Source organism: Streptomyces sp. NPDC019531 (genome assembly GCF_044903305.1).
In the GTDB taxonomy this organism is placed as follows: domain Bacteria; phylum Actinomycetota; class Actinomycetes; order Streptomycetales; family Streptomycetaceae; genus Streptomyces.
This window is the reverse complement of record NZ_JBJDQL010000032.1, coordinates 1-52609: the sequence shown is the minus strand read 5'-3', so window position 1 is coordinate 52609 and position 52609 is coordinate 1. Positions and strand designations below refer to the sequence as shown.

Annotated in this window: 58 protein-coding genes and 4 pseudogenes (1 of these 62 cut by a window edge); 27 read left to right on the top strand and 35 right to left on the bottom strand. The window is 71.0% G+C overall.

The features are described from left to right. A protein-coding gene (locus ACI2L1_RS30725; protein WP_404742651.1) for a ribonuclease H crosses the window boundary here: on the bottom strand, window positions 1–647 show its 5' portion. 49 nt of this gene lie to the left of the window's left edge; the window shows 647 of its 696 coding nt (coding positions 1–647); the start codon lies at window positions 645–647; the stop codon falls past the left edge of the window. Between the two features lie 21 nt (window positions 648–668). Further along, a complete protein-coding gene (locus tag ACI2L1_RS30720; RefSeq protein ID WP_404742650.1) occupies window positions 669–1250 on the bottom strand; it encodes a TetR/AcrR family transcriptional regulator in 582 nt (193 codons plus the stop codon). Between the two features lie 74 nt (window positions 1251–1324). On the opposite strand from ACI2L1_RS30720, the gene ACI2L1_RS30715 reads away from it, so the two are divergent. Continuing rightward, window positions 1325–2113: a class I SAM-dependent methyltransferase gene (locus ACI2L1_RS30715; RefSeq protein ID WP_404742649.1), complete on the top strand. Its 789-nt coding sequence runs from the start codon at window positions 1325–1327 to the stop codon at window positions 2111–2113. Here ACI2L1_RS30715 and ACI2L1_RS30710 read toward each other — a convergent pair. Continuing rightward, the gene (locus ACI2L1_RS30710) at window positions 2110–2910 is read right to left on the bottom strand and encodes a VOC family protein (RefSeq protein WP_404742648.1); all 801 of its coding nucleotides are present in this window, start codon (window positions 2908–2910) and stop codon (window positions 2110–2112) included. The two genes, ACI2L1_RS30715 and ACI2L1_RS30710, sit on opposite strands and share 4 nt — an antisense overlap. Window positions 2911–3039: 129 nt before the next feature. Between ACI2L1_RS30710 and ACI2L1_RS30705 the strand changes: the two genes are divergently transcribed. The 4 genes from ACI2L1_RS30705 to ACI2L1_RS30690 all read left to right on the top strand — a co-directional run bounded on the left by ACI2L1_RS30705 (window position 3040) and on the right by ACI2L1_RS30690 (window position 5886). Further along, window positions 3040–4047, top strand: a complete 1008-nt coding sequence (locus ACI2L1_RS30705) for a zinc-binding alcohol dehydrogenase family protein (protein ID WP_404742713.1) — start codon at window positions 3040–3042, stop codon at window positions 4045–4047. 72 nt (window positions 4048–4119) lie between these two features. Then, window positions 4120–4491 carry a hypothetical protein gene (locus ACI2L1_RS30700; protein ID WP_404742647.1) on the top strand — a complete coding sequence of 124 codons (372 nt, stop codon included), beginning with the start codon at window positions 4120–4122 and terminating at the stop codon, window positions 4489–4491. Next, window positions 4470–4904: a response regulator transcription factor gene (locus tag ACI2L1_RS30695; protein ID WP_404742646.1), complete on the top strand. Its 435-nt coding sequence runs from the start codon at window positions 4470–4472 to the stop codon at window positions 4902–4904. Before ACI2L1_RS30700 ends, ACI2L1_RS30695 begins: the two co-directional genes overlap by 22 nt. An 82-nt stretch (window positions 4905–4986) precedes the next feature. Next, window positions 4987–5886 carry an SGNH/GDSL hydrolase family protein gene (locus ACI2L1_RS30690; protein WP_404742645.1) on the top strand — a complete coding sequence of 300 codons (900 nt, stop codon included), beginning with the start codon at window positions 4987–4989 and terminating at the stop codon, window positions 5884–5886. 18 nt (window positions 5887–5904) lie between these two features. On the opposite strand, the gene ACI2L1_RS30685 is transcribed toward ACI2L1_RS30690, so the two are convergent. Further along, window positions 5905–6387 (bottom strand): VOC family protein, encoded by a 483-nt coding sequence (locus tag ACI2L1_RS30685; protein ID WP_404742712.1) that lies wholly within the window; start codon window positions 6385–6387, stop codon window positions 5905–5907. A gap of 256 nt (window positions 6388–6643) precedes the next feature. Here ACI2L1_RS30685 and ACI2L1_RS30680 point away from each other — a divergent pair, with 256 nt between their 5' ends. Both ACI2L1_RS30680 and ACI2L1_RS30675 read left to right on the top strand, forming a co-directional pair. Then, window positions 6644–7267, top strand: coding sequence for a ClpP family protease (locus tag ACI2L1_RS30680; RefSeq protein WP_404742644.1), 624 nt, complete (start codon window positions 6644–6646; stop codon window positions 7265–7267). A 1-nt stretch (window position 7268) separates the two neighbouring features. After that, window positions 7269–7871, top strand: coding sequence for a ClpP family protease (locus ACI2L1_RS30675; RefSeq protein WP_404742643.1), 603 nt, complete (start codon window positions 7269–7271; stop codon window positions 7869–7871). Window positions 7872–8192: 321 nt separating this feature from the next. Here the strand turns inward: ACI2L1_RS30675 and ACI2L1_RS30670 are convergent, their stop codons facing one another. Continuing rightward, window positions 8193–9053 (bottom strand): alpha/beta fold hydrolase, encoded by an 861-nt coding sequence (locus tag ACI2L1_RS30670; RefSeq protein ID WP_404742711.1) that lies wholly within the window; start codon window positions 9051–9053, stop codon window positions 8193–8195. A gap of 72 nt (window positions 9054–9125) precedes the next feature. Further along, complete coding sequence (locus ACI2L1_RS30665; protein ID WP_404742642.1) at window positions 9126–9572, bottom strand: helix-turn-helix domain-containing protein; 447 nt, start codon at window positions 9570–9572, stop codon at window positions 9126–9128. Between the two features lie 337 nt (window positions 9573–9909). Here ACI2L1_RS30665 and ACI2L1_RS30660 point away from each other — a divergent pair, with 337 nt between their 5' ends. Continuing rightward, the gene (locus ACI2L1_RS30660) at window positions 9910–10806 is read left to right on the top strand and encodes an RNA polymerase sigma factor SigF (RefSeq protein ID WP_404742641.1); all 897 of its coding nucleotides are present in this window, start codon (window positions 9910–9912) and stop codon (window positions 10804–10806) included. Window positions 10807–10887: 81 nt separating this feature from the next. On the opposite strand, the gene ACI2L1_RS30655 is transcribed toward ACI2L1_RS30660, so the two are convergent. Both ACI2L1_RS30655 and ACI2L1_RS30650 read right to left on the bottom strand, forming a co-directional pair. Beyond that, on the bottom strand, window positions 10888–11346 hold the full coding sequence (locus ACI2L1_RS30655; protein WP_404742640.1) for an ATP-binding protein: 459 nt from the start codon (window positions 11344–11346) through the stop codon (window positions 10888–10890). Between the two features lie 126 nt (window positions 11347–11472). Next, on the bottom strand, window positions 11473–12579 hold the full coding sequence (locus ACI2L1_RS30650; RefSeq protein ID WP_404742639.1) for a DUF6777 domain-containing protein: 1107 nt from the start codon (window positions 12577–12579) through the stop codon (window positions 11473–11475). A 171-nt stretch (window positions 12580–12750) separates the two neighbouring features. Here ACI2L1_RS30650 and ACI2L1_RS30645 point away from each other — a divergent pair, with 171 nt between their 5' ends. After that, complete coding sequence (locus tag ACI2L1_RS30645; protein WP_404742638.1) at window positions 12751–14028, top strand: streptophobe family protein; 1278 nt, start codon at window positions 12751–12753, stop codon at window positions 14026–14028. A 44-nt stretch (window positions 14029–14072) separates the two neighbouring features. Next, window positions 14073–14492, top strand: coding sequence for a nuclear transport factor 2 family protein (locus tag ACI2L1_RS30640; protein ID WP_404742637.1), 420 nt, complete (start codon window positions 14073–14075; stop codon window positions 14490–14492). 85 nt (window positions 14493–14577) lie between these two features. Here the strand turns inward: ACI2L1_RS30640 and ACI2L1_RS30635 are convergent, their stop codons facing one another. The 4 genes from ACI2L1_RS30635 to ACI2L1_RS30620 form a co-directional block, all read right to left on the bottom strand. Next, complete coding sequence (locus ACI2L1_RS30635) at window positions 14578–15549, bottom strand: serine/threonine-protein kinase (protein WP_404742636.1); 972 nt, start codon at window positions 15547–15549, stop codon at window positions 14578–14580. Further along, window positions 15539–16072, bottom strand: a complete 534-nt coding sequence (locus tag ACI2L1_RS30630) for a hypothetical protein (RefSeq protein ID WP_404742635.1) — start codon at window positions 16070–16072, stop codon at window positions 15539–15541. Before ACI2L1_RS30630 ends, ACI2L1_RS30635 begins: the two co-directional genes overlap by 11 nt. Before the next feature lie 7 nt (window positions 16073–16079). Next, on the bottom strand, window positions 16080–18413 hold the full coding sequence (locus ACI2L1_RS30625) for an FHA domain-containing protein (protein ID WP_404742634.1): 2334 nt from the start codon (window positions 18411–18413) through the stop codon (window positions 16080–16082). Window positions 18414–18492: 79 nt separating this feature from the next. Continuing rightward, window positions 18493–18903 (bottom strand): hypothetical protein, encoded by a 411-nt coding sequence (locus ACI2L1_RS30620; protein WP_404742633.1) that lies wholly within the window; start codon window positions 18901–18903, stop codon window positions 18493–18495. A gap of 332 nt (window positions 18904–19235) precedes the next feature. Here ACI2L1_RS30620 and ACI2L1_RS30615 point away from each other — a divergent pair, with 332 nt between their 5' ends. Next, window positions 19236–19619, top strand: a complete 384-nt coding sequence (locus ACI2L1_RS30615) for a nuclear transport factor 2 family protein (RefSeq protein WP_404742632.1) — start codon at window positions 19236–19238, stop codon at window positions 19617–19619. A gap of 72 nt (window positions 19620–19691) precedes the next feature. Beyond that, on the top strand, window positions 19692–19976 hold the full coding sequence (locus ACI2L1_RS30610) for a DUF1905 domain-containing protein (RefSeq protein ID WP_404742631.1): 285 nt from the start codon (window positions 19692–19694) through the stop codon (window positions 19974–19976). Window positions 19977–19979: 3 nt separating this feature from the next. On the opposite strand, the gene ACI2L1_RS30605 is transcribed toward ACI2L1_RS30610, so the two are convergent. The 3 genes from ACI2L1_RS30605 to mgrA form a co-directional block, all read right to left on the bottom strand. After that, window positions 19980–21437, bottom strand: coding sequence for an NAD-dependent succinate-semialdehyde dehydrogenase (locus ACI2L1_RS30605; RefSeq protein ID WP_404742630.1), 1458 nt, complete (start codon window positions 21435–21437; stop codon window positions 19980–19982). A 29-nt stretch (window positions 21438–21466) separates the two neighbouring features. Beyond that, a complete protein-coding gene (locus tag ACI2L1_RS30600; RefSeq protein WP_404742629.1) occupies window positions 21467–22720 on the bottom strand; it encodes an aspartate aminotransferase family protein in 1254 nt (417 codons plus the stop codon). A gap of 146 nt (window positions 22721–22866) precedes the next feature. Next, window positions 22867–23862 (bottom strand): L-glyceraldehyde 3-phosphate reductase, encoded by a 996-nt coding sequence (mgrA, locus tag ACI2L1_RS30595; protein WP_404742628.1) that lies wholly within the window; start codon window positions 23860–23862, stop codon window positions 22867–22869. Between the two features lie 123 nt (window positions 23863–23985). On the opposite strand from mgrA, the gene ACI2L1_RS30590 reads away from it, so the two are divergent. The 3 genes from ACI2L1_RS30590 (at window position 23986) to ACI2L1_RS30580 (ending at window position 27007) form a co-directional block, all read left to right on the top strand. Continuing rightward, the gene (locus tag ACI2L1_RS30590) at window positions 23986–24903 is read left to right on the top strand and encodes a LysR family transcriptional regulator (RefSeq protein WP_404742627.1); all 918 of its coding nucleotides are present in this window, start codon (window positions 23986–23988) and stop codon (window positions 24901–24903) included. 67 nt (window positions 24904–24970) lie between these two features. Beyond that, window positions 24971–26470: a carotenoid oxygenase family protein gene (locus ACI2L1_RS30585; RefSeq protein WP_404742626.1), complete on the top strand. Its 1500-nt coding sequence runs from the start codon at window positions 24971–24973 to the stop codon at window positions 26468–26470. A 27-nt stretch (window positions 26471–26497) separates the two neighbouring features. Beyond that, window positions 26498–27007 (top strand): DinB family protein, encoded by a 510-nt coding sequence (locus ACI2L1_RS30580; protein ID WP_404742625.1) that lies wholly within the window; start codon window positions 26498–26500, stop codon window positions 27005–27007. On the opposite strand, the gene ACI2L1_RS30575 is transcribed toward ACI2L1_RS30580, so the two are convergent. Together ACI2L1_RS30575 and ACI2L1_RS30570 are read right to left on the bottom strand one after the other, a co-directional pair. Beyond that, on the bottom strand, window positions 26995–28068 hold the full coding sequence (locus ACI2L1_RS30575) for an adenosine deaminase (RefSeq protein WP_404742624.1): 1074 nt from the start codon (window positions 28066–28068) through the stop codon (window positions 26995–26997). The genes ACI2L1_RS30580 and ACI2L1_RS30575 overlap by 13 nt on opposite strands. Before the next feature lie 34 nt (window positions 28069–28102). Next, window positions 28103–28495, bottom strand: a complete 393-nt coding sequence (locus tag ACI2L1_RS30570; RefSeq protein WP_404742623.1) for a VOC family protein — start codon at window positions 28493–28495, stop codon at window positions 28103–28105. A gap of 180 nt (window positions 28496–28675) precedes the next feature. On the opposite strand from ACI2L1_RS30570, the gene ACI2L1_RS30565 reads away from it, so the two are divergent. Together ACI2L1_RS30565 and ACI2L1_RS30560 are read left to right on the top strand one after the other, a co-directional pair. Further along, window positions 28676–29383: a dienelactone hydrolase family protein gene (locus ACI2L1_RS30565; protein ID WP_404742622.1), complete on the top strand. Its 708-nt coding sequence runs from the start codon at window positions 28676–28678 to the stop codon at window positions 29381–29383. Between the two features lie 341 nt (window positions 29384–29724). Beyond that, window positions 29725–30180: a pyridoxamine 5'-phosphate oxidase family protein gene (locus tag ACI2L1_RS30560; RefSeq protein WP_404742621.1), complete on the top strand. Its 456-nt coding sequence runs from the start codon at window positions 29725–29727 to the stop codon at window positions 30178–30180. A 4-nt stretch (window positions 30181–30184) separates the two neighbouring features. On the opposite strand, the gene ACI2L1_RS30555 is transcribed toward ACI2L1_RS30560, so the two are convergent. Further along, on the bottom strand, window positions 30185–31090 hold the full coding sequence (locus ACI2L1_RS30555; RefSeq protein WP_404742620.1) for an aldo/keto reductase: 906 nt from the start codon (window positions 31088–31090) through the stop codon (window positions 30185–30187). 28 nt (window positions 31091–31118) lie between these two features. Next, window positions 31119–32642 carry a TIM barrel protein gene (locus tag ACI2L1_RS30550; protein WP_404742619.1) on the bottom strand — a complete coding sequence of 508 codons (1524 nt, stop codon included), beginning with the start codon at window positions 32640–32642 and terminating at the stop codon, window positions 31119–31121. A gap of 4 nt (window positions 32643–32646) precedes the next feature. Between ACI2L1_RS30550 and ACI2L1_RS30545 the strand changes: the two genes are divergently transcribed. Together ACI2L1_RS30545 and ACI2L1_RS30540 are read left to right on the top strand one after the other, a co-directional pair. Further along, entirely contained in the window at window positions 32647–32820 is a 174-nt protein-coding gene (locus ACI2L1_RS30545) for an IclR family transcriptional regulator C-terminal domain-containing protein (RefSeq protein ID WP_404742618.1), read from the top strand. A 154-nt stretch (window positions 32821–32974) separates the two neighbouring features. Continuing rightward, window positions 32975–34981 carry a non-reducing end alpha-L-arabinofuranosidase family hydrolase gene (locus ACI2L1_RS30540; protein WP_404742617.1) on the top strand — a complete coding sequence of 669 codons (2007 nt, stop codon included), beginning with the start codon at window positions 32975–32977 and terminating at the stop codon, window positions 34979–34981. A 45-nt stretch (window positions 34982–35026) separates the two neighbouring features. On the opposite strand, the gene ACI2L1_RS30535 is transcribed toward ACI2L1_RS30540, so the two are convergent. From ACI2L1_RS30535 to ACI2L1_RS30510, 6 genes are all read right to left on the bottom strand, one after another. After that, entirely contained in the window at window positions 35027–35449 is a 423-nt protein-coding gene (locus tag ACI2L1_RS30535; protein ID WP_404742616.1) for a PPOX class F420-dependent oxidoreductase, read from the bottom strand. A 49-nt stretch (window positions 35450–35498) separates the two neighbouring features. Continuing rightward, entirely contained in the window at window positions 35499–36383 is an 885-nt protein-coding gene (locus ACI2L1_RS30530) for an NAD(P)-dependent oxidoreductase (RefSeq protein ID WP_404742615.1), read from the bottom strand. Next, complete coding sequence (locus tag ACI2L1_RS30525) at window positions 36380–36868, bottom strand: tRNA-dependent cyclodipeptide synthase (protein WP_404742710.1); 489 nt, start codon at window positions 36866–36868, stop codon at window positions 36380–36382. The genes ACI2L1_RS30530 and ACI2L1_RS30525 overlap by 4 nt, the downstream gene beginning before the upstream one ends. Beyond that, window positions 36811–37179 (bottom strand): tRNA-dependent cyclodipeptide synthase, encoded by a 369-nt coding sequence (locus ACI2L1_RS30520; protein ID WP_404742614.1) that lies wholly within the window; start codon window positions 37177–37179, stop codon window positions 36811–36813. Before ACI2L1_RS30520 ends, ACI2L1_RS30525 begins: the two co-directional genes overlap by 58 nt. 141 nt (window positions 37180–37320) lie before the next feature. Continuing rightward, the gene (locus ACI2L1_RS30515; RefSeq protein WP_404742613.1) at window positions 37321–38499 is read right to left on the bottom strand and encodes an RNA polymerase sigma factor; all 1179 of its coding nucleotides are present in this window, start codon (window positions 38497–38499) and stop codon (window positions 37321–37323) included. After that, entirely contained in the window at window positions 38499–38855 is a 357-nt protein-coding gene (locus ACI2L1_RS30510; RefSeq protein ID WP_404742612.1) for a YciI family protein, read from the bottom strand. Before ACI2L1_RS30510 ends, ACI2L1_RS30515 begins: the two co-directional genes overlap by 1 nt. A gap of 94 nt (window positions 38856–38949) precedes the next feature. Here ACI2L1_RS30510 and ACI2L1_RS30505 point away from each other — a divergent pair, with 94 nt between their 5' ends. Continuing rightward, window positions 38950–39996, top strand: coding sequence for an acyl-CoA dehydrogenase family protein (locus ACI2L1_RS30505; RefSeq protein ID WP_404742611.1), 1047 nt, complete (start codon window positions 38950–38952; stop codon window positions 39994–39996). Between the two features lie 567 nt (window positions 39997–40563). On the opposite strand, the gene ACI2L1_RS30500 is transcribed toward ACI2L1_RS30505, so the two are convergent. From ACI2L1_RS30500 to ACI2L1_RS30475, 6 genes and pseudogenes are all read right to left on the bottom strand, one after another. Then, entirely contained in the window at window positions 40564–41379 is an 816-nt protein-coding gene (locus tag ACI2L1_RS30500) for an alpha/beta fold hydrolase (protein ID WP_404742610.1), read from the bottom strand. A gap of 118 nt (window positions 41380–41497) precedes the next feature. Next, window positions 41498–42643 carry an LLM class flavin-dependent oxidoreductase gene (locus ACI2L1_RS30495; RefSeq protein WP_404742609.1) on the bottom strand — a complete coding sequence of 382 codons (1146 nt, stop codon included), beginning with the start codon at window positions 42641–42643 and terminating at the stop codon, window positions 41498–41500. A gap of 13 nt (window positions 42644–42656) precedes the next feature. After that, window positions 42657–43350, bottom strand: a pseudogene (locus tag ACI2L1_RS30490) (acyl-CoA dehydrogenase family protein). 5 nt (window positions 43351–43355) lie between these two features. Then, complete coding sequence (gene ssuE / locus ACI2L1_RS30485; protein ID WP_404742608.1) at window positions 43356–43910, bottom strand: NADPH-dependent FMN reductase; 555 nt, start codon at window positions 43908–43910, stop codon at window positions 43356–43358. A 114-nt stretch (window positions 43911–44024) separates the two neighbouring features. After that, window positions 44025–44153 (bottom strand): annotated as a pseudogene (locus ACI2L1_RS30480) (dimethyl sulfone monooxygenase SfnG); the annotation flags it as partial. Window positions 44154–44254: 101 nt separating this feature from the next. Beyond that, window positions 44255–44332 carry a putative leader peptide gene (locus tag ACI2L1_RS30475; protein ID WP_350786652.1) on the bottom strand — a complete coding sequence of 26 codons (78 nt, stop codon included), beginning with the start codon at window positions 44330–44332 and terminating at the stop codon, window positions 44255–44257. A 145-nt stretch (window positions 44333–44477) separates the two neighbouring features. Between ACI2L1_RS30475 and ACI2L1_RS30470 the strand changes: the two are divergent. Next, window positions 44478–45077: pseudogene (locus ACI2L1_RS30470) on the top strand (LysR family transcriptional regulator). A 9-nt stretch (window positions 45078–45086) separates the two neighbouring features. Here ACI2L1_RS30470 and ACI2L1_RS30465 read toward each other — a convergent pair. Continuing rightward, on the bottom strand, window positions 45087–45254 hold the full coding sequence (locus ACI2L1_RS30465; protein ID WP_404742607.1) for a hypothetical protein: 168 nt from the start codon (window positions 45252–45254) through the stop codon (window positions 45087–45089). 176 nt (window positions 45255–45430) lie between these two features. Between ACI2L1_RS30465 and ACI2L1_RS30460 the strand changes: the two genes are divergently transcribed. The 4 genes from ACI2L1_RS30460 (at window position 45431) to ACI2L1_RS30445 (ending at window position 49501) form a co-directional block, all read left to right on the top strand. After that, window positions 45431–46933 carry an SDR family oxidoreductase gene (locus ACI2L1_RS30460; protein WP_404742606.1) on the top strand — a complete coding sequence of 501 codons (1503 nt, stop codon included), beginning with the start codon at window positions 45431–45433 and terminating at the stop codon, window positions 46931–46933. Window positions 46934–46967: 34 nt separating this feature from the next. After that, window positions 46968–48341 carry a cryptochrome/photolyase family protein gene (locus tag ACI2L1_RS30455; protein ID WP_404742605.1) on the top strand — a complete coding sequence of 458 codons (1374 nt, stop codon included), beginning with the start codon at window positions 46968–46970 and terminating at the stop codon, window positions 48339–48341. Continuing rightward, complete coding sequence (locus tag ACI2L1_RS30450) at window positions 48338–48898, top strand: sigma-70 family RNA polymerase sigma factor (protein ID WP_404742709.1); 561 nt, start codon at window positions 48338–48340, stop codon at window positions 48896–48898. The genes ACI2L1_RS30455 and ACI2L1_RS30450 overlap by 4 nt, the downstream gene beginning before the upstream one ends. A 162-nt stretch (window positions 48899–49060) precedes the next feature. Beyond that, window positions 49061–49501: an SPW repeat protein gene (locus tag ACI2L1_RS30445; protein WP_404742604.1), complete on the top strand. Its 441-nt coding sequence runs from the start codon at window positions 49061–49063 to the stop codon at window positions 49499–49501. A gap of 65 nt (window positions 49502–49566) precedes the next feature. Here the strand turns inward: ACI2L1_RS30445 and ACI2L1_RS30440 are convergent, their stop codons facing one another. Both ACI2L1_RS30440 and ACI2L1_RS30435 read right to left on the bottom strand, forming a co-directional pair. After that, on the bottom strand, window positions 49567–50337 hold the full coding sequence (locus ACI2L1_RS30440) for an ArsR/SmtB family transcription factor (RefSeq protein WP_404742708.1): 771 nt from the start codon (window positions 50335–50337) through the stop codon (window positions 49567–49569). Window positions 50338–50392: 55 nt separating this feature from the next. Beyond that, a complete protein-coding gene (locus ACI2L1_RS30435) occupies window positions 50393–51130 on the bottom strand; it encodes a phosphotransferase family protein (RefSeq protein ID WP_404742603.1) in 738 nt (245 codons plus the stop codon). Between the two features lie 30 nt (window positions 51131–51160). Here ACI2L1_RS30435 and ACI2L1_RS30430 point away from each other — a divergent pair, with 30 nt between their 5' ends. After that, a complete protein-coding gene (locus tag ACI2L1_RS30430; RefSeq protein ID WP_404742602.1) occupies window positions 51161–51712 on the top strand; it encodes a GNAT family N-acetyltransferase in 552 nt (183 codons plus the stop codon). A gap of 43 nt (window positions 51713–51755) precedes the next feature. Continuing rightward, complete coding sequence (locus tag ACI2L1_RS30425; RefSeq protein WP_404742601.1) at window positions 51756–52301, top strand: hypothetical protein; 546 nt, start codon at window positions 51756–51758, stop codon at window positions 52299–52301. Here the strand turns inward: ACI2L1_RS30425 and ACI2L1_RS30420 are convergent. Beyond that, window positions 52294–52609: pseudogene (locus ACI2L1_RS30420) on the bottom strand (hydrolase); the annotation flags it as partial. The gene ACI2L1_RS30425 and the pseudogene ACI2L1_RS30420 overlap by 8 nt on opposite strands.

Here is a 52609-nt window from a genome sequence, read left to right as displayed (position 1 = left end):
TTCTTGGCGATGGGCTCGCCCGCCGCGTAGGAACGTCCGCACAGACACCGGCCGGGGAACTTGGCCTTGATCGTACGGGAGGACGAACCGCCGCTCCGCTTGGGCGCCTTGGCCCGGGCGGGGCGGTCGGCTTTGGGGGTGTCAGGCGACGGGGGCGGCTCCGGGGAGCCGAGCTCGCTGCTCGCGGGTTCCTGGACGATCGCCGCCTGGCTGGCCGCGCGATCGGCGAAGTCGTTGAGCGGGTCGCCGTCGACCTGGTGGGCGGGGACGTAACGGAACTCGACCGAGCGGCCGTCGAGCAGTTCGTCGATCCGGACGACGAGGTCCTGGTTGGCGACCGGCTTGCCCGCGGAGGTCTTCCAGCCGTTGCGCTTCCAGCCGGGCAGCCAGGTGGTGACGGCCTTCATGGCGTACTGGGAGTCCATCCGGACCTCCAGCGGCACATCCGGGTCGGTCGCGGCCAACAGCCGCTCCAGCGCGGTGAGTTCGGCGACATTGTTGGTGGCCTTGCCGAGGGGGCCGGCTTCCCAGCGGGACGGCCTCTCGCCCTCGTCGGCCACGACCCAGGCCCAGGCCGCGGGTCCCGGATTTCCCTTCGAAGCCCCGTCGCACGCGGCCACCACTCGTTCACGCATGCGCTCGATCATGCCATGAGGCCGGGTGCGCGTTCATCCCACCGTGACGACCGCGGCCACGACCCTGCGGACTTCCCCGTCCCCGGGCGCAGCGCCTTCCGCGTCGGCGAACAACAGGTGCGCGGCCCCGATCAGCGTGGGGGCGAGCAGGTCCACGTCGGCGTCGGCAGCAACGCGCCCGAGGTCGCGTTCCGCGGCGAGATAGCCGGCCACCATCCCGGTGGCCTCGCGCAGCACCGGCACTCCCCCGCCTCTCGCCCGGCGGAGACGGGCCCGCAGGGCGTCCCGGGCGATGACCAGGCCGACGATCCGCAGGGCGATCGTCCCGAAGAGGTCGGTCAGCGCCCCTGTGAGGTTGTCCACGACGGCACCGGTCCCCGCGGATTCGCGCAGAGCTCGGGAGCGGACCTCGATACGGCCGATACGGTCCAGCACCAGCTCGGCGAGGAATTCGTCGAAATCCTCGAAGTGACGGTGCAGAACTCCTTTGGCGACCCCCGCCTCGGTGGTGACCGCCCGGCTGGTCAGCGCGTTCGCCCCGTCCCGGAGCAGGATTCGCTCGGCGGCGTCGAACAACTGCTCCCGCACATCACGGATGGCGATCCCTGTCGGCACGGCCCACCTCGCTCTCTGTCGAACATCCTCCCTGATTCTTGTCGAGTGGGCGCATGCCCACTTAGAGTGGGCGAATGCCCACTTCACCTCGACACACTGAGATCGCCGAGTCGTACGGCAAGGACGCCGAGCGCTACGACCGGACCCGTCCCCGCTACCCGGACGCCCTGGTGGAGCGGATCGTCACCGAGAGCCCCGGCCGGGACGTCCTGGACGTGGGCGCGGGCACCGGGATCGCCGGGCTGGCCTTCCAGGCGCGTGGCTGCCGGGTGCTGGGGGTCGAACCCGACGCGCGGATGGCCGCGTTCGCGCGCGGCAGAGGCCTTGCGGTCGAGGTCGCGCGGTTCGAGGAGTGGGAGCCCGCGGGCCGGACCTTCGACGCGGTCGTCGCGGGTACCGTCTGGCACTGGGTCGACCCCGTGGCCGGTGCGGCTCGGGCGGCCCGGGTACTGCGGCCCGGTGGACGGCTGACCCTCTTCTGGAACGCCTTCCAGCCCGCGCCCGACGTGGCCGAGGCGTTCACCCGGGCCTACGCCCACGCTCTGCCAGACCTGCCGTTCGTGATGGACTGGCGCCGGACCACGGGCCCGGACGCCTACGCGGGCGTCTGCACCACTGCGGCCGACGGGATCCGCGAGGCGTCCGGGTTCGACGAGCCGGAGCAGTGGCGATTCGGGTGGGACCGGGCCTACACCCGCGAGGAGTGGCTGGACCAGGTACCCACCTTCGGCGGCCACGGCCAGCTGCCCGCCGAGCGGCTCGACGCCCTGCTCAGCGCGCTCGGCGACGCCGTGGACGCGCTGGGCGGGAGTTTCTCGATGCACTACACGGCCGTGGCGGTCACGGCGGTGCGCACCGGCTAGGGCACGTCGGCGAGCTCGGGCATCTCACCCTGTGTCGTCGTCACGTCGACGACCGAGAAGCTCGCACCCTGCGGGTCGGTGAGCGCGGCGAACCGGCCGAACGGCGAGTCCATCGGCCCGAACCGCAGGACAGCACCGAGCTTGGTGGCGCGGGCGACGGCGTCGTCGCAGTTGTCCACGTTGAAGTAGACGTTGATGTACGCCGGGACCTGGGGCGGGAACTCGTCCCCCATCTTCATGCGGCCGAGGACGGTGTTGTCGCCGAGGTTGTACATCCGGAAGTCCATGGCGTCGTCCTGGATCTGCCGGGAGCTGTATCCGAAGACGGCGGGGAAGAACGTGTCGGACTTCTCGGGCTCGCGGGTGAAGATCTCGGCCCAGCAGAACGCTCCGGGCTGCTCGGGCGGCGCCTCGAACCCCTCGTGGGTGCCTGCCTGCCACACGCCGAAGACGACGCCGCTCGGGTCACGGCCCAGGCACATCGTGCCGAAGTCTCCGACCTGCATGGGCTCCATGATCACCTCGCCGCCGTTCTCACGGATCTTGGCGGCCGTCGCGGCGGCATCCGGCGACGCGATGTACAGACACCACTGCGACTGCCCCTCCTGCCCCGGCATCGGCGGGACGACCGCGGCCACAGCCTTGCCGTCCGCGTAGGCCTGTGTGTAGTTGCCGTACTCCGACGACGACTCGCCGAATGTCCAGCCGAGGACGTCGCCGTAGAAGCTCTTGGCTCCCTCCAAGTCGCTGAACATCGCATCGGCCCAGCAGGGGGTTCCCTCAGGTTGTACGGCCATGACTGCGGCCTTCCCGATCGGTGGATGGTCCGTTTCCCCACGCTAGCCATGGGTGCGGCGGACCGCGCGTCGAACGGTTCAGACTGGGAGGAAGAGACGGTCCCGGCGAGGACGGGGTGCGGCATGACGATGCACGCGTGGTCGGTGGTGATTGCGGGACAGGTCGAGGAGGGTGGCCTCCGGTTCGTGGAGAGAGCTGTCCCGGTGCCGGGCGACGACGAGCTTCTCGTGCACGTGCGCGCGTGCGGGGTGTGCCGGACCGATCTGCACGTCACCGAGGGCGATCTGCCGGTACGCCGACCGGGGGTGACGCCGGGGCACGAGGTCGTCGGCGTGGTGGCAGGATCCGGCACCGGGGTGCGCGGCTTCGAGGTCGGCGAACGAGTCGGGGTGGCCTGGCTGCGGTGGACCGACGGCACCTGCGCGTACTGCGCCCGCGGGTCCGAGAACCTCTGCCCGGCCTCCCGGTACACCGGCTGGGACGCCGACGGCGGCTACGCGGAGTACACGGTCGTACCGGCGGCTTTCGCCTACCGGTTGCCCGACGGCCCGGACGATGTGTCGCTCGCCCCGCTGCTCTGCGCGGGGATCATCGGCCACCGGGCCCTGCGGCGGGCCTCGTTGCCGCCGGGCGGACGGCTCGGGCTGTACGGCTTCGGCGGCAGCGCCCATCTGTGCGCGCAGGTGGCCCTGGCCGAGGGCGCCACCGTGCACGTCCTGACCCGAGGTGCGGCGGCCCGGAAGCTGGCCCTTGACCTGGGAGCCGCGTCGGCGCGGGAGCCGTACGAGATGCCGCCCGAGCCCCTCGACAGCGCGATCCTCTTCGCACCCGTGGGCGATCTGGTCCCGGTGGCGCTGCGGGCCCTGGACCGGGGCGGTGTCCTGTCGATCGCCGGGATCCACCTCAGTGACATCCCGCCGCTGCGCTACGAGAGCGAGCTGTTCTACGAGAAGGAGGTGCGCAGCGTCACCTCCAACACCCGTGCGGACGGGCGGGAGTTCCTCGCCCTGGCCGCCCGGCACGGCGTGCGCGCGACCACGCACACCTACCCGCTGTCCCAGGCCGACCGGGCACTGCGGGACCTGAAGACCGGTCGCTTCGACGGAGCGGCCGTACTGGTGAACGACCTGCTCTGAGGAGCGCGGGCACTCACGGTGCGCCGACTGCCTCAGCGGCAAGGTTGGCCCGCTCACTTCCCAGGAGGGAACGTGTCCACCATGCGCCTCCAGCTCCGGGTGCGCCGGGGCCGGGTGCAGTTCGAGCAGAACGGCGCCGACGACATCAGGGTCATCCCCCGGACACTGACCGAACTCCCCGCCCTGCGCGGCTACTTGGACACCGAGGTCACCCGCAGCAGCCGCCGGGCGCCGGGGGCGCACAGCGCGGCGAACGTCGCCCCCTTCCCCAGCACCCGGCGCCGCAGGCCGAGTACTCGTCGTCCGTCCCGGAGGCCTTTCGCTCCGGCGCGGACGGGTGCGGCGGTTTCGCCGTCCCCGCGCCGCACGCGTCCGCGCCGGAACTCCCCCGGGCGGGTGCCGGGCGGGCCAGGTGATGCGGAATGCGCCCGCACCTCGCCCTGATCGAGGACGAGCCCGACTTCGCACTGATGTGCCGTTCCTCTCTGGAGCGCGCCGGATTCACCGTCACCTGGGTCATGGACGCCCGCGCCGGAAAGTCCGTGTTCCATGAGAGCCGCGTCGATCTCGCCGTCCTGGACCTGGGGTTGCCGGACGGCAGCGGGCTCGAACTGCTGCGGGCGCTCGGGTCCACGAGCCGGCTTCCGGTCATCGTGGTCACGGGCCGTGGCACGGAGGCGGACCGGGTGGCGGGTCTGGAGATCGGTGCCGACGGCTACCTGGTCAAACCGTTCGCGGTCGCCGGCTTCAGCCAGGGCACGGACCCCGCGCTGTCGCGTGCGGCCGGATTCGACGCCCAACTGACCAAGCCGCTGACCGAGTTGATGGACTTCCTGGAAGGGTCCGGCGGCGAGTGAACCGTGCCGCGCGTCTTCCCCCTTGAGCCCGGCTGTGCTTGCCTGGGGAACCGTTTTTCGACGGCCGGGCCGGGAGTCGCGCATGCGGAGACCGTGGATCGTGGGGGTACTGACCGGAGTCCTGCTGCTCGGCGCCTGCGGTGACCCGTCGGACGGGCCCGAGACCGCGCCGCCCACCCCGGACGTCTCTCGTGCGGCCACGACGCACCAGCGGGCCCAGTCCTCTCCGAGCGCCTCACCCGGGGTCGTCGCGCCGCGGGTGCTGTACCTCGGCGACTCGCTCGCCATGGAGGCCCAGGACGTGCTCGGCCAGGAGCTGCGCCGGCAGCTGCGGGCGACGTACACGAGCGCGCCGTACTCGGGAACCACGCCGTGCGACTACCTGGAGGGGACGGGGAAGAAGTCGCTCGTGCCCGACCGGGACAAGGCGGCCGCGCTGGTCCGCGCGCTGCGTCCGGACTATGTGGTGCTGCAGTTCTGGGGCAACGCGTGGGGCTACACCTGGTGCATGGACGGGATCAGCCATGCCGCCGCACCCCAGAAGTACTTCAGCAGATACCGAGCGGATCTTCGCCGGCTGACCGATCAGATCGCGGCAGCGGGCGGTGAGCGGCGACCGCGGATCGTGTGGGTGGCGCAGGGGCCGGACCCGATCACCCCCGACCGGGTCCGGCGCGTGAACGAGCTGTACAAGGAGCAGGCCGCCGCCTCGGGCGACCTCGTGGCCGACGCGGGCGCGACGGTTGCTCCCGCCGGGGCTCGCTACACGTGGACGCAGCACCTCCCGTGCACCGCCTACGAGCACGAGCACCCCGGCTACTGCACCCAGCCGGACCGCGACCGCACGGCCCTGCACCTCGACAAGGACTACCTGCACTTCTGCCTGGCGCCCACGACGGCCACACCGAAGCCCTGCCCGGTCCGCTCCCCCGGCATCCTGCGGATCGCCCGGGAGATCACACGGGTGATCGGTGCCTCCTGAACAGCGCCGGAAGGGCGCTCACTCGCCCGCGTAGGCCTTGTCCAGGGCCGCGATGTCGAACTTGCTCATCGCCATGAACGCCTTGGTGACACGGGCCGCCTTCGCCGGGTCCGGGTCGGTGATCATGGCCTGGAGGCGGTCCGGGACGACCTGCCAGGACACGCCGAACTTGTCCTTGAGCCAGCCGCAGGGGCCGGGCTCGCCACCGCCCTCGGTGAGCTTGGTCCAGTAGTAGTCGATCTCCTCCTGGTTCTCGCAGAAGACCATGAAGGAGACCGCCTCGGAGAACTTGAACTCGGGGCCGCCGTTGAGCGCGAGGAACTTGTGCCCGTTGGCCGTGAACTCGACGGTCAGCACGCTGCCCGCGGGCTGGGGTGCGCCCTCCGGGTAGCGGGCGATCGTGCCGATGCTGGAGTTCTTGAAGATGGAGACGTAGTGGTGAGCGGCCTCTTCGGCCTGGCCGTCGAACCAGAGACAGGTGGTGAAACCGTCGGTGGCCATGCGTACCTCCTGGGTCGTGGGAACGTCCGTCATCTGTGTCGACTGATCCTCGCCGCGGAACTCATCGGTCGGGCGGCGGACAGACCCAGGTGGCCCACACACTCACGCGAACCAGCAGCATCCGGGCCTGCCTGGGCACACCATCGGGCTCCGCTCTGCCGGTGGCGAATCTGCCACCGGCAGAGAAACCGCCGTAGGGCGTCGTCCTAGGTCAACAGTGGAGTCGACGGCATCCCTACCACCAGGAGGACAGCCCATGACTTCCGTCCGGGCCGAGGAGGGCGACACCCCTCCCTCCCGCTTCGACGACCAGCTGGCCGCTCAACTCCTCGCCCAGCGCATCGTGTTGCTGGGCACCCAGGTCGACGAGGTCTCCGCAAACCGCGTCTGCTCGCAGCTGCTCGTGCTGTCCGCGGAGGACCCGCGCACCGACATCAGCCTGTACATCAACAGCCCCGGCGGCTCGGTGCACGCGGGTCTCGCGATCTACGACACGATGCGGCTCATCCCGAACCACGTCTCCACGCTCGCCATGGGATTCGCGGCCAGCATGGGCCAGTTCCTGCTCTGCGGCGGCACCCCAGGCAAGCGGTACGCCCTGCCCAACGCGCGGATCATGATGCACCAGGGGTCGGCGGGCATCGGCGGCACCACCGCCGACATCGAGATCCAGGCGGAGAACCTGGAGCACACCAAGCGGACCATGGAGCAGCTCATCGCCGAGAACACCGGCCAGAGCCCGGAGACGATCGCGCGGGACGGCGACCGCGACCGCTGGTTCACGGCCGAGGAGGCCAAGGAGTACGGCATGGTGGACCGGGTCCTGGAGTCGCTCGCCGACGTCCGCCCGGCCGCCTCCAAGCGACGGATGGGGCTCTGACATGGCGAACTACACGATTCCGTACGTCGTCGAGCGGACCGCGAACGGCGAACGGTCGTCCGATGTGTTCAGCCGGCTGCTGTCCGAGCGGATCATCTTCCTCGGCACCGAGATCGACGACGGGGTCGCCAACGTCGTGATCGCACAGCTCCTGCATCTGGAGTCGTCGTCGCCGGACAGCGAGATCTCGATCTACATCAACTCGCCCGGCGGCTCGTTCACTTCACTGATGGCGATCTACGACACGATGTCGTACGTGAAGGCGCCGATCTCGACGTGCTGCGTCGGGCAGGCGGCCTCCACGGCCGCCGTTCTGCTGGCCGGAGGGGATCCCGGGCGCCGGTTCGTGCTGGAGCACGCGCGTGTGCTGCTCGGCCAGCCCGCGTCGGGCGGCAGCCGCGGCATGATCTCCGATCTCGCCCTCCAGGCCAAGGAGATGGTCCGGATCCGCTCCCAGGTCGAGCAGGTGCTCGCCCGCCACACCGGCCACGACCTCGCGACCCTGCGCGCGGACATGGACCGCGACAAGGTGTTCACCGCCGAGGAGGCCCTCGCGTACGGGCTCGCCGACGAGGTGCTGAGCCGGCGCCTCATGCGGGTCTAAGCTTCGCGCTGCATGCTGATCTCGGGTCGTCCGGTCGTTTTCCCGACGTCATAGCGGGTCGGCAGGCGGTGGTTCTTGGAGCCAAGTGGCCTTCCTGGTCCGGGTGTTGAGGGTTTCGGCACAACAGCTCGTCCCCGCGCGCGGTCAGGCAGTCGAACGAGTCGTCCCTGAAGCGTGACGCTTTCGCGAACGCTTCCCCCGGGGCCGGTATCAGGCAGCAGACGCACCCTCACGGCCTTCGTCGCGGCCTGGTTCGAGACCCATTTCGATACCGGGCCGCCGCGGTGCCGACAGCCGGGGATGAGGCCAACCGGTGAAACCCTATGCACCCACCGTGCCTTGCACGAATCGTCGCAGGTGCGCACGCACGGCGTCGGGCCGCTCCAGCCAGGGCTCGTGCCCAGCGCCCTCGATCCGCGTCAACGGAAGACCGAGCTGGAGCGCGAGTGATCCAAGAGCCGACACGGGGCGTGGATCGTCAGCTCCACCGAGAAGCTCCGCTCGCGCAGGCAGGCACGCGCGCAGCCCGGCAAGATGCTCATCGAGCGGATCCGCGCGTCCTTCCTTGCCCAGTTCACCGTTCATGGCCCAGTTGACGGGGCGACGCCGACGGGCACCCTGCGCGGCCCAGTGCCACCCGCGTTCGGGATCGGCATGATCGGTGAACCAGGCCAGCGTGAGCAACTCGACTTCCTGCTCCTCCGTACGACACGGCAACTCTTCCAACTCGCGGAGCCGCTCCTGCTGCGCTGCGGACATCCGGCGGTCGCGCTCCGCCCGGTCAGCGGTACGCCAGTCACCGACGAACGGTCCGCACATCAGCAGTATCGCGGCAACCCGGTCAGAGTGCGCCAGGCAGAACCGGCTCGCCAGGTCGGTGCCGTAGGAGTGCCCGATCAGCACGGCTCTGGGCACGTCCCATGCGTCGAGCAGCTCGGCGAGATCGTCGACATGCCGGGCGAAGGAATGGCGGCCCCGCCACGGGGACCGGCCTGTGCCGCGCTGGTCGTACCGGTACACGGGCGCGAGGTCCGCGATCATGAGGGCGACATCACCCAGATAATCCGGCAGACCCGGACCGCCGTGGAGCATGACCACGGGCGGCTGCAGAGTCGTATTCCCCTGCGCCGACCAACGCAACTGCGCGTCGTCGGTCATCGACACGAGGCCCTGCGTCTCCATCAAGATCACCGCGGAGAACCTACCGGTGCCACTGAGGCTCGGCCATAGGTTGAAGAACAGCAGGCCCCCATGTCAGGCCGCCAGGCACATCCCGTCGTACGACGATCCGCGCACCGCCCGGCTGCTGCGGGCGGAGTGCCGGGTCAGCTCGCCCTGGGCCAGCGAGAGCAGATCGCCGAGGCCGAGTCCCAGGGCGTGGGCGGCGGCCGCGAGGACCTCCGAGGAGGCCTCCTTGCGGCCGCGCTCCACCTCGGAGAGATAGGGCATCGAGATCCGGGCCGCATCGGCCACGTCCTTGAGCGTGCGCTCCTGGGCGAGGCGCTCTCGGCGCAGGACGTCACCGACAAGATCACGCCACAGTGGTTCCCTGGTGGTCTCGCCTGGGGCGGGGCCCTGCGGGGCGACCGGACGCGGCGGGGTCGTGGCGGGGCGTTCGGACGGTGGGCGGCCGGTCCCCGGGCGCGCGGACTGCGGGCGCAGGGGGATCACGCGGGCTTGGTTCGGCGCTTGGTTGCTCACCGCTTCAGCCTAGGTTCCGTGGCCGTCCTGGGAAGGGCCCGGTGTTCCGCCCTGGGTGGAATCGGCGGTGCCAGGACGCGGCGTGCGGTGCCGGGCGAGCCCTTCGGTCCCTGTGGACCAGCGATTTTGCGCCGCCGGCGAACCCGATGGGCATGCGTCGTCACTCCTCGGGTACGCGCAAGGTGAGGGAGCTGCGGGCGATTGGCCGGCCGGTGGTCCGGGGAGGCGTATGGAGACGCGTTCCGGGTATCCGGCAGACCGCGCACCAACGCGCAGGACCCGAGACAACCGAGGCCGAAGAGGCAGACGTCGAGCCGTGACTTTCGTGGGAGAGGTAATGCATACCGCCGTCACCGCCGTGAACCGTTCGGAGACGAAGCTCACCGGGCACGCCTGCGGGACCAGGACGGGTGGGACGCCGCTGCCGGGAGTCGAACAGCCGCGGGCCGTCGCCCCGAGGGACGCGCGGGAGCTGTCCCGCCAGTTCTTCCAGCGCCTGACGGAACTTGAGGAGGGGACCCACGAGTACCAGTACGCGCGCAACACCCTCATCGAGATGAACATGTCGCTCGTGCGCTTCGCGGCCGGACGGTTCCGGGGCCGCGGCGACGACATGGAGGACATCGTCCAGACCGGCATGATCGGCCTGATCAAGGCCATCGACCGGTTCGAGGTGTCGCGCGAGGTCGAGTTCACGTCGTTCGCGCTGCCCTACATCGTCGGCGAGATCAAGCGGTTCTTCCGTGACACCACCTGGGCGGTGCACGTCCCGCGGCGCCTGCAGGAGCTGCGCGTCGAACTGGCCAAGGCGCGCGAGGAACTCGCCAGCCGCCTGGACCGCGACCCGTCGGTGGCCGAACTGGCCACCCTGATGAACATCTCCGAGACCGAGGTGATCGAGGGGCAGATCGCCTCGAACGGCTACAACTCCTCGTCCCTGGACGCCGCCCTGACCGGCGACGGCCCCGAGGGCGGCGAAGCAGTGCTGGCCGACTTCATCGGCGTGGAGGAGGACGGGCTGCGGCTCGTCGAGGACTTCCAGTCGCTCGCCCCGCTGATGGCCGAGCTCAGCGACCGGGACCGGGAGATCATCCACATGCGGTTCGTGGAGGAGGCCACCCAGTCGGAGATCGGTGAGCGCCTCGGCTGCTCACAGATGCATGTGTCCCGGCTGATCAAGCGGATCATCACCCGGCTGCGCGAGGGCATGCTGGGCGAGCTGGGCTGCGCCTGAGGCAGACAGCCGACAAGACAGCCACCAATAGGCGGGTGCCGTCCGGGGACGGCACCCGCTCCCCTGCCGGGGGTCACTGCTTCACTGCTTGCCGCTGAATCGGAGTACGGCACGCACGCGCTTGCCCACCGGCACGCGTTCCGCCGCGACCTCCCGCGCCAACGCGTGCACGATCTCCAGGCCGTGCCGGCCGACGCGTTCGGGATCCCGCGGGAACCTGTGGGGCAGGGCGGCGCTGCTGTCGTAGACCGTGACGGCGACCGAGACGTCGGTGCCCTCCAGTTCAAGGATGTACGGCCCGTTGCTGTGCCGGTCGGCGTTGGTGACGAGTTCGCTCACCACGAGGAGCACCTCCTCCTCGGCACGGTCGGCGATGGCGGCACACCACTCGGTTCTGAGCCGGCCGAGGAAGTCCGCGGCGAACGACCGCGCCTCGGCGATACATCCCGGCTCGCCGGTGTAGTGCGCCGCTTGCCGTAGGGGTTCCACGGGCACGTCGAAACCAGTCGGTATCACTGCCCCGTCCAGGTGGTCGATCATGCGTTTCTCTCTCGGAAGCCGGACTGGCCGGACGCTGCTGCACCAGTGCTCGTACCCCGAGTCGCACGTCGCAGTCCCGGAGAATCGTCACACCGCTCAGGACGCCGGGTCGCTGTACAGGGACGCCTATTGTGTCGTCCCGGTCGTTGCGCCGGAGACGAGGGGTGGCCCTGGCGGCGAGGTTTCGGGGGCGGCGGGCTCCTCACCCGGGGATTCGCTGGTGGGCGGCTGCAAGGAGGGCGTACTCGGGCCCGGCGAGGACGGGGCTGTGGAGGTCGGCGGGGTCAGCGTGGACACGCTCACCGACGGGGAGGGCCGCACGGGCGGGTCGGTCTTGTGGTCCTTGTGGCCGGTGTCTCCGCGGTGGCGGCCGATCCAGTCGTCGTGGTCCGGGTCGTAGATCACGAAGACGTTGATGACGGTCACCGAGGGCACGACCGCGACCACGTTCGAGGGGTGGTACGACGACCAGGTGTCCCCGGTGTGCTTCGGCGTGGTCCGCTGGGCGACCGGCGGGGTCAGCGGGTTGCCGCAGGCGCAGCGCGTACGGGGCACCCCGTGGCCGTCGACGAGGACGGCGGTGCCTGCCTGGAGGACGGCCTGGTAGCTGGTGGCGGCACCGTCGCGGTAACCGTGGTTGGTGACGCGGGTGTCCATGCGCAGCTGGACGGGTGTGAGCGAGCGCAGATAGGCCGGTACTCCGGACGGCTGGACGCCGGCGACCGAGGCGAACGCCTTGTTCTTCGCGGGGGCCGCCCGGAGGGCCTTGATCTGCTTCTCGACGTCGCAACTGGAGACGTTGCGGGTGCCGCCGTAGAGGCCGGGTGCCGCGCCGTCCACGCCGCGTACGGCGTTCAGGGGCTCGGAGGCGCCGGTCGGGGAGGCGGAGACGGGCGGGGCGGAGTTGTCCTTGGCCGTCGACTCGGTGAAGGGGTCCGGGCCCGTCTTGGCGGCGGCCTGCAGGAAGACCTCGCCGCCGCCGCTCGCCTTGTTCGAGCCGCCGTCGGGGCGGGTGAGGACGACCGCGAGGACCACGGCGGCCACCACCGCGGCGGCGATCATCGCGACCCGTGGAGCCGACCTCCACCAGGGGCGGCGGGGTTCCGGCGTCGGTGCCCCGGCACTGCTGCCCGGGGGCTGCGAAGGCGGGCCCGAGGGCGGCTGCGAGGGGCCTGACAGCGGGCCGGAGGGTGGGCCGGTGGGGCGGCCCGACGACGGCGGTTCGACGCTCACGAGGTCTTCTTCCCGACGCGGGATCCCTGCGGCATGTGCTGTGATTGCCCCGATCAAGCCGCATATTTCCGCGACGTACCTATTGTTTGCTCCGGTCCGGTGCGGCCCGCAAGCGGACGCGGACGGACCTCTCGGCGGGCGGGCCGTGCCCGGGCTGCTTAGCGTGGCAGGGTGAGCCCGCGATCACCCTCCGCCCAGGCAGCCGTCGCTCGCCACGGCTGGGCGCAGGCCGTGGCCACGGTTCTGGGCACTCTGGTCGCCATGGGGGTCGTCGCCGCGCTGGGGCTGTGGGGTGCGGGCGCGACCGACCTCCCCGAGAACGCGTTCCCCCGGGTCGTCACGGCGACCGTCGTCACGGCCGTCGGCGGCACGGTCAAGCTGTCGGGAAGCGCGGGTGGACTCGCCGACAGCGAGGCGGGTCTGACCGTGATCCCCCTCTCCGTCACCCTCACGGGTGCCTTGGTGCTCGGCGCGGGCTTCCTGCGCCCGCTGCGGCACCGTGCGGTCGCCGGCGGCCCGGAACTCGCCGGCTGGGCCGCGAGGATCGCCGTCCTGTGGCTGCTGGCGCTGCTCGCGCTCGCGTACGCGGCCCGCCAGACGTTCAAGCTCTCCCTGGGCGACGACACGCTGGGTGACCTGGGCGATCTCTTCGGCGTCTCCCCCGAGGTCGGCTTCACCACCGACGTCCCTCAGACTCTCCTGTTCGGCCTGCTGTGGCTGGCCGGTGTACTGGTCCTGGCTCTCCTCGTGTCCCGTCGGGCTCCGCTGCCGGGCCGGCTGCTGCCGTTCCAGGAGTCGGTGCGGCCGGCCGCGCACGCCATGGTCGTCCTGCTCCTCGCGTACGTCGTTCTCGGCATCCTCGTCGCCCTGCTCGTCGCCGTGACGCGGGGCCATGCGCCCGAGACGCTCGCGGTGATCCTGCTGGGGCTGCCGAACCTGGTCTGGCTCGCCCTGACGATCGGTCTCGGCGCTACCTGGAACGGCCGGGTCGAGGGCCCCTTCGGGCTGCCCATGCCGCACCTCCTGGACGAGGTGCTGCGCTCCGAGGACACCGCCACGCTCAACCTGCGCACGCTCGCCGAGCACGACGGCCGGGTCTGGTGGCTGGTGGTCGTCGACGCGGTTCTGCTTCTCTCGGTCGCGTTCCTCATGGCGGCCCGCTCCCCCGCGCGCGTCCGCGCCTGGCGGCACGCCGTGCACCTGGCGGTCGCCCTCGCCCTCACGGTCCTCATGATCTGCCTGGTCGGCCGGATCTCCGCCCACTACGGCCTCTCGGTGCTCGGCATCGGCGACCTCGGGGGCGACCTGGGCGGGGACCTCTTCCTCAAGCCGGAACTGTGGGCGGCGATCGGCCTCGGCGCGCTGTGGGGCCTGGTCGCCGGCTTCCTGGGCGCGCTGCTGGCCCGTCCGGTTCACCGCAAAGGGGAGATCAAACCGGCTGACGCGTGACGTGGGGCGTGGCAAGGTGCGCTCAGCCGAGGAGAGGGCAGCACATGGCGTTGGCGCTGGAGGACCGGCTGGCCGTGACGGAGTTGATCGCGCTGCACGGCCACCTGGTGGACGCAGGCGCGCTGGACCGGCTGGACGAGGTCTTCACCCACGATGTCGTCTACGACCTGTCCGACTTCGGCCAGGGCGAGGTCGTCGGGCTCGCCGCGCTGAAGGAGGCCGCGCTGGCGCTGGGTGCCGGTAACCCGGTGGCACACCACGTCACGAACGTGATGGTCGAGGAGGTGACCTCCGACCGGGTGTACGCCCGCTCCAAGGGCCTGGGCGTCATGGCGGACGGGTCCTGCGGCTCGGTGACGTACGAGGACACGGTGGTCCGCGGCGGCACAGCCGGCTGGCGTATCAGCCACCGCAGGGTGCTGGCGCGAAGGGTGCCTCTCAACGGCCTGAGCAGCGCCCGGTAGGGGCGCGCGGCCGTGTCGACACGCGGCTCCGCCGCGTGGGCGCGACCAGCCACAACGGCGCCGCGGCCGATCAACGACCCATTCGTCAGCGGAAAACAGGGGCGGCCCACCGAGGCGGCTGCTTCGGCCGTGTCTCACCCGGTTCCACGGCCCTCAGGTCGACCTCCGTCGGCGGGTGACCCCCCGTCGCGGCCGACCGGAGCGCCGCGACGAACTGCAGGCACGAGTCGTGGCGGTCGTCGGGACTCTTGGACAGCGCCTTGGCGAACACGCCGTCGAGCGCGGGAGGGAGCTCAGGACGTGACTCGGAGACCGCCGGAGGGGCGTCGTACTGGTGGGCCCACAGCAGGGCCATGTCGTCGTCGCGACGGAACGGCGGGTGCCCGGCGAGGGACTCGTAGACCACACAGGCGAACCCGTAGACGTCGCAGCGGCCGTCCACCGGTCGGCCCGAGATCTGTTCGGGGGCCACGTAGTCGAGGGTGCCGACGAACTGGCCGACCGTCGTGAACCCGGTCAGTGACAGGGACTTCTTCGTGAGGCCGAAGTCGGTGAGGTAGACGTGCTCGGGGTGGTCGCTGTCGGTGCCGCGGGCGACCAGGATGTTGCCGGGTTTCACATCCCGGTGGACCAGCCCGTGCTCGTGGGCCGCGTCGAGCGCGGAGGCGACCTGGGCGGCGATGCGGAGGGCCGTGGGGAGGGGCAGCGGGCCTTGGCGGTCCAGGAGATGGCGCAGATCGCTGCCGGAGACGTAGCGCATGGCGATGTACAGGAGGCCGTCCGTCTCCCCGGCCTCGAAGACCGGGACGATGTGCGGATGGTCGATCGCGGCGGCCACCCGGGACTCGTGGCTGAAGCGGTTGCGGAAGGTGTCGTTGCGGGCGAGTTCGGGGGCCAGCAGCTTCAACGCCACCGTGCGGTCAAGACGCAGGTCCCGGGCGCGGTAGACGACGGCCATGCCGCCGCGGCCGATCTCCCGCTCGATGCGGTAGCCGGCGACCTGCCGGCCGACCAGTTCGGAGGGGCGGCCGGAGAAGAGGCCGGTCTCACGTGCCATCGCGGGTCACGACCTGGGTCGGGGGGTGTCCGCCCGTCTGCGGCCCCTCGTCGGTGGCGTAGGTGCTCAGCCGGGTCCCGTCCGCGTACACCCAGCGCCCGTGCTGGGCGTCGTACAGCCAGACGTGCTCCCCGTCGACCACCACCCCGGTCCGAAGCCCCCGGGTGCGGCCCTGGAAGCCCTCTCCGTCGAGGCGACCGCCGGAGAGCTCCTCGACGGCGGCCCGGTAGCGGGCGAGGGTCTCGTCGGCGCGGGCCAGCAGGGGGCGCGGGTCGGCGGATCGGGCGAGCGGCGCGTCGGGGGCGGGCGGGTCCTGGGGTACGGCGACCAGGTAGCGGCCGTCGACCCACGCCGACCAGCCGTTGGCGCACAGGACGTGCGCCCAGTCCCCGCGCCGCTCGACCAGCTGGACGGGCAGGAGCGGGTCGAGGGGGACGGTGGGGCGGGCGGGATCGGGGGCCTCCCAGGCGGGCATGCCGAGGCCGGGGACGACGTGGGTGGGCCGGAAGCCGGGGGTCGTCATAGGCGGCCTACTTCCGCATGACGGCGGGTTCGTGGCGGCGCAGCAGCCGGGAGACGACGTATCCGAAGAGCACGGACAGGACGACGAGCATGCCGATGTTCAGGAGCCACACGCCCGTCGAGTGTTTGAAGAGCGGGTCGCCGGTGAGGTCACCCGGCACGATCCGGGCGAGGCCGATGGTGCCGGCCATCGCGCCGAGCGCCCAGCGGGAGGGCACCAGCCAGGACAGCTGCTCCAGGCCGGGGACGCCGTCGAGTTTCAGCAGGGCACCGCAGAAGACCACCTGGACGATGGCGAGCAGCACGAGCAGCGGCATCGTCACCTCCTCCTTGCGCACCAGCGCGGAGACCAGCAGGCCGAGCATCATCGCCGTGAACGCCAGCAGAGCGACGGCGATCGTGATCTCGGCGAGGGGTGGCAGCAGCACGCCTTCGCCGCCGGGGGCGCCCAGGTCGACGCCCAGCAGGGCGACAAGGGTGAGGACGACCGCCTGCACGACCGTGATCGTGCCCAGGACCACCACCTTCGACATCAGGTACGCCGATCTGGACAGGCCGACGGCCCGTTCCCGCTGGTAGATGACCCGTTCCTTCACCAGCTCGCGCACCGCGTTCGCGGCGCCCGTGAGGACGCCGCCGACGCACAGGATGAGCAGGGCGTTCATGGCGGTGTCGCGGGTGAGTTGGCTGCCCGCGAGGGCCCGGGCCATGGCGCCCATCACGAACGGCAGGGCGATCATGATGACGAGGAAGGTGCGGTCGGCGCCGAGCGCGGCGGTGTAGCGGCGGATCAGGGTGCCGAGCTGGGCGCCGCGGCTGCGGGGCCTCGGCGGGGGCGCGATGATGACCGGCTCCGAACGGGGCATCCGGGGCTGTGCGGTCGCCTCGGTGACGTACTGGTGCTGGAAGGCCGAGGTGCGGAAGTCGCCTGCCCAGTCCCGGTCCTGGTCCCGTTCGAAGGCCTCGAAGGCCTCGGGCCACTGCTGGAAGCCGAAGTAGGCCAGGGCGTCCTCGGGCGGGCCGTAGTAGGCGATCTTCCCGCCGGGTGCGAGGACGAGGAGACGGTCGCAGACGTCGAGGCTCAGGACGCTGTGGGTGACGACGATGACCGTACGGCCGTCGTCGGCGAGGCCGCGCAGCATGTGCATCACCGAGCGGTCCATGCCGGGGTCGAGTCCGGAGGTCGGCTCGTCCAGGAAGAGCAGGGACGGCTTGGTCAGCAGCTCCAGGGCCACGCTGACCCGCTTGCGCTGGCCGCCGGAGAGGCTGTGCACGGGCTGCCCGGCGCGTTGCTCCAGGCCGAGCTCGCGGATGACCTCGTCGACCCGTTCACGACGCTCGGCCTTGGCGGTGTCCTGCGGGAAGCGCAGTTCGGCGGCGTAGGTCAGGGCGCTGCGGACGGTCAGCTGGGCGTGCAGGATGTCGTCCTGCGGGACCAGACCGATGCGCTGGCGCAGTTCGGCGTAGTCACGGTAGAGGTCACGGCCGTCGTAGAGGACGGTGCCGTGGTCGGCGGGGCGCTGGCCGGTGAGGGCGTTGAGGAGCGTGGACTTTCCGGCGCCGCTCGGGCCGACGACCGCGAGCAGGCACTTCTCTCCCACTGGGAAGGACACGTGGTCGAGGAGCGTCTTGCGGCCGCGGTCCAAGGCAACCGTGAGGTCCTGGACGTCGAGGGACACCTCGCCGGTGTCGACGTACTCCTGGAGTGTGTCGCCGACCAGGCAGAACGCCGAGTGGCCGATGCCGACGATGTCGCCGGGGCCGATGGACGCGCCGGTGACGGGCCGGCCGTTGAGGTAGGTGCCGTTGTGGCTGCCGAGGTCGGCGATCTCGTACGTCCCGTCGGGCAGGGCGCGCAGTTCCGCGTGGTGGCGGGAGACGACCAGGTCGTCGATCACGAGGTCGTTGTCGTCGGCGCGGCCGATGCGGACCGTGCGGGTGGGCAGCGGACGTACGGCGGTGGGCTGCCGGTAGGTGCCGGTGAGGCCCGGCATCGACACGGCGGAAGGGCGCTCGGGGGCGGGGCGGCCCAGCAGGACCGCGCAGGGGCCGTCGGCGGGGCTGCCGAAGTGGATCACGCTGCCGGGGCCGACGTACCGCTCGTGGACGCGGCGGCCGTCGGCGTAGGTGCCGTTGGTGCTGTCCTCGTCCTCAAGGGTCCAATGGTCGGCCTCGGGTCGCAGCACCGCGTGGTGCCACGAGACCCGGGCATCGTCGATGACGATGTCGCTCAACGGGTCGCGACCGACGTGGTAGTCCTGGCCCGGGCTCATCACCGTGGAGCCGGTGTCGGTCTCCAGGACGAGCTCGGGCGCCGTCGGTGCGACCGGCTGCTCCGCCATGACAGAATTCTACCGATTCACCCCTTTGGTCGCCTGGCGGCGTGGAGGGGTGACGGGAGTCGGGACGGCTGCCCGCGGCTCAGGCCACGGGCGTGAACAGCGCGGAGGCCGTCCGGTGCATTCTCACCGCGTCCACGGACTCGGCGAGCAGTTCGTACTCGGTGGTGTCGTCACTGACGGCGATCCGGATCAGCCGTCCGGCCGCCAACTCGTCTGCGACCAGCTCCTGTTGACCCGGATCGGCACACCAGGCCCGCATGACACCGGGCACGTCGAGCACGGTGTCGGCGACGGGCATCAGGGCGCCGGCCGGGAAGTGCCCGGCCTCCGGCTGCGGGTCTAATCGGTCCGCGATCCACGAGGCGCGGTCGCGCAGCCACCACAGGGCCAGGGCGAGCGTGGGCGCGCGGTAGGTTCCGAGGGGTACACCGATGCGCCGCCCGTCGCAGATGCCGTACCCCGTGACATGGCACAGGAATTCGTCGTGCACGATCCACTCCCCCGCTCGCTCCGATCATCTGTCGGCAGGGCCTCGCTTTCCGTGCGGCTCTTGTGCGGTACGCGGCTCTCAGTGCTGTCCGTGACGGGCACTTCGCTCGATGTGAAGGGCCTGTCTGTTGAGTATGTTCACTACTGAAACACTGTCACCACATCTTTCCGGCCAGTCTCCTGGCATATTCACCGGCACCCCTGGCCGAAATCTGACGGGTACGCACTCAAACGTCATTACCCGAGAAGTAATCGACGGTTCCGAGTGGCCCGGGCAGGGTTGCGTCACCAGGTCCCACCAGCACAGACGACCTCGACGGAGGCTGATCGCCCATGCCCGCGAACACGGATCGTTACGAGAACGCCGTCGCCCTCTACTTCGAAGCCTGGAACGCCCGGGAGCCGGAGGCACGCACGAAAGCCGTGGCGGCCGCCTGGGCGATCGGCGGCGGCTACACCGACCCCCTCGCCGACGTGGTCGGCCACGAGCAGATCGCCGCGGTCGTCGCGGCGGCCCACGAGCAGTTTCCCGGCTTCGCCTTCCGGCTCACCGGCGCCGTCGAGGGGCACCACGACACCGCGCGGTTCTCCTGGGAACTGGTCAGCGAGGTCGACGGTTCGGCGCCCGTCGCCGGATCCGACGTGATCACGCTGGCCGGAGACGGCCGGATCAGGACCGTGCTCGGGTTCCTGGACCGGGTTCCGGAGGGGGCGTGAGGGATGGCCGCGATGAGTTTTCCCCTTGCCGGTGGTCTCTTGAAGAGGTAGCCGTCGGCGAGGGAGAACATCATGGCCACGACCGGAAAGGTGGACGCGGAATTCACCGCGGTCCTCAGCAGGAACCCGGAGAAGGGCAGTTGGACCTGTGTCCACTGGCCCTCCTCCGTGGAGTTCTTCGGCACCCGCGGACTGGTGAAGGTCCGCGGGACGATCGACGGGCACCCCTTCCAGAGCTCCTTCATGGCCCTCGGCGACGGCACCCACATGCTGCCCGTGAAGGCCGAGGTGCGAAAGGCCATCGGGAAGGAGGCCGGTGACACGGTGACCGTGCGGCTCTCGGAGCGGATCGGCTGAGGGTCAGGCCTCCACGACGGGAATGGCGAGGTACTTGTACTCCAGGAACTCGTCGATGCCGACGCGTCCGCCCTCGCGGCCGAGGCCGGACTGTTTGACACCGCCGAAGGGGGCGGCCGGGTTGGAGACCAGGCCGGTGTTGATGCCGACCATCCCGGTCTCCAGCCGTTCCCCCACTCGCAGGGCCCGGTCGAGATCCCGGGTGAACAGATAGCCGACCAGGCCCCATTCGGTGTCGTTGGCGGCGGCGACGACCTCGTCCTCGGTGTCGAAGGTGAGGACGGCGGCGACCGGTCCGAAGATCTCCGCCTGCATCAGCTTCGACTCGGGGCGAACCCCGGTGATGACGGTCGGCGGATAGAAGTGGCCCGGCCCGTCCGGGACTTCACCTCCGGTGATCACCTTGGCGCCGCGCCGGACGGCGTCCTGGACCAGTCCGTCGGCCTTGGCCCGTCCGCCCGCGTCGATCAACGGGCCCACCTGGCTGGCGGGTTCGGTGCCGGGGCCGACGTCGAGGGACGCCATCCGCTCGGCGAGCCGCGCGGCGAACGTGTCGACGACCGACCGGTGGACGAAGAAGCGGTTCGCGGCGGTGCACGCCTCGCCCATGTTCCGCATCTTCGCGACCATCGCACCGTCGACCGCCCGGTCGAGGTCGGCGTCCTCGAAGACGATGAACGGGGCGTTCCCGCCCAGCTCCATCGACGTCCGTACGACCGTGTCGGCGCACTGGGCGAGCAGCAGCCGTCCGACCTGCGTGGACCCCGTGAAGGACAGCTTGCGCACCCGTCCGCCGCGCAACAGTGGCTCGACCACCCCGGCGGCGTCCGTGGTGGTGACGACGTTGAGCACACCGTCCGGCAGCCCGGCCTCCTTGAGGACGCCGGCGAGGGCGAGGCTGGAGAGCGGGGTCTGCGGGGCGGGCTTGAGGACCATCGTGCAGCCGGCCGCGACCGCGGGGCCGATCTTGCGGGTGCCCATGGCGAGCGGGAAGTTCCACGGGGTGACCAGCAGAGAGGGGCCGACCGGCTGCCGCATCACCAGCACACGGTTGGCTCCGTCGGGGGTGCGGGTCAGGCCGCCGTCGATGCGGACGGCCTCCTCGGAGAACCAGCGGAAGAACTCGGCCGCGTAGGCGACCTCGCCGCGCGCCTCCGCGAGGGGTTTGCCCATCTCCAGGGTCATCAGGAGGGCGAGGTCCTCGCGCCGGTCGAGGAGGATCTCGTAGGCGCGGTGCAGGATCTCGCTGCGTTCCCTGGGCGCGGTGGCGGCCCAGGCCCGCTGTGCCGCGACGGCCGCGTCGAGGGCGCGCTGTCCGTCGGCGGGCGAGGCGTCGGCGACCTCGCACAGCCGTTCGCCGGTCGCGGGGTTCTCCACGGGGAAGCGGGCGCCTTCGGAGGCGTCCTGCCAACTCCCTTGGACGAAGAGCTGCTTGGGGACGGTGTCGATCACGTCGGTCATGTGCGGATACCTCTCCAAGGGGTGGCTCGTCAGGTCGTGGCTGCGGCGACGGCCGCCGACCAGGCGCGCAGCCCCTCGTCGATGCCGGCCTCGTCGACGATCAGCGGCGGGATCATGCGTACGACGTTGCCCCAGGGACCGCAGGGCAGCAGAAGCAGCCCCTCGTCCACGGCGGCCCGCAGAACCCGGGCCGCCGTGTCGGCGTCGGGTTCCCCGGTCTCCGTGACGAACTCGCTCGCCAGCATGAGTCCCAGGCCGCGGACGTCCCCGATCCCCGGCGTCTTCGCGGCGACGTCCTCCAGTCCTGTGCGCAACCGGGCGCCCATGGTGGCCGCGTTGGCGACCAGACCCTCCTCCTCGACGACGTCGAGCGTGGCGAGGGCGGCCGCGCAGGCGACGGCGTTGCCGCCGTAGGTGCCGCCCTGCGAACCGGGCCGTGCCCTGTGCATCAGCTCGGCGGGAGCCGCGATGCCGGACAGCGGGAAGCCGCTGGCCAGGCCCTTGGCGGTGACGACGATGTCGGGGCGGACGTCGAAGTGCTCATGGCCCCAGAAGCGTCCGGTACGGCCGACTCCGGTCTGGATCTCGTCGAGGATCAGCAGGATGCCGTGCCGGTCGGCGCGCTCGCGGAGCCCTTGCAGGAAGGCGGTGTTGGCGGGGACGTAGCCGCCTTCGCCGAGCACCGGTTCGACGATGATCGCCGCGGTGTCGTCAGGATCGGAGACGGTCTGGAGCAGCTGGTCGAACTCGCGCAACGCGAAACGGGTCGCCGTCTCCTCGTCCCAGCCGTAGTGGAAGGCGTGCGGGAACGGGGTGATGACGACCCCGCCCATCAGCGGGCCGAACCCGGTGCGGACCTTGGTGCCCGAGGTGGTCATGGACGCGGCGGCGACGGTGCGGCCGTGGAAACCGCCGTGACAGACGACGACGTTGGGCCGTCCGGTGGCCTGGCGGGCGAGCCTGAGCGCGGCCTCGACCGCCTCGCTCCCGGAGTTGACGAAGAAGAGGCTGTCCAGACCCTCCGGGAGGACTGTGCCGAGCCTTTCGGTGAGGCGTTGCAGGGGGCGGTGCATGACGGTCGTGTACTGGCCGTGGATCAGGGTGGCGACCTGTTCCTGCGCGGCGGCGACGACCTTGGGGTGGCAGTGTCCGGTGCTGGTGACGCCGATTCCGGCGGTGAAGTCCAGGTAGCGGCGGCCGTCGGCGCCGAACAGATGGACCCCCTCGCCACGTTCGACGACGACGGGTGTGGCCTGGCGCAGGTGTTCGGACAGTTGGGTCATACGGCAGCTCTCCCACGGCGGGTGAAGGTGCGGGGTGCACCTTCACCCTGTGGCCATGGGGGCGCCAGGGTCAACGGGGCCTGGGCACCGGCCTGAAGCAGGTGCCCGGTCCGCTCAACTGCCCGAGGCCATGACGACCGGGTCGGTCACGCCTTGATGATCGCGTCGATCTTCGCCAGTTCCTCCGTGTCGAAGTCCAGGTTGGCGATCGTGCCCACGCTGTCCTCGATCTGCTTCGGGCTGCTCGCGCCGACCAGGGCGGAGGTGACACGGCCGCCGCGCAGGACCCAGGCGAGGGCCAGCTGGGCGAGGGTCTGGCCGCGGTCCTTGGCGATGGCGTCGAGCTCGCGGAGCTGGGCCACCAGGTCCTCGGTGAGGGCGTCCGAGTTGAGGAAGGGGCTGTCGCTCGCGGCGCGGGAGTCCTCGGGGATGCCGTCGAGGTAGCGGCCGGTGAGCACACCCTGCTCCAGCGGCGAGAAGACGATGGAGCCGACCTGGAGCTCGTCCAGGGCGTCGAGGAGGCCCCCGTCCTCGGGACGGCGGTCCAGCATCGAGTAGCGCGGCTGGTGGATGAGGAGGGGGGTGCCGAGCTCGCCGAGGATGCGGGCGGCCTCCCGGGTCTGCTCGGCCGAGTAGTTCGAGATGCCGACGTAGAGCGCCTTGCCCTGCTGGACAGCGGTGTGCAGGGCGCCCATCGTCTCCTCCAGGGGAGTCTCCGGGTCGGGGCGGTGCGAGTAGAAGATGTCGACGTAGTCCAGGCCCATCCGCGTGAGGCTCTGGTCCAGCGAGGACAGCAGGTACTTGCGGGAGCCCCACTCGCCGTACGGGCCCGGCCACATCAGGTAACCCGCCTTGGTGGAGACGACCAGCTCGTCGCGGTACGCCGCGAGGTCGGACTTCAGGGCCTCGCCGAACGCGGACTCGGCGGCGCCGGGCGGCGGGCCGTAGTTGTTGGCGAGGTCGAAGTGGGTGACGCCGAGGTCGAAGGCGCGGCGCAGGATGGCCCGCTGGGTCTCGACGGTACGGTCCGCCGGACCGAAGTTGTGCCACAGGCCGAGCGAGATCGCGGGAAGCTTCAGGCCGCTGCGGCCGGTGCGCCGGTAGGGCATGTCCACGTAGCGGTCGGGGTGTGCGGTGTACAACGCGACTCCAGAGGGTTGGCACGGTGGAACCAGGGTCTTGAACCTGTTTCCACTCTTTCGCGACCTGGGGGCATTGGTCCAACAGAAGAATCCGATGGAATTCAGCGGATAGGCTTCTCAATCATGGAACTGCGCCATCTCCAGCATTTCGTGGCGGTCGCCGAGGACCAGCACTTCACCCGGGCCGCCGAGCGGCTGCTCGTGTCCCAGTCGGGGCTGTCCGCGTCCATCCGGGCACTGGAGCGGGAGCTGCAGACCCCGCTGTTCGTGCGGACCACCCGCCGGGTGACGCTCACCCCGGCCGGGCGGGCGCTGCTCGGCGAGGCCGAGCGGATCCTCGCGCAGGTGCGGTCGGCGCACGAGGCGGTGGCCGCGGTGCAGGGCGTGCTGCGCGGGATGCTCGCGATCGGGTCCGAGCAGTGCATCGCCGGGCTGCATGTGGCGGGGCTGCTCGCCGCGTTCCGACGGCAGCACCCGGACGTGGAGATCTGTCTGCGTCAGGCGGGGTCGGCCGCGCTCGCGGAGGAGGTGGCCGCCGGGCGACTGGACCTGGCCTTCGCCGTGCGGGCGGCGCAGGAGGACACCGACCAGTTGCGGGTCGTACCGCTGTCGAGCGAGCCCATGACCGTGCTGTGCCATCCCAGCCACCGGCTCGCGGCCGCCGGAGCGGCGGTGACGCCGGAGGATCTGGTCGGTGAGGTGTTCGTCGACTTCCATCCGGACTGGGGCCCGCGCCGCACCACCGACGCCGCGTTCACCACCGCGGGCCTGCGCCGTAACGTCGCCCTGGAGGTCAACGACGTGCACAGCCTCCTCGACCTGGTGGACGAGAACCTGGGCGTGGCGGTCGTACCCCGGCACTTCCGGCACAAGCGGGAGTCGCTGACCGCGCTCCCGGTGAAGGGCACCGGCGAGACCGTGTACGAGACGGTCGCACTGCTCCCGCCCTCGCAGGCCACGAGCCCGGCCGCCCGGGCCCTGATGTCCCTGCTGGAAACAGGGGGTCTGGGTACACCCCCGAACGGGGCTCACCCCTCGTGACCTGATCCGTCCCGCGCACCAGACTCGTGACCGTTCCCGAGCACAACTACGGTCAGGAGCAGGGAAGATGGCGGATCCCACACGACGGAACGTACTGCGCGGCGCGGCGGCGATCACGGCGGCCGGTGCGCTCGTCGGCACCGGAGCGGGCGCGCTGCCCGCCGCGGCGGCGCCCCGGACGGCGCGTCGCTTCCCCTTCCTTGATGGGGCGTTCGAGCCTGTCACCGAGGAGCTGACGGCCTTCGACCTGCCGGTCACCGGCCGCATCCCACGCGAGCTGAACGGCCGCTATCTGCGCAACGGCCCCAACGCGCTGGGCCTGGAGGACCCGCGCGCCCACCACTGGATGCTGGGCGAGGGCATGGTGCACGGTGTGCGGCTGCGCGAGGGCCGCGCCGAGTGGTACCGCAATCGCTGGGTGCGCTCCTCCCAGGTGGCGAAGAAGCTCGGCGAGCCCTACCCGGGTCCCGTGCCGCCGGACGACTTCCCGTGCAACACCCATGTGATCCCCCACCGTGGGCGGATCCTCGCACTCCAGGAGAGCGGGCCGCTGCCGTACGAGCTCGACGAGGAGCTGAACACCGTCGGCACGTACGACTTCCGGGGCACCCTGGAGGGCGCGTTCACCGCGCACACCAAGTTCGACGCGTACGCCGGTGAGCTGCACGCGATCGCCTACTACCCGACCTGGGACCACCTCCGGCACCTGGTCGTCGACCCGAGCGGCCGGGTCTCGCGCAGTACCAGGATCCCGGTGGCGGACGCGCCGATGATCCACGACTTCGCGCTCACCGAGAACCACGTGGTGATCCTCGACATGCCGGTCACCTTCGACCCGGCGGGTGCCGAGCGCGGTGACATCGTGCCGTACGTCTGGAACGACCGGCATCCGGCGCGGATCGGCGTACTGCCGCGGAAGGGCGGTGCGGTCCGCTGGTTCGAGGTCGACCCGGTGTACTACTCGCACACCCTCAACGCCTACGAGGAGGGACCGAACCTCGTCATCGACACGACCGATTTCGACGCGCCCTTCCTGGTGGCGGGCAACGGCTCGGGCGGCCCGTACTCGGCGGGCACTCCCCGGCTCGACCGCTGGACGATTGACCTGCGTCAGGGCCGGGTGCGGGTCAGGACCCTGGACGACCGCCCGCAGGAGTTCCCGCGGGTCAACGAGGCGCTGGTGTCCCGTCGGCACCGCTTCGGCTACGCGGCGGCGTCCGCGGAGATGGCGGTGGCCTATCAGGCGGTCGACGGCAACCCGCCTCCCGACCGGGCGTTCAGCAACGCGCTCATCAAGCACGACCTGCTGCGCGGCACCTCACAGGTGCACCGGCTGCCCCGGGGCGCGGCGGCGAGCGAGGCCGTGTTCGTGCCGTCCGACCCGGACGACGGAAGGGCCGCCGAGGACGACGGGTACGCGATCGCATATGTGCACAACCCCGATCGCGGGGCCTCGGACCTGGTGATTCTCGCGGCCCAGGACTTCACGGCCGAGCCGGTGGCGCGGATCCATCTGCCGGGCCGGGTGCCGCTGGGCTTCCACGGGAGCTGGATTCCCGACGCATGACGGGGAGCGATGCGCGATGGTGGAGGCATGCATGCCAAGGACATCCTCATCGACGGGTTCACCCGCATCCAGGAAGAAGTCCACGCCGCCGTCGAGGGCCTGACCCCCGACGACCTCCACCGTCGCCCCGGCCCCGACGCCAACTCCGTCGCCTGGCTGGTCTGGCATCTCACCCGGGTCCAGGACGACCACGTGGCCGGTGCCTTCGGACTCGACCAGGTCTGGCTGACGCAGGACTGGGAGAAGCGCTTCGGCCTCGACCTGGGGCCCCGTGACATCGGGTACGGCCACACCTCGGCGCAGGTCGCCAAGGTGCGGGTCGACTCCGCGGACCTGCTGACCGGCTACTACGACGCCGTCCAGGCCCAGAGTCTCGACGCCCTGCGCGGTCTGACCGCCGGGGATCTGGACCGCGTCGTGGACGAGAACTGGGATCCGCCGGTGACGCTCGGCGTCCGGCTGGTCAGCGTCCTGGCCGACGACTGGGAGCACGTCGGCCAGGCCGCCTATCTGCGGGGGCTGTATCAGAGCGAGTAGCCCGGCAGGACGACGTCCTCGATGAGGGCCTTGCGCTCGTCGAACGGGATGAAGGCGCTCTTCACCGCGTTCACCGTGACCGTACGCAGGTCCTCGACGGTCCAGCCGGCCCCCTCGACCAGCAGGGACATCTCCCGGGTCATCGTGGTGCCCGACACCAGCCGGTTGTCGGTGTTCACGGTGACCCGGAAGTCCAGCTCCTTCAGGGCCGTGATGGGGTGCTCGGCGATCGAGGTGGCCGCGCCGGTCTGGAGGTTGGACGTCGGGCACATCTCCAGGGCGATACGGCGGTCCCGGACCCAGCCCGCGAGCCGGCCGAGCTTGCCGGCCGCGAGGTCGGGGATGTCCTCGGTGATCCGCACACCGTGCCCGAGTCGCTGGGCGCCGCAGACCTGCACGGCCTGGTGGATGCTGGGCAGGCCGTGGGCCTCACCGGCGTGGATGGTGAACGGCACGCTCTCGCGGCGCAGGTGCTCGAAGGCGTCCAGGTGGTCGGCGGCCGGGAATCCGTCCTCCGCGCCGGCGATGTCGAAGCCGACGACACCGGCGTCCCGGAAGGCCACGGCCAGGTCGGCGGCCTCGCGCACCCGGTCGAACATCCGCATCCCGCACAGCAGGGTGCCGACCCGCACCGGGGTGCCCGCGGCGGCTGCCTTCACCATTCCGGCGGCGAGGCCCTCCTGGACGGTCTCGACGACCTCGGCCAAGGTCAGCCCGCCGTTGGTGTTCAGCTCGGGGGCGTAGCGCACCTCGGCGTACACGACCCCGTCGGCGGCCAGGTCGAGGACGTACTCCTCGGCCGTGCGCAGCAGGCCCTCGCGGGTCTGCATGACGGCGAGGGTGTGCTCGAAGGTGCCTATGTAGCGCACCAGGTCACCGGAGCCCGCGGCCTCGACGTACCAGGCGGCGAGCTCGTCGGGGTCGGTGGTGGGCAGGGTGTGGCCGACCTCGGCCGCGAGCTCCACGAGAGTGGCGGGGCGCAGGCCGCCGTCGAGGTGGTCGTGCAGGACGGCCTTGGGGAGGCGGCGGATCAGGTCGGCGTCTACGCGCGTAGCGGTCATGGCGGGGTCTTTCTTCGAACCGGGGCGAGAGGGGTCAGGCGGCGGGCTGGAGGAGGTCCCAGCGGTTTCCGTGGAGGTCCTGGAAGACGGCGACCGAGCCGTAGGGCTCGTGGCGCGGCTCCTCCAGGAAGGTCACGCCGGCGGCGAGCATCCGGGCGTGGTCGCGGGCGAAGTCGTCGGTGTGCAGGAAGAAGCCGACGCGCCCGCCGGTCTGGTTCCCCACCCGGTCCCGCTGAGCCTCGCCCTTGGCGCGGGCGAGCAGCAGGTCGGTGCCGCCTTCGTGGGCGTCGGGACGTACGACGACCCAGCGGGAGCCGTCGGGGCGGGGCGCGTCCTCGACGAGGTGGAAGCCGAGGGCCTCGGTGTAGAAGCGGATCGCCTCGTCGTAGTCGTCGACGACGAGCGTGACCAGGGCGACGCGTCTCATCGGAACCTCTCGGGTGGGGTGGTTGACGGGAGAGGTTATACGTAAAACTTCCGGTGCGCCAGTCCGGTCTCCCGGGGGGTGCCATGGGCGGGTCCACCGGCGCGTGACAGGCTGGCGATCAACGCCGGGGCCACGGTTCCGGCGCCCCAACACAGGACTGCCGCACAGGAGTCGAGCAGCATGACCGAACTGCCGAAGTCGACCGGAGCCCCCGCCCGCCAGAACGTCACCTTCCCCAGCGGCGGCACCACCGCGCACGGGTATCTGGCGCTCCCGCCGTCCGGGAGCGGGCCGGGTGTCATCGTGATTCAGGAGTGGTGGGGTCTGACCGACCACATCGCCGACGTCGCCGACCGGCTGGCAGCGGAGGGCTTCGTGGCCCTCGCCCCCGACCTGTACGGCGGCAATGTCGCCCACGAGAGCGCCGAGGCCCTGCGGATGATGCAGGAGCTTCCGGTCTCGCGAGGCGTGGAACTGCTCTCCGGCGCGGTGGACCATCTGCTGGCACTGGACGAGGTCACCTCGCAGACCGTGGGCTCGGTCGGCTTCTGCATGGGCGGCGGCTTCGTGCTGTACCTGGCCGCGGCCGATGCGCGGGTGAGTGCCGCGGTGCCGTTCTACGGAGTGATCCAGGGCGAGCTGCCCGACTTCTCGGGCCTGAAGGCGGAGATCCTGGGCCACTACGGCGAACTCGACGAGAGCATCCCGGCGGAGAGCCTCGACAGCCTGCGCGAGGCGATACACGCACAGTCCGGGATCACCCCCGACCTCCGCCTCTACCCGGCGAACCACGCCTTCTTCAACGACGGCCGCCCGGTCTACGACGCCGGATCCGCCACCCGCGCCTGGGAGAGCACCGTGCCCTTCCTGCACGAGCGGCTCGGCTAGCGCCTGCCCGGCGGATCAGATCGGCCGTGCGGAACGGTGCGTCCTGACCGGGTCGAGCGGGGTCTGGTGGGTGCAGCTGCGAGGCGGAGGAGCCGTGTCGATCAGCCGCTACCACGGCGGGCTACGCGATGGGGGTCCCCCCGCGCGAGGTTGTTCGAGCGTGGGGAAGTCGGCGACCGACGACAACGCCGCTGGGGGCCCCTTCTCCGGGGAGACGTGCCAGAACCCCGCGAGGCCGGCATGATCCGCCGGACAGGCCTCAGGGCCCCCGACGCCTCGGTCCGGGGTCGTAGGGCCCCGGACCGAGGCGCCGGGGCGAGGCCGCCGGTAGCGTCCCGGGCATGACGATCACTGAGCCTCGCCCCCTCGAACAGCGCAAGCGCGACGTACTGGCCCGCCTGGAGCGGGAGACGGACATCTGGGTGGCCTCGGCGGACGCCGACGCGCTGCCCTGTCTGGTCGCGCTGTGGTTCGTCTGGGACGGCGAGTGCGTCTGGCTGTCCACCCGGATCACCAACCCCACGGGTCGCAATCTGCGCGACGGCGGCCGCACCCGGCTGGCGTTCGGGGACACCCAGGACGTCGTCCTCATCGACGGTGACGTGCGGACGTACGACGGGCAGGACGTGCCGACCGCGGCGATCGACGCCTTCATCGAGAAGCACGGCTGGGATCCGCGCGAGGACAGCACCTCCTACGCCTTCTTCCAGGTGCGTCCGCGCACGGTGCAGGCCCTGCACGGCGTGCACGAAATGCGCGGGCGGCACATCATGAAGGACGGCGTGTGGGTCGTATGACCACTCAACCTGCTTTGTGATGCAGGGAGTTGAGCGTGGAGAGTTCATCGGCGGTGAGCCGGAGCGCGCCCGCCGCGATGTTCTCGGCGAGATGGCCGGGATTGCCGGTGCCGGGGATGGCGAGGACATGCGGGCCCTGGGCGAGGGTCCAGGCGAGCCGGACCTGGGCGGGGGTCGCGTCGTGCGCCCGTGCGACGGCGAGCACCGCCTCGTCGTGGGCGGTGGTGGCGCCCTCGGGTCCGGCGTCCCCGGCGATGGCGTAGAACGGCACGAAGGCGATGCCCTGTTCGCCGCAGATCCGCAGGACCTCGTCGGTGACCCGGTTGCGGGAGTCGAGCCCGAAGCGGTTCTGCACGGACACCACCGGCGCGATGGCCTGCGCCTCGGCGAGGTGCCGGGGCTCGACGTCGGAGATGCCGAGGTGCCGGATCAGACCCTTGTCGCGGAGTTCGGCGAGGGCCCCGAAGTGCTCGGCGACCGAGTCCTGGCGCATCCGGCGCAGGTACACCAGGTCGAGGTGGTCACGGCCGAGCTGGCGGAGGTTCTCCTCGACGTGCCCGCGCAGGTCCTCGGGCCGGGCCGAGGTGCCCCACTCCCCCGTCCAGTCCCGGAAGGGTCCGACCTTGGCGGCGATGACGAGGTCGTCGGGGTACGGGGACAGCGCGCTGTTGATGATCTCGTTGGCGGAGCGCAGCGAGGAGAAGTAGAAGGCGGCCGTGTCGATGTGGTCGACGCCGAGCTCGATCGCCCTGCGCAGCACGGTGATCGAGCGCTGCCGATCGCTCGGGGTGCCGTGGTGGAAGGCCGCGCTGCCCGTCAGCCGCATCGCGCCGAAGCCGATGCGGTGGACGGTGAGATCGCCGAGTGTCCAGGTGCCTGCCGCGTCCGCGGTGATCGTTTCGGAGGTCATCGGCGGATGATGGCACAGCTCCGGCCGATCACCGTCGGCGCTTTGCGAACTCCTGCCTTCGCTGTGCGGCCAGCCGGATCGGCGCGTTGGCCGCCCCGAACCCGGAGTAGCCGCCCGAGCGCTGGACGAACTCGAAGAAGACATGGCCGACCGTCTCGGTGTAGCAGTGCCGGAACTCGCCGCCCCGCTCGTCACGGTCGTAGAGGATGCCGAGCTCGCGACAGGTCTCCAACTCCCCCTCGGCGAACTCGTACCGCGCCTCCAGGTCGTCGTGGTAGTTCGCCGGAACCCTCAGCAGCCCCGCTCCCGCGGCCCGGAAGCGGCGCACCGCGGCGACGATGTCGTCGACGCCGAACGCCACGTGCCGAGCCCGCGTCTCGCCGCCTTCCTCCGGACTGGGCGCGAGGTTGAGGACCACCCGGGGCCCCTGCGAGGAGGCGGACAGGGCGCGGCTGGGGAAGAGACCGTAGGGGTCGGCGAGTTCGACGGTGTCGTGCGGGCTGAGGCCCAGGACCGTGCGGTGGAAGAGGACCGATTCGTCGAAGTGGTGCCAGGGCTGGGTGAGCGCGAGATGGTCGATGGCCATGACGTCGGCGGGTCCGCGCTCGGCTGTGCGGGCGAAGTCGTGCGTCCAGCTGGGGAGTTCGGGACGGCCGGTGGCGCAGAAGAGGACCTCGGTGCCGTCGGGGGCGGCGATCGACTCCAGCGGGACGTCCCGCGCGGTACGGCGTTTGGGCAGTGCGGGGGCGAGGAGGGATTCCGCGCGGCGGGCGGAGGCTGTCGGATCGGCCGTCTCCAGGCCCACGGCGGCCAGGGTGGTGTCGGTACGGCGGTCGGCGGCGCCCGTGTTGACCAGGACCCGGGCCTCGCCCTGCTCCCAGGGGTCGACCGGCTTGCCGTGATGGCGCCCGGTGCGGGTGAAGCCGAGAGCCGTGAGGAGTTCGCCGACGGGTTCGGGGTCGCTGGTGGCGAGTTCGGCGAAGGCGATGCCGGAGGGGGTCACGGGGGCCGGGAGCGGGGAGACGTCGGCGCTCTCCTCCAGGGCGAGCAGGGAGCGCAGTCCGTCCAGGGCCGTACGGCCCGCGTCCGCCTGGCGGAAGACGTCGTTGAAGACCTCCAGGGACAGAGGGCCGTCGCACCCTGCGTTCAGGACGTGCCGGAGGAGTCCGGCCACGTCGAAGCCGCCCTGGCCGGGAAAGCAGCGGTAGTGCCGGCTCCACTGCAGGACGTCCATGGCCATCAGCGGCGCGTCGGCGAGATGGAGGAAGAAGATCTTCTCGCCGGGGATGTCCTCGATGCCCTTGGGGGCGGAGCCCCGGGAGAGGATGTGGAAGCTGTCCAGGCAGGTGCCGAGAGCGGGGTGACCGGCGGCTTCGACCACCCGACAGGCGTGGTCGAAGGTGCTGACGTGCTGCCCCCACGCCAGCGCCTCGTAGGCCACCCGGATGCCGGACTCCCGCGCCAGATCGGCGAGCCGGCTCAGCTGCTCGGCCGCGAGGGCGTCGTCGTCCACGGCCTGCGGGGAGACGCTGGAATGGGACGAGGGGCTCACGGCCGTGGCAGTCCCCGTGACCGGCCGCGCAGGCAGGGTCGTCGCCTCCCTCTCCCTGAGCGGTCCGAGCCAGCGCTTCCCCTACGAGGCCGTCGAGCGGTTCGCCACGGAACTGGCCGAGGGCGCCCGCCTCATCTCCGGCCAGGGCTTCAGCCATCCGCTGAGCAGCGACGTCTGAGCCGACGGGCCCCGTCCGCCACACCTTTCGCAACGCCGGGTGGTGCGCAAGGTATTGACGCTGCCCGTGGGGCTCCTATCATCCATCTCGCCGCACTATGGGAGCGCTCCCATTCCGGGCCGCACCCGCACCCCCACACCGTACGAGGAGCGTCATGACCCTTCTCACGCGCATACGGCGGCCCCGCGCCGCCCTCTTAGGCCTGGTGGCCGCCACCGCACTGGTCGCCACCGGAACCGCCACCGCCGTCCCCGACGTCACGATCAAGGCGTCCACGCTGGGCGCCCAAGCCGCCCAGTCCGGGCGGTACTTCGGGGCCGCCGTGGCCGCCGGGAAGCTCGGCACCTCGGCGTACGCGACCATCCTGGACCGCGAGTTCAACTCGGTCACACCCGAGAACGAGATGAAGTGGGACACCATCGAGCCGTCCCGCGGTTCGTTCAACTACGGCCCCGCCGACCAGATCGCGAGTCACGCCTCGGCACATGGCCAGCGGCTGCGCGGCCACACCCTGGTCTGGCACTCACAACTGCCCAGCTGGGTCGGCTCGATCACCAGCTCGGCCACCCTGAGCAGCGTGATGAACAATCACATCACCCAGGTGATGAGCCACTACAAGGGCCGGATCTACGCCTGGGACGTGGTCAACGAGGCCTTCGCCGACGGCACCAGCGGTGCGCGACGGGCCACGGTGTTCCAGAACGTGCTGGGCAACGGGTACATCGAGCAGGCCTTCCGCACCGCGCGGTCGGCCGACCCGGCGGCCAAGCTCTGTTACAACGACTACAACATCGAGGACTGGAGCGCGGCGAAGACCCAGGCCGTCTACCGCATGGTCCAGGACTTCAAGGCGCGGGGCGTGCCCATCGACTGCGTCGGCTTCCAGGCCCACTTCGGCAGCGCCGGGCCGCCGTCGAGCTTCCAGACCACGCTGTCGAACTTCGCCGCGCTCGGTGTGGACGTCCAGATCACCGAGCTGGACATCGCCACGGCTCCCGCGACGGCGTACGCGAACACGGTCCGGGCCTGTCTGAACGTCTCGCGCTGCACCGGTATCACCGTATGGGGCATCCGGGACATCGACTCCTGGCGAGCCTCGCAGACTCCGCTGCTGTTCGACGGGAACGGCAACAAGAAGGCGGCGTACAACGCGGTGCTGACGGCGATGGGCGGTACGCCCGCCGCCGCCGTCGCACGGAGCGCGGCCGCTCTGCCCGGCAGTTACAGCTGGAGCTCCAGCGGTGTGCTCATGTCCCCGAAGTCTGACTCGACGCACAGCATCGCCGGGCTGAAGGACCCCTCCGTCGTCTACTACAACGGCAAGTACCACGTGTTCGCGAGCGTCGCGAGCTCCGCCGGCTACAGCCTGGTGTACCTGAGCTTCACCGACTGGTCGCAGGCGAGTTCGGCCACTCACTACTACCTGGACCGCGGCGCCATCGGGACCGGCTACCGTGCGGCACCGCAGGTGTTCTACTTCGCGCCGCAGAACACCTGGTACCTCGTGTACCAGACCGGCAACGCCTCGTTCTCGACGAACACCGACATCTCCAACCCCAACGGGTGGAGCGCGCCCCGCAACTTCTACTCGGCGATGCCGGACATCATCAAGCAGAACATCGGCAGCGGCTACTGGGTCGACATGTGGGTGATCTGCGACAGCGCCAACTGCTATCTGTTCTCGTCCGACGACAACGGGCACCTGTACCGGTCGCAGACGACTCTGGCACAGTTCCCGAACGGGTTCACCAACACGGTCATCGCGGCCCAGGACTCCAAGTACGCGCTGTTCGAAGCCGCCAACGTGTACAAGGTCCAGGGCAGCAACCAGTATCTGCTGCTGGTGGAGGCGATCGGGTCCGACGGCCGCCGCTACTTCCGGTCCTGGACGTCGAGCAGCATCGCCGGATCGTGGACCCAGTTGGCGGCGAGCGAGAGCAATCCCTTCGCCAGGGCCAACAACGTCACGTTCCCGGCGGGCAGTTGGACCAAGGACATCAGTCACGGCGAGATGATCCGCGCCGGGTACGACCAGACCCTGACCATCCCGGCCTGCAAGCTGCAGTACCTCTACCAGGGCAAGGACCCGGGCGCGGGCGGCGACTACAACACTCTGCCGTGGCGTCTTGGCCTTCTCACTCAGACCAATTCGGCCTGCTGACGGGCCCTGGGGCGAGGGCACCGTCGCGTCCTCGCCCCGGCTTCCTCAGCCGGACGCCTGGTCGCTGTCCTTCATCTCGCCCCAGCCGTGCCAGCGCTCGACCTCGATCCACGCGCTGGTGCGGGCCCTGACCCGGTTGGGGTAGGGGCGGCCGCCGTAGTGGGTGGACAGGAGGTCGATATCGGCGAGGTCCTCGTCGTCGTAGAGCTCGGCGACCCGGCCGATGAGCGTGACGTGCGTGTACCAGTTGTCGCCGTCGAGGACGGTGAGGGTGACGCGCGGGTCACGCCGCAGGTGCTTGAGCCGGACCCGGCCCTCGTCCAGGTTGATCAGGACCCGGCCGTCCTTCCAGAGATACCAGGTGGGGGTCGACACGGGCGTTCCGTCGGAGCGCAGGGTCGCCATCACACAGGGGTTGGGGCGGCGCAGCAGTTCGACGGCCTCGGGCGGCAGCGGGGGCTTGGACACGATGGGTTCCTCCTCGTCGTCAGGCGTACGGGTGTCAGGCGTACGGTTGTCAGGCCTTCTCGTCGAAGCTCGCGAAGTACGCGGCGGCCATGTCCTCGTCGCCGTGCCCCTGGGCCGCGGCGCGCTCGAAACGTTCCGCGCTCGCCGCGGCCAGGTCCAGGCGGACGCCGCCGCGTTCACCGGCCTCGACGATCAGGCGGGCGTCCTTGGCCGCGGTGGAGACCGCGAACTGAGCCGGCGACAACCGGTCGTTGAGGATCAGGTCCGACTTGGCCCGCAGGTAGCCCATGTCGAGCGGACCACCGTCGATGGCGTCGAAGAAGCCCTGCGGGTCCACGCCGAGACCCTTCGCCAGGGCGAGCACCTCCCCCACCGCGTTGGTCACCGAGAGCACCCAGCTGTTGGCGACCAGCTTCAGCCGGGTCGCACTGCCCTCGGCGCCGTCCTCCCCGGTCCACACCGTGCGCGCCCCGACCGCGTCGAAGACCGGCGTCACCGCATCTCGGCCGTTGGCCGGCCCGGCCGCGAGGACCAGCAGCTGACCGGCCTCCGCGGGCTGCCGGGTGCCCAGAACGGGCGCGTCGAAGAAGACCAGTTCGTGCTCGCGGGCGAAGGCGGCCAGGTCGGAGATGGCCTCGACGCCGGCGGTGGTCGACTGCATCCACGCGATGCCCGGCCGGAGCCCGTCGGCGGCCTGCCGCATCACGTCCAGGGCCGCGGGACCGTCGTGCAGCATGGTCAGTACGACATCGGCGCCCCGCACCGCCTCGGCCGGGCTGTCAGTGATCTCCACGCCGTCCGCGGCCAGCGGCTGCGCCTTGGCGGTGCTGCGGTTCCAGGCGCGGACGGTGTGCCCGGCGCGGGCCAGGTTGCGGGCCATCGCCGCGCCCATGATGCCGGTGCCAAGGACGCTCACGGTGAGCTTGTCGGTCATGACGTCAACTCTCTGCGGGGGTATGGATGTACGGTCAGGCTTCGAGCTTGCCTGAAGCGGACCGGATCAGCCCACCCAGCCACGCCTGGTGGCCGTTGAGCATCCAGGCACACCCCTGGGGAAGCGCCGCTGGACACGCTCTCCCTCGTCCGGCGGCCCAGTAGGCGGTCACTGGGCGGGTGGGAGGGGTTCCGCGGTGACGAATCCCTGCGTGACCGCGGCCGCGAGCAGCGCGTGCGGGCCGTAGAGAAAGCCCGCGAGGCTCCGGGGGGGGCTCGGTGGGCGAAGACGGAGGCCGGTACGCCGAGGATGGCGGCCGGGGTGTCGAGGAGGAGAGGCAGCTCGCGGTCCAAGTACTCGGCATCTGCTGCCAGTTGGCCTACGGTCGGGGTCCAGTCGTCGGGCATCGTGGTGCGCAGGACGCCGGTCACCGTGCGGGTGCAGGTGGCGTGGAAGGCGGGCCGGTCCTGGTGCGCGCGGGCGATCCGCTCGCAGGCGTCTCAATGGGTGGGGGTGTCGTAGTGGTCGGAGAACTGTGCGACGCGGAGCCGGGCCGGGTCGATCCCCGCGGTGGCCACGGCCCGGGAGACGCGGTTGGCCGTCTGGCGTCGTCGCGGTAGGCGCGGGCGCGGGCGTGCCGGGGTTCGTAGCCGCGGCCGAGACAGGTGCGGGCGACGGTCTCGGTGTCGGGATGGGCGATCTCGACACCGGTGAAGCGGGCGGCGGCCCGGCGCAGCAGCGCGACGAGCCGCTCCTCGGAGAAGTAGCCGTTGCCGGGGCTGATCCCGAGGAACACGTGGTGACCGGCTTCGACGAGACCCGAGCACACGGGATACCGGCACCACGACTCGTGATGTCCGGCCGCAGTGCAGCGCGGACCCGCGGCCCGGTCAAACGGATTACGTCCTGCGGTCGGCGTTGTGCGCCTTCGATGTGCTCACGGAGCGGTGAGACCGCTGCGACGGTGTTCGAGGTAGGCGCGCTCCGACGGGTTCTCGGTGAGCTCGGCGGCCCTCGCGTACGCGTCCGCGGCCTCCCTGGCGCGGCCGAGCCGGCGCAGCAGGTCGGCCCTGACCGCGTGGAGGACGTGGTAGCCGTCGAGGTCCAACGCGTCCACGAGGGCAAGGGCCGGTTCGGGGCCTCCGGTCTCGGCCACGGCGACGGCCCGGTTCAGGGCCACGACGGGGCCCGGCGCCACGGTCATGAGCTGGTCGTACAGCTGGAGAACCTGGCCCCAGTCGGTGGGCGCGTCACTGTGCACGGCCTGGATGGCGGCCTGGATCTGGTAGGGCCCTGGCCGGTTCCGTCGCAGACACCGCCGTACAAGAGACTGGCCCTCCGCGATGAGCTGCTGGTCCCAGCGGCCGGGGTCCTGCTCCGACAGCGGTACGAGTTCACCGCGGTCGTCCGTGCGGGCCGCGCGCCGGGACTCGACGAGCAGCATCAGCGCCAGCAGTCCGGTGGCCTCGGGTTCGTCCGGCATCAGGTCGGTCAGCAGTCGGCCCAGGCGTACGGCCTCCGCGCACAGCTCGGGTGTGCCGCCGTAGCCCTCGTTGAAGATCAGGTAGACGACCGCGAGGACCCCCCTGAGCCGGTCGGGGAGGTCGGCGTCGCGGGGCACGCGGTAGGGGATGCGGGCGTCGCGGATCTTGGCCTTGGCGCGGACCAGGCGCTGGGCCATGGTCGGCTCGGGCACGAGGAAGGCACGGGCGATCTGCGCGGTCGTGAGTCCGCCGAGGAGGCGGAGGGTGAGGGCGACCTGGGCCTGGGGCGCGAGGGCGGGGTGGCAGCAGGTGAAGATCAGGCGGAGCCGTTCGTCGCGCACGGGACCCTCCTCCGGCGGTGCGTCTCGGGCCTGCAGCAGGGCGGCCTCGGCGTGGCGGGCCTGTCTGGTGGACTCGCGGCGCAGCCGGTCGATCGCGCGGTTGCGGGCGGTGGTGATGATCCAGCCGGCCGGACTCGGCGGCGGGCCGGTCTCCGGCCAGCGGCGCACGGCTGTCGTGAAGGCGTCCTGGACCGCTTCCTCGGCGAGATCGATGTCGCCGAGGAAGCGGACGAGGACGGCGACCGCGCGGCCGTACTCCTCCCGGAACACGGCCTCCACGTCTAGGGTCATCAGTCCTCGGACTCGTGCTGGAAGGGGCGTACCTCGACGGGCAAAGTGGTCGCCAGGGCGGCCTTGCGGCCCCACTCCAGGGCCGCGTCCAGATCGGGAGCCTTCACGATGCAGAGGCCGCCGAGTTGTTCCTTGCCCTCGGCGTAGGGCCCGTCGGTGATCAGCACGTCGCCGTCGCGGGGCCGCAGCACGGTCGAGGCGTCGGGGCTGTGCAGTCCGCCGGCGAAGACCCAGGCCCCGGCCGCACGCAGTTCCTGGTGGAAGGCGTCGACCCGCTCGCCGATCTCGGCCAGCACCTCGGGGGCGGGCAGGTCGTCCCAGCCGGGCTGCATGACGTTGAGAAGGTAGTACTGCATGACGTTCTCCTCCTGTGAGCTTGTCTCACCTCCTACACGAACGGCACACGCCCGGATCGACACCACGCGCGATCGCAACGCGAGAATCCTGTCCATGACCTCCGCACCGCACCCGCTCCTCGCCATCGCCCACGACCTCGCTCGCGACCTCCTCGCCCCGCACGCGGCGCGGGTCGACCAGGAGGGTGTGCCCGTGAGCCACATCGAGGAGATCAGGCGCTCGGGCCTGCTCGGGGTGAGCGCGCCCGAGGAGTACGGCGGTGCGGGCGCCCCCGACGCGGTGGCACGGGAGGTGCAGGAGATCCTGGCCGGGGCGTGCTGCTCGACGTGGTTCGTGCAGACCCAGCACCACACGCCGGTCAGGATGCTCGCCAAGTCCGGCCTGCCGGTGCGGGAGCGGTTGCTCGGCCCGCTGGCGACCGGCGAGCTGCTCGCGGGCATCGCGTTCGCCCACGTCCGTGCCTTTCCGCGGGTGCCGGTGCGCGCGACGGCCGAGCGGGACGGCTGGCGGTTCGACGGAACCGTGCCCTGGTACACCGGATGGGGTCTGAACGACGTGATGCTGCTGGCCGGGGTGACCGAGGCGGACGAGGTGGTGTTCGCGTTCACCGAGGCACGCGAGCAGCCGGGACTGCGGGCGTCGGATCCGATGCGGCTCGCCGCGCTCTCCGCCGCCCGGACGGTCTCCCTCCGACTGGACGGCCTGTGGCTGCCCGACGAGTCGATGGTGCTGCACACCCCGCAGGAGAAGTTCGCGCTGGTGGACCGGCCCCGCAACACCAACGCCTCGCCCGCCGTGTTCGGGGTGGCGTACGCGGCGATCGAAGTGCTGGAGAGCGCCGGGGAGTTCGACACTTCGCGTGCCCTGCGGCACCGCCTCGACGAGCTACGTGACCAGGTGTACGACCTCGCCGAACATCCCGTCCCGCATGAGCGCGTCGCCGAACGGCTGGCGCTCAAGACACGGTCGTACGACATCATGCGCGCGGCCACGACCGCGGCGGTGGTGGCCGGGGGCGGCCGGGCCATGGGTCTCGACGGTACCGCCCAACGGCTGTTCCGCGAGGGGATGTTCCTGCTGGTGCAGGGGCAGACGAACGAGGTGCGGCGGGCGCATCTGGACGCACTTGCGGACAGCTAGCGCCGCGCGGCAGGCAACGTTTGCCCGTGAGGGAGCGGCGTGCGGTGCGTGCTCTCGGCGTGCCGCCGGAAGCCCTCGTACCGGACGTACTTGGGCTTTCGGCCGGTGCGGCGAGTGGGGGTGCCCCTCTGAGGGACCGAGCGGCCGCCGGATCACGGACGACGGCGCCGAGGACGCACCGGCAGCTGACCGGTCGCCGGCCGAAGTTGACGCTCCACCAGGAGGTCCCTGCCGGGCGCAGCCTCCTGGAACGAGAGCGAGGGCACGCTCGGGCTGTCCTCCGTTTCGCCCGTGACGGGGTGGCCCGGCGGGGGTCGCGACGGGGCGAACGTTGCCTGCCGCGGCACTCGGGTCTGCCCGGCGGATCAGGCCGGCTTCAAACAACGGCGCCTCCTCAACCCAGGTGAGCGGGGTCTGGTGCGTGCAGCTGTAAGGCGGTGGAGGCGTGGACATCAGCCGCTACCGCAGAGGGCGACGCGAACACGGCTGAGGTCCCCCCAGGCCTTCAAGGCAGTGAGGGAGGGCATGCCAGACCCCGCGACGCCGGCATGATCCGCCGGACAGGCCCTAGCCGAGGAGGGCGGCCAGGAGTTCCGCGGGTGCGTCCTCCTGGACGAGGTGGCCGGCGCCGGGGATGAGTTCAAGGCGGGCGTCCGGGATGCGGGCCACGAGTTCGTGCCCTTTGGTGGCGGGGATCCAGGTGTCGTCCTCGCCCCAGCACACCAGGACGGGGATCGCGATCTCGCCGTACCTGTCCTGCACTTCGTCGGTGTAGCGCTGGTCGGCCTGGGCGATCTGGCGGTAGAAGGCCGCCTGGCCTGGCTCGCCGAGCCAGGGTTCGACGAGCCTGTCGAGGACGGCGGGGTGCAGACCGGGGCTGCTGGCGGAACTCACGTACTCGCGGACGAGTGCCCGGTGCAGGGCGGGCGGGAGTTGGCCGAACACATCGGAGTGCACGCCGACAAGCCGGAAGAACGGCGATCCCCAAGGGGCCAGCGCGACCGGGTCGACGAGGGCGAGCGAGCGGTAGCGGGCCCCGTGCAGCAGATGGGCCCGCAGCGACACGGCACCGCCGAAGTCATGGGCCACGACCCGGGGTTCGTCCAGTCCCCAGTGCGCCAGCAACTCGGTGAAGACCCTGCCCTGGGCAGCCAGGGAGACGTCCTGGCCTGCGGACATCTCCGAGGCCCCGTAGCCCGGCATGTCCCACACGAACACGTGGTGACGGCGGGACAGGGCGCGGGCGACGGCACGCCAGACGTAGGAGGAGAAGGGGGTGCCGTGAAGGAGGGCGACCGCCTCCCGGTCGGGGTCTCCGAGGCTGTCCCAGCGAACATCACCGGAACTGCTGCGGAAGGTCTTGGTCAGTCGCCATTCCCTCACGGGCCCTGTCCTCTCAGCCGGCGTGGAGCGCCCCGTCAGGGGCGCGGGGAACTGCGCGACCGGCCGCCCACGCACCCGCAGCCAACCGACAGCCCCGCAAGGCACCCCTTCCAACCGCTCAGCTCGCGAACGGCACCTGCGCCGAAGGCACGGCAAGCTCACCGAACGGATGCTGCCACAGTCCCTGCCCCGCGAGCCGCGGCAGCACACCCTCGCCGAACCAGTACGCCTCCTCCAGATGCGGATACCCGGAGAGCACGAACTCGTCGATGCCGAGGGCGTGGTACTCCCTGATCCGCTCGGCGACCTCGTCATGGCTGCCGACCAGCGCGGTACCCGCCCCGCCCCGTACCAGGCCGATGCCCGCCCACAGGTTGGGGTGGATCTCCAGTCCGTCCCGGCTGCCCCCGCCGTGCAGGGCGAGCATCCGCTGCTGCCCCTCGGACTCGCTGCGGGCGAGCCCGGCCTGCACCGACCTGACCGTCTCGGGGTCGAAGCCGGCCAGCAGACGGTCCGCCTCCGCCCAGGCCTGCTCGGAGGTGTCGCGGGTGATGACGTGCAGCCGGATCCCGAAGCGCAGGGTGCGCCCCTGCTTGGCGGCGAGCCCCCGGATCCAGGCGATCTTCTCGGCGACCCGTGCGGGCGGCTCGCCCCAGGTGAGGTACACGTCGACGTACTTGGCGGCGACCTCCCCGGCGACGGTCGAGGACCCGCCGAAGTACACCTCGGGCACCGGGTCGGGCACCCGGGCCAGCTTCGCGTCCTCGACCTGGACGTGCTCGCCCCGCAGGTCGACGGTCTTGCCCTCCCACAACCCCCGTACGACGTCCAGGAATTCGCCGGTACGGCGGTAGCGGGCGTCCTTGTCGAGGAAGTCCCCGTAGGCCCGCTGCTCCTGGCTCTCCCCGCCGGTGACCACATTGAGCAGGAGCCGTCCGCCGGTCTGGCGCTGGAAGGTGGACGCCATCTGGGCGGCGAGCGTCGGCGAGACGAAGCCGGGACGGAAGGCGACCAGGAACTTCAGCCGCTCGGTGTTCTGGCTGACCATCGCGGTGGTCAGCCACGCGTCCTCGCACCAGGCGCCGGTGGGTGTGAGGGCACCCACGAAGCCCAGGTCCTCGGCCGCGCGGGCGATCTGGCTCAGGTAGGCGACCGTCGGCGGCCGGTCCCGTCCGGAGGCGGTGGCGGGTGTGCCGTGTCCGCCGCCGACGACATGGCGGCTGTCGCCGTTGGTGGGCAGGAACCAGTGGAAGGTGAGGGACACGTGGGTTCTCCGATCAGAGCAGGCCGTGCCGGGGCGGCCGGGTGCCGTTGAGCACGTACCGGCCGATGTGCTGGATCTCCCAGCGGGTCGGATCGTGCGGGGTGTGGGTACGGGGGTCACGCCAATGCCGGTGCAGATTGAGGGAGTTGAGGGCCGCACAAGTGCCGGACACCTCGAAGACGGCGCCCGCCACCTCCACCGCGGCCCGGGCCGCCCGCTCTCTGGCCGCGGCGACGGCGACGGACGCCTCGGCCGCCGTGTCGTCGGTGAGGTCGGCCGGCGCCGCGTCCACGGCACGGGCCGCCTCCCGCAAGCAGGGCCTCCGACGCCCTTGCCTGGAGGCCGAGTTCACCGAAGCGTCGGCCCGCGAGCAGCTCCGCGCAGAAGAACCTCCGCTGCTCCTCGGTGCCCTGATGGCAGATCACATTGACGTGGGCGAAGTGGCTCTGCGGGATCTGGGCGAGGCTGACGTCGGCGGAGGCGAGCAGGCGGAGGATCTCGGTGAGGGTCAGCGCGCTGACGTCCGCTCCCCCCTGCCCGGCGGTCACGGTGACGGCGAGCAGCCCGGAGGCGGAGAGGCGGTCCAGCTCCGTGTGCGGAAGCCTGCGTTCGGCGTCCCGGGCGGCGGCACTCTCGCGGAACTCCTCGGCCGGCGGCGCGGCGACCGCGAGGGCATCCGCGTGGTCGGCGGTCACAGGGGCGGTCATGGCGTTCAGCTCGCCGCCGCCAGGACCGGTCGAGGGCCCAGTGCGGTCGAGAACTGGTCGACCACCTGGCCAAGCGCCTCGGTCGCGGCGGGCGCGACGGTCAGCGACCCGTCGTCGTGCACGGTGATGTCCTTGTCGAGGGTGAACCAGCCCTGCACGATGTGGGCCGCGCCCATCGAACTCAGCACCGGGCGGAGCGCGTAGTCGATGGCCAGGACGTGCGCGGTGGAGCCGCCGGTGGCCAGCGGGAGGACGGTCTTGCCCGCGAGGGCGTACTGCGGGAGCAGGTCCAGGAGCGCCTTGAGGACTCCGGAGTACGACGCCTTGTAGACCGGGGTGCCGACGACGACACCGTCGGCACGTTCGAACAGCTCGGTCGCCTCGACGATCGCCGGGTGCCTGAAGTCTGCGCCGAGCAGGGCCTCGGCGGGAATGGCGCGGACGTCGAGCGGGATCACCTCGTGGCCCTGCGCGGTCAGGCGCCGGTCGAGGTGGCGCAGCAGCCGGTTGGTGCGGGAGGAGGCGGAGGGGCTGCCGGAGACGGACAGGACGGTGGCCATGGGAATCTCTTTCGTTGGTCAGGAGTACCAGGTGGGCTCGGGCAGTTCACCCTCCAGAACCCACCGCCCGACCTCGCCCCGCTTGGAGGCGACCGGGTCGCGGAGCGTGTGGGTGTTCTCGGCGAGGACGGCGAGTTCGCGGTTGGGGTCGTACTCCCAGTCGGTGCGCTGCTCGATCTTGCTGGTGACGAGTCCTCCGCTGACGTTGGGGACCCAGTAGGCGAATTTCACGGGCGCGGGCATGCGGAACCCCTGGTGCCGAATGTTCTCGGGCACGCCGAATTCAGGGCATGGGTGAATTCGGGCGAGGAAAGGAGAAAACGCGGCGGATCAGAGACGGTCGATCAGGCCGCGGCGCAACAGGAGGCGCTGGAGACGCGCGCGAGGTCGACATGGCGTCGCCGCGTGAGGTCCAGTCGCATCTTCATGCCGTCGATCGTGACAGCCGCCGGCGAGAGGCGTCAAGGAGAACCCGACCGGTCTCGTATCGCGGACCATTGAATTTCACGAACGTGTGACAGGGAAACCCTTGAACTGTGCCGTGAATAGGCCCGCATTCTGTTGTGCGTGCGGACAGGACGGCTGGAATACATAGCGGCGGTGACCCGGCTCGGCTCGCTGCGTTGGGCGGCGGAGGAACTGCGGCTGTCGCAGCCCGCGTTGAGCGAGACCGTCCGGAACCTGGAGCGGGAGCTCGGGGTCGACCTCCTGGAGCGCAAGCGGCCGAGGGCGACGATGAGCGCGGTCGAGCCTTCCGGACCGCTCACCCGGTGATTCGGGTCGAGGTGGTCGGCGCGCAGCAGACGGACATCCGACGGGCGCTGTCCGGGGGCGCGTTCGACCTGGGCGTGCTCAACCATCTCGACGGCGACGACACGCCTGCCGGATTCGAGTCCACCCATTTGCTGCACGGGCGGCCGGTGGTGTGCCTGCGCCCAAACAGTCCGCCGGCCGCGCGGTCCGACGTGTCGGCGGACGATCTGCTCGCCCAGCCCCTGGTCCGACGGGGCGCTCTCAGCCATCGCCCGATCGAGGGCTACACCACCCGGGGGCTGCTCATGATCCAGCGCCGCAGAGCCGAGGGTGCCGCAGGCGGTGCGGGACCTGCACGAGGTGTTCGTACGCCGGGCCCGTCAGCTGGGCGGGACCCTCACACCGCCCGGCTGAGTCCCTCGCTCAGTCCTCGTCGTGCCCCGGGACGACCACGAGGAACGCGTCCGACTTCAGATCCATCACGACGGTCGCGGGCTCACCCTTCGCCCGCCGTTCCGCCGCATACTCCTCCGCCGGCCACGATCCGCGAGGCGCTCCCGCAGGAAACCGCTCCAACACCTTCGCGCCCATAGCGGCGAACACCTCCAGCGTCGATCCACGACTCGAACCGTCCTGCTCTCCGTACCAGTGCGCCTTCCCGCGATCGGCGAGATCATGTTCCTGCGTTCACGACGGCACCGCATCCGAATCGGGCCATGGCCCGGAAGTGGTCAGCAGGGGGTATCGAGACAAGGGACCGAGGGCCGATGGAACACGACGACACGCGAGAAGGACTGTGTTGCCTGGTGACCGGTGCCACCGGGTACATCGGCGGCCGACTCGTCCCCGATCTGCTCGCGGCGGGTCACCGGGTGCGCTGTCTGGCCCGCTCCCCCGACCGGCTGCGCGACCACCCCTGGGCCGACCGTGCCGAGGTGGTGGGTGGGGACGTCACGGACGCCGCGTCCGTCGCCCGGGCGATGGAGGGGGTGGACGTGGCGTACCACCTGGTGCACGCGATGAGCTCCGGCGAGGACTTCGAGGACACCGACCGCAGGGCCGCGGGGATCTTCGCGGAGCAGGCCAGGGCCGCGGGCGTACGGCGGATCGTGCACCTCAGCGGGCTCACCCCGGCGGACGTACCCGAGCACGAGCTCTCCCCGCACCTGCGTTCACGCGCCGAAGTGGCCGGCATCCTGCTGGGCTCAGGGGTGCCCACCACCGTCCTGCGGGCGGCCGTCGTCATCGGCTCGGGGTCCGCCTCCTTCGAGATGCTGCGATACCTGACCGAACGCCTCCCCGTGATGGTCACCCCGAGCTGGGTGCACACCCGCATCCAGCCCGTGGCGGTCCGGGACGTGCTCCGGGCCCTGGTCGCCGCAGCCCGCATGCCGTCGGACGTCAGCCGGGCCTTCGACATCGGCGGGCCGGACGTGCTCACGTACCGGCAGATGATGCTGAGGTACGCGGAGATCGCCGGGCTGCCGCGCCGGGTGATCCTTCCGGTACCGGTCCTCACCCCCGGGCTCTCCAGCCTCTGGGTGGGCCTGGTGACACCGGTGCCCACCGCCCTCGCCCGCCCGCTCACCGAGTCGCTGCGGCACGAGGTGGTCTGCCACGAACACGACATCGCCCGCTTCCTTCCCGGCCCGCCCGCGCGTCCGCTCGGCTTCGACGACGCCGTACGGCTGGCTCTGCAACGGGTGCGGGAGGCTCGCGTCACCACCCGGTGGTCGTCGGCGTCGGTGGCCGGCGCCCCGAGCGATCCGCTGCCCACCGATCCCGACTGGGCGGGCGGAAGCCTCTACAGCGATCACCGCGAGCTTGAGGTCGACGCCTCGCCCGAGGCGCTGTGGCGGGTCATCGAGGGTGTCGGCGGCGAGAACGGCTGGTACTCCTTCCCGCTCGCCTGGGCCGTACGGGGATGGCTGGACCGGCTGGTGGGCGGGGTCGGGCTGCGCCGGGGCCGACGGGACGCGGCGCGGCTGCGGGTCGGCGACTCGCTGGACTTCTGGCGGGTCGAGGAGATCGAGCCGGGCAGGCTGTTGCGGCTGCGGGCCGAGATGCGGCTGCCGGGGCTCGCCTGGCTGGAGATGCGTGCCGACACCGGCGAGGACGGTCGCACGCTCTACCGGCAGCGGGCCCTGTTCCATCCGCACGGTCTGCTCGGCCAGGCGTACTGGTGGAGCGTCTCCCCCTTCCACGCGGTCGTGTTCGGCGGAATGGCCCGCAACATCGCCCGGGCGGCGGCGAGCACCCCCACCCCCTGACCCAAGCTGATCACCCCTCCACGGAGTACGCGCCATGAGCATCTCCATCGTCCTGTTCACCTGCGACCTGCGCCTGCACGACCATCCGCCGCTCAGAGCAGCCCTGGACGGCACCGAGCGGGTCGTCCCGTTGTTCGTGCGGGACCGGGCCGTGGACGCCGCCGGGTTCGCCGTACCCAACCGGCTGGCGTTCCTCGCCGACTGTCTGCGCGACCTCGACGCCGGTCTGCGTGAGCGGGGCGGCCGGCTGGTCGTGCGCACCGGCGATCTCGTAGAGGAGGTGGGCAAGGTGGCGGTGGAGGCGGACGCCGACGAGGTGCACATGGCGTCCGACGTCAGCGCACACGCGCACCGGCGGGAGGAGCGGCTGCGCCGCGCCCTGGAGGCGGAGGGGGTGCGTCTGCACGTCCACGACACGGTGGCGACGGCCGTCGCTCCCGGCGCGGTGGTGCCGTCCGCCTCGGACCATTTCGCCGTCTTCACGCCCTACTTCCGGCACTGGTCGCTGGAGCGGCTGCGGGACCCGCTCGGGCCCCCGCGGACCGTCCGGGTCCCCGCCGGTGTCGGTTCCGAGCCGCTGCCCTCCCGTGACGGCATGTCGGGGTTGTCGGAGGGTCTCGCCGAGGGTGGGGAGGCGGAGGGCCGGAAGCGGCTCGCGGCCTGGCTGCGGGCCGACGTGACCTCCTACGCGGACCGCCACGACGACCTGGCCGGCGACGCGAGCTCCCGGCTCTCCCCGCACCTCCACTTCGGCACCCTGTCCCCCGTCGAGCTCGTCCACCGGGCGCGCCGGGCGGGCGGTGCGGGTGCCGAGGCCTTCGTACGGCAGCTCGCGTGGCGCGACTTCCACCGCCAGGTTCTCGCGGCCCGACCCGACGCGGCCACCGCCGACTACCGTACCCAGCACGACCGTTGGCGGTCCGAGGAGGCCGCGCGCGAGGACGTCGAGGCGTGGAAGGAGGGCCGTACCGGCTACCCGGTCGTCGACGCGGCGATGCGCCAGCTGCGGCACGAGGGGTGGATGCACAACCGTGGCCGACTGCTGACCGGAAGCTTCCTCGCCAAGACCCTGTACGTGGACTGGCGCGTCGGCGCGCGGCACTTCCTGGACCTGCTGGTCGACGGTGACGTCGCCAACAACCAGCTCAACTGGCAGTGGATGGCCGGTACCGGCACCGACAGCCGCCCGAACCGGGTCCTGAACCCCGTCACCCAGGCGAAGCGGTACGACCCGGACGGTACGTACGTTCGCCGCTGGGTGCCCGAACTGGCCGCGCTGGAGGGGCCCTTGGTGCACGAGCCGTGGCGGCTGCGGGGCCTGGACCGCGCCGCGCTCGACTACCCGGATCCGATCGTGGAGCTGGCCGACGGGCTCGCCCGCTTCAAGCGGGGCCGCGGCCGCGACTGAACTCAGCCCGGCTCGGCGCCGTACAGACCGGCCAGGGTGTCGATGGCGTCCCTCAGGACCGTCGGCCGGAGCATGCCTCGCCCCTCGTGCACACGCTGGCCCTGCGCTCCCTGGGCGACGCGAAGGAGGCCGAGGACGTCACCCAGCAGGTCTTCATCGGTGTGTGGCGTGGACGGCTGGGTTACCGCGCCGAGCGCGGCACGCTCCCCGGGTGGATCGTCGGCATCACCCGGCGCAAGATCGCCGACGCCCTGCTGGCGCGGTCCCGCCGGTTCGACCTGGTCGCCTCGGCGGGCTCCCGTCTCGCGCTCGCCGAGCACTCCGGGGATCGGACGGAAGCGGCTCTGGACCGGTTGCTGGTGTCCGCCGCAATGGCCAGACTCCCCTCGGCCCAGCAGCGGGTGCTGCGTCTGACGTTCTACGAGGATCTGAGCCAGACCCAGATCGCCGAGCGCACGGGGTGGCCCCTGGGCACGCTCAAGAGCCACGCACGGCGCGGACTGTACCGGCTGCGACGCGGACTCGAATTCGCCATCGACGCAGAAACGGTGCGTTGATCGTCGACGTCGGCGCGCGAGCGTGTGCGGCCCCGGGTGCATCCATGGGGCGGGCCCGGCGACCTCTACACATAAAGGGAAAATAAGCGCAGAATGTACGCAGGCGGCGCTTACCGCACCGCACCAGACGCGGTCAGGCCTGCGAGTCAAAGGAGACGAGTCATGGCCAACGTCTCGCCCACCAGAGGTGACATCACCAGCCACCCTGATGCTTCAGAAATGCGGGAACGCTACGCCCGCATGCTCGGCGGTCGCGATGTGGCGCTCGTGGACGGACCGGTGTTCCTGCTCGGTCTGTACTGCGCCGTGTCCCCGTGGATACTCCACTACACGACGAGTCAGCCCGCGCTCGTGACCCACAACCTCATCGTGGGCATAGCGATCGGTCTGCTGGCCCTCGGGTTCACCCAGACCCCCGAGCGCATGTACGGCCTGAGCTGGGCCTTCTGCGCGGTCGGCATCTGGATGATCATCGCCCCCTGGGTCGTCGGCGACAGCCCCGACGCCGGTGTGGCACTGAACAACATCATCATCGGTGCCCTCGCGGTGATCCTGGGGCTGATGTGCACCGCCACGGCGGCGAGGAGCGCCCCCAAGCCGTAGCAGGACCCTCGACACAGGAGACGGGAAGGCCGGTCCACCGGGCGTGGACCGGCCTTCCCGCGCGCTCAGCGGCCCGGTACCGACCACGGCTCCTGCGGCAGCGGGCTGCCGGTCTCCAGCATGGACTTGAGGTTGGACAGCACCGCGGGCCAGCCGCCGGAGACGTCGGACAGCGCACCCTCGTCCCAGAGGTCCTCGTGCGTGACGGTGAGGCGGACAATGTCCTCGTGCGGCGTGATGTCGAAGGTGACGCGCGAGTACTTGTCCTCCTCCCCCTCGTTCTGAGGATCGACCCAGGTGGTGACGAGGCGGGTCGGGTGCTCGCTCTCCACGACGGTGCCGACGACGTCGGCGATGCCGGAGCCGTCCGTGCGGACGTGTTCCCAGCGTGAGCCCTGCTGCCAGTCGGAGACGTTGCGGTGACCCCAGTAGGCGGCGGTCAGGTCCGCGTCGGTGAGTGCCTCCCAGACCTTCTCGGGCGTGCTCTGGATGTAGGTGACGTAGACGAATGCGGGCTTGTCGCTCATGGTGGCTTCCTCGGCTCGTCGCTTCACGGCACCGAGCGCGCTGAGGCGCGGGCGCTCGAACTTGTCGATCCACCGCTCCTGGATCTCGTGGAGCGGGACCGGGTTGAGGTAGTGCAGCTTCTCCCGCCCCCGCCGCACCGTGACGACCAGGTTGGCGGCCTCCAGGGCGGCGAGATGCTGGGTCACCGACTGCCGCGCCATGTCGATGTGCTCACAGAGCTCTCCCAGCGTCCGGCCGTTGTCCTCGTGCAGCAGGTCCAGCAGCCGTCGGCGGGTCTCGTCGGCCAGGGCCTTGAAGACCCTGTCCATCCCGGAGTCGTCTTCCGATCGCACACTCAACGTTATGCAGGTAAACACCTGCATGTCAATCCATGAAGGCGTCCAGCTCGCGCCGATGCGCGGCGACCCACTCCCGCGCGGCTCGCACCTCGTCCACGGCCCCTTGCTCACGCAGCCCGACCATCGCCGGCTCGCCACGCACCGCCCCGGCCTCGATCCCCCTCCAGCACCGGTCCTGCCACCAAAGGACCGTGTCCACGAGCCCGTCCCGCCCATCGAGGCCGTAGGCGTCACAGATCAGCCGGACTCGGCGAGCGGCCTCCCGTACGTCGGTGACGGCGGGCCCCAACTCCAGGTACTGCCAGCACACATGGGCGATGTCATGGATGCGGGCGCCCGGAGCGGCCAGGTCCCAGTCGATGAAGGCCGAGGGCCGCCACACATCGCCGTCCACGGCGTACACGGTGTTCTTCGGTGCGAGGTCGTTGTGGCAGACGACGTCCTCCTCGCCGGCGAGCGGGGTTCCGTGGGTCAGGTCGTGGAAGGTGCGGACGAGTCGGGCGACCTTCACGAGGGCCGCGTCGGTAAGGGCGGCGGCGCGTTCGTGCGGGGTGACGGCGGCGCGGCCCGCGATGTACCCGAACGCCTCCCGGCCCCGCGCGTCGATGCCGAGGAACCGCGGCGCCCCCGGCCAGCCGCTCTCCTCGAACAGCCCGAGCAACTGCCGTACGAAGGAGGACCGTTGCGACGGGATGCGCCGCACGGTCGCTCCGACCCGGACGACCTCGTTGACCGCTCCGCCGCCGAGCGCCGACTCCTCCACCAGACCGTCTCCCCGAGGCAGTATCGACCCATGGACACGAACGAGACCTTCACCCTCGTCCCGCCCCTGCGCCTCGAAGGCTACGGCGTCCGACTGCGCGCGTGGGCGGACGACGACCTCGCCGACCTGGTCGCGCTCTACGACGATCCCGAGATGGCCCGCTGGACCCCCGTGGCCTCGCCGTTCGGCCCGGACGCGGCGCGCGCCTATCTCGCCGGTGCGCGGGAGGGACAGGCCGAGGGACGGAAGGTCCAGTTGGCCATCACCACGGACGGTGTTCTCCCCCGGGGTGAGGTGCTGCTGTTCCGGAGCGGCTCTGACGAGCGGGACCTGGAGCTCGCCTACGGCGTCGGCTCCGCGCATCGGGGGCAGGGGCTGGCCGGTCGGGCGGTGCGGCTGGCGGCCGAGTACGCCGTCCGGGAGATACGGCCCCGACGGGTGGTCCTGTGCATCGACGCCGACAACGCGGCGAGCGAGGCGGTCGCCCGGTCCTGTGCGTTCGAGCTCACGGACGAACCGCCGGTCAGGAGGGTGACGCGGGGCCGCGAGGTCGCCCTGCGCACATGGCGCCTTCGTGCCTGAAACCCCGTGGTCCGGCGGGGACTCGGCGTGCCACTCTCGCCGTATGGATCACGCGGAGGTACTGCTCATCGGGGGCCGGGCCGGGGTCGGCAAGACGACCGTGGGATGGGAGGTCTCGGCGCGGTTGCGGGCCGCGCGGATCGCGCATGCCGTGATCGACGGGGACTTCATGGGGCAGGTGCATCCGGCGCCCGAAGGCGATCCGCGCCGGGCCGCCATCGGCGAGCGCAACCTGACCGCCGTGTGGGGGAATTACGCCGAGCTCGGCTACCGGCGTCTCGTCTATGTGAACACCGTGAGCGTGCTGGAGGAGTCGACGGGCATGTTCCGGCGGGCGATGGGCGACGGCGTGCGGATCGTACGGGTCCTGCTCACCGCGACCGACGAGACGGCCGAACTGCGGCTGACCGGACGGGAACTCGGCTCCGAGCTGGAGCATGAGCTGCGGGGCAGCGCCCGCAAGGCGCGGATGCTGGACGAGCGTGCGCCCGCCGGCACGCTGCGCGTGGAGACCGACGGGCGCACGGTGACCGCTATCGCGGCCGAGGTGACGGCCGCCACCGGGTGGGTCCCGGCGCGGCTCAGCTGACGTTCAGTGCCGTGTCGTCGATGACGAACGACGTCTGGAGGGTGGAGCCCTCCGTGCCGGTGAACTTGAGGGTGACGGTCTGGCCCGCGTAACTCGCCAGACTGAAGCTGCGCTGGGTGTAGCCGGAGGCCGCGTTGAGGTTCGAGTACGTGGCCAGGGTGCCGAGTACCGTGCCCGAGCTGTTGAGGACCTGCACCTTGAGGGTGTCGTAGGCGGTGCTGGTGGTGGTCTCGGCGGTGTCGATGTGCAGATAGAAGCTGAGCGTGGCCGTGCTGCACCCGGACGGGATGGTCACCGACTGGGACAGG

What these genes read in the sequence shown, in the direction of transcription:
- ACI2L1_RS30715 (WP_404742649.1), top strand. Translation starts at nt 1,325, where the DNA reads ATGCCCACTTCACCTCGACACACTGAGATCGCCGAGTCGTACGGCAAG.
- ACI2L1_RS30710 (WP_404742648.1), bottom strand. Translation starts at nt 2,910, where the DNA reads ATGGCCGTACAACCTGAGGGAACCCCCTGCTGGGCCGATGCGATGTTC.
- ACI2L1_RS30705 (WP_404742713.1), top strand. Translation starts at nt 3,040, where the DNA reads ATGCACGCGTGGTCGGTGGTGATTGCGGGACAGGTCGAGGAGGGTGGC.
- ACI2L1_RS30695 (WP_404742646.1), top strand. Translation starts at nt 4,470, where the DNA reads ATGCGCCCGCACCTCGCCCTGATCGAGGACGAGCCCGACTTCGCACTG.
- ACI2L1_RS30690 (WP_404742645.1), top strand. Translation starts at nt 4,987, where the DNA reads ATGCGGAGACCGTGGATCGTGGGGGTACTGACCGGAGTCCTGCTGCTC.
- ACI2L1_RS30685 (WP_404742712.1), bottom strand. Translation starts at nt 6,387, where the DNA reads ATGGCCACCGACGGTTTCACCACCTGTCTCTGGTTCGACGGCCAGGCC.
- ACI2L1_RS30680 (WP_404742644.1), top strand. Translation starts at nt 6,644, where the DNA reads ATGACTTCCGTCCGGGCCGAGGAGGGCGACACCCCTCCCTCCCGCTTC.
- ACI2L1_RS30675 (WP_404742643.1), top strand. Translation starts at nt 7,269, where the DNA reads ATGGCGAACTACACGATTCCGTACGTCGTCGAGCGGACCGCGAACGGC.
- ACI2L1_RS30670 (WP_404742711.1), bottom strand. Translation starts at nt 9,053, where the DNA reads ATGGAGACGCAGGGCCTCGTGTCGATGACCGACGACGCGCAGTTGCGT.
- ACI2L1_RS30660 (WP_404742641.1), top strand. Translation starts at nt 9,910, where the DNA reads ATGCATACCGCCGTCACCGCCGTGAACCGTTCGGAGACGAAGCTCACC.
- ACI2L1_RS30655 (WP_404742640.1), bottom strand. Translation starts at nt 11,346, where the DNA reads ATGATCGACCACCTGGACGGGGCAGTGATACCGACTGGTTTCGACGTG.
- ACI2L1_RS30640 (WP_404742637.1), top strand. Translation starts at nt 14,073, where the DNA reads ATGGCGTTGGCGCTGGAGGACCGGCTGGCCGTGACGGAGTTGATCGCG.
- ACI2L1_RS30635 (WP_404742636.1), bottom strand. Translation starts at nt 15,549, where the DNA reads ATGGCACGTGAGACCGGCCTCTTCTCCGGCCGCCCCTCCGAACTGGTC.
- ACI2L1_RS30630 (WP_404742635.1), bottom strand. Translation starts at nt 16,072, where the DNA reads ATGACGACCCCCGGCTTCCGGCCCACCCACGTCGTCCCCGGCCTCGGC.
- ACI2L1_RS30625 (WP_404742634.1), bottom strand. Translation starts at nt 18,413, where the DNA reads ATGGCGGAGCAGCCGGTCGCACCGACGGCGCCCGAGCTCGTCCTGGAG.
- ACI2L1_RS30615 (WP_404742632.1), top strand. Translation starts at nt 19,236, where the DNA reads ATGCCCGCGAACACGGATCGTTACGAGAACGCCGTCGCCCTCTACTTC.
- ACI2L1_RS30610 (WP_404742631.1), top strand. Translation starts at nt 19,692, where the DNA reads ATGGCCACGACCGGAAAGGTGGACGCGGAATTCACCGCGGTCCTCAGC.
- ACI2L1_RS30605 (WP_404742630.1), bottom strand. Translation starts at nt 21,437, where the DNA reads ATGACCGACGTGATCGACACCGTCCCCAAGCAGCTCTTCGTCCAAGGG.
- ACI2L1_RS30600 (WP_404742629.1), bottom strand. Translation starts at nt 22,720, where the DNA reads ATGACCCAACTGTCCGAACACCTGCGCCAGGCCACACCCGTCGTCGTC.
- ACI2L1_RS30590 (WP_404742627.1), top strand. Translation starts at nt 23,986, where the DNA reads ATGGAACTGCGCCATCTCCAGCATTTCGTGGCGGTCGCCGAGGACCAG.
- ACI2L1_RS30585 (WP_404742626.1), top strand. Translation starts at nt 24,971, where the DNA reads ATGGCGGATCCCACACGACGGAACGTACTGCGCGGCGCGGCGGCGATC.
- ACI2L1_RS30580 (WP_404742625.1), top strand. Translation starts at nt 26,498, where the DNA reads ATGCATGCCAAGGACATCCTCATCGACGGGTTCACCCGCATCCAGGAA.
- ACI2L1_RS30575 (WP_404742624.1), bottom strand. Translation starts at nt 28,068, where the DNA reads ATGACCGCTACGCGCGTAGACGCCGACCTGATCCGCCGCCTCCCCAAG.
- ACI2L1_RS30570 (WP_404742623.1), bottom strand. Translation starts at nt 28,495, where the DNA reads ATGAGACGCGTCGCCCTGGTCACGCTCGTCGTCGACGACTACGACGAG.
- ACI2L1_RS30565 (WP_404742622.1), top strand. Translation starts at nt 28,676, where the DNA reads ATGACCGAACTGCCGAAGTCGACCGGAGCCCCCGCCCGCCAGAACGTC.
- ACI2L1_RS30560 (WP_404742621.1), top strand. Translation starts at nt 29,725, where the DNA reads ATGACGATCACTGAGCCTCGCCCCCTCGAACAGCGCAAGCGCGACGTA.
- ACI2L1_RS30555 (WP_404742620.1), bottom strand. Translation starts at nt 31,090, where the DNA reads ATGACCTCCGAAACGATCACCGCGGACGCGGCAGGCACCTGGACACTC.
- ACI2L1_RS30540 (WP_404742617.1), top strand. Translation starts at nt 32,975, where the DNA reads ATGACCCTTCTCACGCGCATACGGCGGCCCCGCGCCGCCCTCTTAGGC.
- ACI2L1_RS30530 (WP_404742615.1), bottom strand. Translation starts at nt 36,383, where the DNA reads ATGACCGACAAGCTCACCGTGAGCGTCCTTGGCACCGGCATCATGGGC.
- ACI2L1_RS30515 (WP_404742613.1), bottom strand. Translation starts at nt 38,499, where the DNA reads ATGACCCTAGACGTGGAGGCCGTGTTCCGGGAGGAGTACGGCCGCGCG.
- ACI2L1_RS30510 (WP_404742612.1), bottom strand. Translation starts at nt 38,855, where the DNA reads ATGCAGTACTACCTTCTCAACGTCATGCAGCCCGGCTGGGACGACCTG.
- ACI2L1_RS30505 (WP_404742611.1), top strand. Translation starts at nt 38,950, where the DNA reads ATGACCTCCGCACCGCACCCGCTCCTCGCCATCGCCCACGACCTCGCT.
- ssuE (WP_404742608.1), bottom strand. Translation starts at nt 43,910, where the DNA reads ATGGCCACCGTCCTGTCCGTCTCCGGCAGCCCCTCCGCCTCCTCCCGC.
- ACI2L1_RS30475 (WP_350786652.1), bottom strand. Translation starts at nt 44,332, where the DNA reads ATGCGACTGGACCTCACGCGGCGACGCCATGTCGACCTCGCGCGCGTC.
- ACI2L1_RS30465 (WP_404742607.1), bottom strand. Translation starts at nt 45,254, where the DNA reads ATGGGCGCGAAGGTGTTGGAGCGGTTTCCTGCGGGAGCGCCTCGCGGA.
- ACI2L1_RS30460 (WP_404742606.1), top strand. Translation starts at nt 45,431, where the DNA reads ATGGAACACGACGACACGCGAGAAGGACTGTGTTGCCTGGTGACCGGT.
- ACI2L1_RS30455 (WP_404742605.1), top strand. Translation starts at nt 46,968, where the DNA reads ATGAGCATCTCCATCGTCCTGTTCACCTGCGACCTGCGCCTGCACGAC.
- ACI2L1_RS30445 (WP_404742604.1), top strand. Translation starts at nt 49,061, where the DNA reads ATGGCCAACGTCTCGCCCACCAGAGGTGACATCACCAGCCACCCTGAT.
- ACI2L1_RS30440 (WP_404742708.1), bottom strand. Translation starts at nt 50,337, where the DNA reads ATGGACAGGGTCTTCAAGGCCCTGGCCGACGAGACCCGCCGACGGCTG.
- ACI2L1_RS30430 (WP_404742602.1), top strand. Translation starts at nt 51,161, where the DNA reads ATGGACACGAACGAGACCTTCACCCTCGTCCCGCCCCTGCGCCTCGAA.
- ACI2L1_RS30425 (WP_404742601.1), top strand. Translation starts at nt 51,756, where the DNA reads ATGGATCACGCGGAGGTACTGCTCATCGGGGGCCGGGCCGGGGTCGGC.